This window comes from Niastella caeni (assembly GCF_004834005.1).
In the GTDB taxonomy this organism is placed as follows: domain Bacteria; phylum Bacteroidota; class Bacteroidia; order Chitinophagales; family Chitinophagaceae; genus Niastella; species Niastella caeni.
On the sequence record NZ_STFF01000005.1, the window covers coordinates 346,029 to 403,699 of the forward strand.

Below are 57,671 nucleotides of genomic sequence, written 5' to 3' on the forward strand. Positions count from 1 at the left end.
GTTCTACGAGTACCTGTCCTTTTTCAACAGCCTGTCCTGCTACCACAGCCACTCTTTTAATGGTTGCATCGGCATGGATCAGGATGCTGTTTTCCATTTTCATAGCTTCCAGTATCAATATCCTGTCGCCTTCTTTAACTGTTTGTCCATTGGTTACATTAATGTCCAGAACAAGGCCGGGCATCGGCGCTTTGATCTCTTTTACCTGTTTGCCGGCGGCGCTGCCAAAACCCATTTGTTCCAACTGCTGGTCGAGCGCATCTTTGATCACCACTTCAAATTGTTCACCGCTTATTTCAATAGTAAAAGTTTTGGTGAGCATATTGGCGTCAACCAGCCGCGCATTTACCGACTGGTGATTATTGATGCCATTAAATTCAGTGGAGGATATGGCCACCAGGTCAAGCGCATCCAGATCGGTTTTGGCGAAGAAGAATTCGAACCCATTTACCAGTATTTTGTACGTATCGTTAGCGGGCATTGACGGGATTTTCCTGTAATTTAAGTAATTGGCGAATGCCTTTAAAAACAAAAGCGGCCGATGAGCATTTGCTGCATCGGCCGCTTTGTAAAAGCTAATATGTAGTGATGGAATGCTTACTTTTTGATCACTTTCTTAACGATCTTTTTGCCATTGATATCTACCTGTACAAAGTACATGCCAGCTACGAATGTTTTTGTGTCAGGCGTAACGGTCATTACTGAATTGGTTAATGTGTTCACTGTTTTTGTGTAAAGCAGTTTGCCGGTAACATCCAGTATGTTTACCACTACTTTCGATTGCTCCGGTGTGGAAATGCTGATGTCGAATTTTTCAGTGAACGGATTATTCAGGATCGCTACTACACTTTCCCGGGCGGTTTCACTTTGAATGGTCACCAGGCCGCTGTGCTTATACTGGCCATCCTGGTCAACCTGTTTCAACCGGTAATATATAACCTGTCCTGCATAGTTGTTGTCGTTATAAGCATAGGAGGAACCGGTTGCTTTATTGGAAGCGGCTGTGGTGCCGATCTGCGTAAAGTCGTTTCCGTTATAAGACCTTTCTATTACGAATTCTTTAGCATTCTGTTCCGATGCTGTTTTCCAGGTTAAACGATTGGTCTTGTTTACTTTTTCTCCTTTGAAATATTCCAGGGTTACCGGAAGGGCACCGGAAATAATAAAGGCCGGGTAATCTTCTGCCTGGCCATAAGTGGGGTTATAGCATGGGCTTGAAATGGTAAAACCTCCTCCATATACAGTGGAAACTTCTTCAATTACCCGCAAACGAAGCGGAGCGTCGGTAGTAATACCGGTTGAGGGAACTGTGAATGAATTTGAATAGGTCATGTTAATGCCGGTGTTATTGATATCAGTGGCATGAAAAACACTTTCATTGGCATCTGCAAAATCACCGTCATTGTTAAAGTCGATGTAAATTCTCACTTGTTCCCGGTTTGCGCCGTGTAACGTGAAAGTGAACGGAATAGTTCCGCCTGCCGCCATTGAAATTAAGTTGGTACAGGAGTTTGCTCTGTCAACATACCCGGTAGTATAGCCGAAGCTATTATCGTTAGCTGTGATACCTGTATTATAGGCTTTGTTGTTTATTGTAACGTTGGCCAAACCGGCGGTACCGCTGTTTAAACCTGCTGATGCGGTTACCGGGGAACAGGTTGCTGCTGCCGGGGCTGTAAACGTTGTACCCGGATAGGATGTAGCAAGTGCATAAGAAGTGGCATAGCTACTGCGGCTGTTCAGCGACATGGCCGCCAGCATCCTGGTCTTTTGTCCGGGCGTAAACAGGGTAAAGCAGTTTGTATAGTTCATGAAGTTTCTCTCTGTTCTGATGCTATAGGAAGTACCTGTGCAGGTGTTGGTTCCGGTACGACAGGTAAAATCAACTACACCACCTGATTGGTTATAGCTGATAGGGTCGGTGTCGCATACTCTGTCGCCTTCGGAAGCGCAGGTTGTATTGGTGGGGCAAACAGTGTTATCAGACGATCCTTCAAACGGGTGGTACAGGTTCAGGGCGTGCCCTATTTCATGCGGCAATGTTTTTCTTCCGGTCATAAATTGGGTAGCCAGCATAACCGTACCGTCGAGGTTTGGGTAAACGCCTGGAAAATAGGCGTAGCCGGCAATGAACTGACCGGCGGTACCATCGGCGCCATCGATCTTATTAACTACATAAATGTTGTAATACGAGGAGGGGTCCCACCGGCAGAAATTTTTTACGGCTGCATCCGAGGCCCCCAGGGCGGTGCTGGCATTTACGCCATTGGCTGTATATCCGGTGATAGAAGAACCGTCAACCCGGTCAATACCGGTAGTAGCCGTACAATTGGGACCACGGGTAGCCAGGGCAAACTGTACCTGGATCTCACCTGCTGCATCTGAACCGGTAGGTTCCATACCTGCATAGGTTCCGGCAAACACCTGGTTCAGGTAACTGATAGCGCCAGTGATCTGTGCATCGCTTGGGTTATAGGTAGTACCAACAGCACCGCCTGTATGTATTACGTGTACTACCACAGGTATGGTATACAGCGTAGCCTGGGTGCCTTCTACGCGCAAGGTAGATGGGTTGGCCGCTTTCCGGCTTTCCTGTTCTTTAATAATGGTTTGAAGTTGGGACTCGGTTTCCATTATCTGCTTCCGGTACTGGGGGTCGGTGTTCAATTTGTGCTTATGTACTCCATCAAATCCGCAAATAGGTTGGGCGATAGATGAGCCAGCAATTAGACATGATAATAGGGTTAGGGTTGTAAAGTAATTTTTCTTCATAAGGGTGCATTGACGATTGATAGCTTATAGTATGCATAAGTCAATCGTATTATTGTGTGGCATTGACAATATTTTAGCCCACATAATTTTTCATGCAGACGAACGTTACCGGCCGGGAACGATTGGAAGCCTGTAAAGGGTGGATTACGTATTTTTATCTGGTGAATATGAACGTCTCAATATCATTGGCTGTGCCGGGCGATGCGGCAGCCATTGCCGAAGTGATCAGCCAGGCTGCCCGCGATCTTACAGCCAAACATGGGCAAGGTCACTGGAGCGCAGTGGCTTCTGAAAAGGGCGTACTGAGCGGCCTCAATAAAGCAAGGATCTTACTGGCAAGGAACAATGAAACCGTCATTGGTACGTTGCGGTTAACAACGTTACGACCCTGGGTCATTGATCCTGCTTATTTTACGCCGGTGCCACGCCCCGTTTATCTGGTGGATATGGCCATACGGCCCGATTATCAGCGGATAGGTGTTGGTCGATCATTGATCGAAGAAGCGAAAAAAATGGTAACCGCTTTGGCAGGTGATGCCATCCGGCTCGATGCTTATGAAGGCGTTGCCGGTGCGGGTGGTTTCTATGAAAAGTGCGGGTTCACCGAAATGGGTCATATCGTTTATAAAACGGTACCACACATTTATTTTGAATGGTTGATAAAGAGGTAAGCTTATACAACGGGTGGCAATAAGGCGTACAGCGCTTTATTGAATTCTTCTGAAGAAGCGTCTTTGCAAATATATCCGTCTCCGCCAACTTCCCGGGCCCGCTTCATATATACACTACCGTTTTGCATGGAGAAAAAAAGGATCTTTATACCAGGCCATTTTTTCTTTAACTGAACAGCCGTTTCAAAGCCATTCATAACGGGCATGTTAATGTCGAGCAGGCAAAGATCGGGAGAGGGAGAATCTTCCAGTTTGTCGAGGAACTGCTTGCCGTTCTCTGCTTCTAAGACCACTTTGTAGCCCATGCCGGCAAGTCTGAATTGTATCGCTTTACGAACCAATGCGTGATCGTCTACTACTGCAATAGTTGATTGAATTTTCATAGATGCTTAATTAATGATTATGGGTTAATAATTACTGATACTTCACCAGATAGTCCTGGGAATTACAACTGAAGACCGGAACATCCACTTTCCGGTATTTACAACCCATCGGCCCAATAAAGTGGTCAGAATTATAAACCAGCTCAAATAATGAAAATTTGGGGCCAGCAGTACACTGGTTTATACTAGGAAAGGGTAAATTTTGATCGGGAAACGTTACAGGTGATAAGGAAAGGATAAAAGCGCAGCAGATCGATCTATACTATTAAAACCAATTTGGCTATATTTTATACTAGAAGCAATTAGCCATTGATTATGAAATGAATAATAACCGGTAAGTAAATAAGGTGTAATACTTATGGTTGCGGGTATGTTTGTAGTGAAAATGAAGGCATTACAAGAAGTATCAAGGGAAAGGATGAGAAGGGAACTATCCTATTGACTGTTTAATTCATTTTGACTGCCTGAAATGGGATATCGCCGGATCTCGGCTAGCAGCTTTTTTACATTCGACCTGATGATGATAAGCTCGTTACGCGGCGCATTTTCTTTTAATGCCTTCAAAAACTTCCCTACCTCTGCCATATATTGCTTATGCAGGTTCTTTAGATATTCAGAAGTACTCTCTTTCATACTCACAGATTCACTTGGTACACAACTATTTTAAAAAATATTACAAATCTTATACCGGTGCCGGTAACACTAAGAAGCCCTGGGGCCCCATAAAAAAGGGGTTAAAACCCCTTCTCAATTTTTTTACGTATGATTTTGACAGTAAGTGTTTTATTTATTTGCCATACATGATAATCTCTAGCACAGGATTTTATTAATTGTAGAAATACCATTTAACTTGGGGAACCAGTTCCACATTCATTTTCCCCTATTACCCATATTTTGACTTACGCCTGTTCGTAAGCCTGTTTTAAAGTTGCAATATCAATCTTACTCATCTTAAGCATAGCTTCCATTACTTTAGCCGATTTCTTTGACTCTTTGCTTAACAATTGACCTAAAATGGGCGGAACAATTTGCCACGATAATCCGTACTTGTCTTTTAGCCAGCCGCACATACTGGGTTGTCCCCCGCCCGATATTAATTTATCCCACTTTTCATCTATCTCTTCCTGGGTTTCACAATCCACCACAAAAGAAATAGCTTCTGTGAATTTGAACATAGGCCCGCCATTCAATGCAATGAAAGGATGGCCATTGAGTTCAAATTCAATCGTCATCACACTGCCTTTTGGACCAGGTCCTTTATCGCCATACCGGGCAACCGCTTTTATTTCTGAATTTTTGAAAACCGACATATAAAAATTGACAGCTTCTTCAGCATTATCATTAAACCATAAAAAAGGAGTGATCTTTTGCATGAGTATACTTTTAGGTGTTTAACCAATGTGAATGTCATAACAAAAGTACCTGACTTATTCAGGAGGAACAGGGTGGGTTAATGACAAAATGGGGGTTGATTGCGACATTTTGGAGCCCACTCACAACTCTCCATTCACTATTTCTTAGCCGGCCATTCAAATGTACGCATGCTCTGCTCCTGGTGCCATTTGGGATTTACAGGTAAAGCAGATCCTTCATTGGCGAAGATGGTAGCCAGCGTATAATTGGCGGCATCTTTATCAGTAAGCTGATGGCTCCATTTTACGCGGTTGGCAGTAGTAGCACCGGAACCGCTGTTTTTGTATTCCGCATAAAACGTTGTGTGCTCATTGGCCGGGTTCCCCCAGTTATTCCATCCTTCGGGCGTAATATGTTTATCCATTGTACAACGCAGGAATACGGTTTTTGAATAACTGCGCCAGGGGCGGCCCAGGTATACTTTGGTTACGCCGCTATCTGCCGTGAGTTGGCAATCCATGAACACATACCCGAACTTTTTGCCCTGCGTAGTGCTGGCAGCCGTTATATACGAGTTGGTCTTGCTGCGTATTTCGCAGTTTTGAAATACTGCCGTAGCCGGACCAAAAATAAAATCGGTAGTGCCTTCAATATAACAGTTTACAAATAATTGCCGGGCGGTTTCGCCACCGGTGTAAATAGTATCCTGGTTGCCCAGGAACCGGCAGTTGATAAAGATCGCCTGATCTGCTTCCACATGCAGGGCAACGGCTTGTCCTACAGGTCCGGCGGAATTGGAGAACGTAATGTTCTCTGCTCTGAAACGATTGCCTACGATCTTGGCGGTGAAAGAATTGAATGTGGTGAGTTTGCCGCGGCCCGAGTAATCATTGAATACGATAATGGTTTTATCAACGCTTTCCCCAATAAAAGTTACATCGGTATTGGTGGCAGGCAATTCAATTTTTTCGTTGTACACGCCATTCTTTATATACAGCGTTATAGGCGCCAGCGGAAATACGCGCATGGCATCAATGGCTTCCTGAATATACTTGTAATCGCCCGAACCATCTTTAGCAACCGTAAAAACATATTTATACTGTTGCGGATTGGCGGTTTGTGCCTGTAAAGAAGTAATACCAATAAAGGTAAGGCTTACAAAAAAAGCAAACTGTTTCATATAGTTATTTAAATACTCTTTTTAAAAAATCATCGATATATGTTACGGTTGGGGTGAACCAGGGTTCAAACAGGCAGAAGGAATGCGGTGCGCCTTCAAAAGTTTTTACTTCAGAATAAATATTGTATTTGTCAAGTACTTTGATATAATCATCGCGACCGGCATGCATTCTTGCTACAGCGCTGTTGATGAACAGGGTGGGCGGCGTATGCGGGCCAACATGCGTTAGCGGAGACGCTTCTTCCCATAATGCCAGGCTGTCTTTTCTCGAATAACCCAACCAGTAAGTGGCTGCAGAAGTTTTTTTGCTATCGTCGCCTTCACCGGTTTCGGGGTGTGTAAAGGAAAGCGTTCCATCTATGTCAATCACAGCATGTACAGGAGCCGGTTTCTCCCTGCGTTTCAGGTAGCCTTCAAACTTCGGATGGCCCACCGTAGTGCCCAGGAAAGCTGCCAGTTCGCCACCGGCTGAAAAACCCAATACCGCAATTTTAGCGGTGTCGATTTCATATTTGCCGGCATTTTTGACCACCCAGCGCAAGGCCGCTTTTAAGTTGTATATAGCTGCAGGGTACGATTGCTGGGTAGAAAGCAGGTACTCCGGCGTAAAGCAAACATAACCCCTGGCTGCCAGCTGCTGCGCCAGTGGATGATGCTGTGCAGGGTTACCCGACCGCCAGCCACCACCATGAATGATCACAATGGCTGTTCGTTTTTGTTTAAACCGTTCGGCAGGGTAAAAAGCGTCCAAACCCAATATGTATTTGCCATACTCACTGTATGGCATATTTCTTTTTTCGGCTATCTCTTTTGATTTGAGCTCGGGTACTATTTGAGCTTCCGGGTGCGATTTGCGGGTATGCACAAAAGCGCTCCATGTAGTAAATGAAGTGTCGCGGTTGGGCGTGTGCCCATTTACCCGCTGTGCCTGGGAATAAACGGCTGACGAAATGAAAAGGGACAATATACCTGCACAGGTGGAAATCCATTTACCGGCAAAGCAATTCCTGGCCATTGAGTTACGGTTTAACTGAATTGAAGTAGTTATTTATGGGTGCTATCTCCACTGGTATACAAATCTATTGAATTTGAACTCCATCCGGAGTTGAAAAAATGACCATCGTGGTAAAAAAAACGGTATTGCTTGTTTTTAATTTATTATCCGTTAATTCGCATGTATGGACGCTGGCGGTTATTTTCAATATTACGAAGGCAATAAAATGGGCATTAAAACGGCCGACGGCGATGTTGTTATTCCCGCCATATACGATTTTGTCGCGCTTCTGTCAGATGATCTGTTCACCGTTACAGAGGGAGAATATACCGCTTATTTCGATGTTGCCGGAAATATAGTACTGCCTTTCAGCAATAAATACGAGTCGTACGGCAATTTTACCCAAGGCCTGGCAAGGGTAATGACCAATGAAAAATGGGGCTTCATCAATAAAGCTGGCGTGGAAGTAATTCCGCCGCAATTTCTCTATGCCGATGAATTTGCAGAAGGAAGGGCCATTGTAAGAAATGAGGAGGAATTACATGGCGCCATTGATGAACAGGGCAACCTGGTCGTTGATTACTGGTTCCCGCTGCTCACCAATTTTGAAAATGGCTATGCAAAGTTCGGTGATCTGAAAACCTGGGGATTGATTGATAAAACCGGGAAAATTGTAGTTCCGCAAATATATATTTCCATCGGCCGGGTGTATAGAAATAAAGTGACGGTACAGGTGCTGGAAGGCGAAGATTATAAAGAAGGCGAGCTGACGATTGGCGGCGAGGTAGTATGGAACAATAACCTGGAGCACCTGAACGAATTCAACCGGAAGAAAAAGGAGTTCGCGGTAGCGTGCGAACAGTTGGTAGAAGAAATGTACCGGTCGGGTTGTCCCTGCGAATACGAACGGTTCAGGGATTTTATTCAATGGAACCAGCCGGTAGGTTTTGTTGACCAGGAGTTATTGTTTTCGGCATTTATGAAAAAGTTGCAGCACCTTGGGAACAACCTGTACCGGTGTGAGCATTGCGGCGCCTGCTATAAGCAAAAATGGTCGCAATACAGCGCTTTTTTGTGGGTGTTGAATGTAACTGTTTCAACTGCGGGGAATGTTATTAACAGGGGCGCTCCGGTGCCTGCTACTATTCCCGTTGCGCTTGGTTTTTATGGGTATGGCATAGAAAAATACAACGACAAATACGACATGCAGGATATTGAAAGCGTGATCGCCTATCTTACAAAAAAATCAGATGCGTTCTCTTCGCAATAATCTAGAGTGCTCATGCATACAGGAGTGTTGAAAAAGGTGGCTTCTTCTTCCTTGTAATTTCCTGATCGATTTTCTACCTTCGGACCTGAAAAATATTCTGATGAAAAACCGCCTGATTCTGTACCTCTTTCCATTGATCATTGTATGCCTTGCTTCATTTAATGCTACTGCCAAGGATGCCCCGGATATAACACCCGATACGGTTAGCGCGGGCATTTATATTACCAGCATCCATGATATCGACTTCAAGCAAAAAGAATTCACCGTTAACTTATGGCTCTGGCTGAAATATAAGAACCGGGATTTTAATTTCTACGACAACCTGGAAGTGCCTGGTGCGAAAGATGTCACCAAGTCGTTTGTTACAGTAGACAGTTCGGGCGATAAAGTGTATATGCAAATGAAATTGCAGTGCGTGATGAAAGACAACTGGAAGATCGGCAACTTTCCCTTTGATAAACAAAAACTGCGGTTTTCTATTGAAAATTCACAATTCGATTCCCGGTACCTGGTTTTTGTTGCTGATACGGTTGGGGAACATTATGACAAACGGTTCACCATGAGCGGCTGGACGATCGACAGTTGCATCATTGGCACGGGCAAAAAAGCGTATGAAACCGCATTCGGCGATGAAAAATTACAAAAACCCCATACCGAATACAGCAACTTCAAAGTGCGGCTCAGCGTACAACGCGATGCCATGGGCCTGTTCTGGAAGTTATTCCTGGGCATGTACATCGCATTTCTGATCGCCTATGTGTGTTTCTATATCCATTCCGATGGCATGGATTCGCGATTTGGTTTAAGTGTGGGTTCATTATTTGCCGTGATTGGTAATAAGTATATCATCGATTCCTCCCTGCCTGAGTCAACATCTTTTACCCTGGTAGATACTTTACACGGCCTGACCCTGTTCTTTATATTTTCAGTAATTTCTTCAACAGCCTGGTCGCTCCGTTTGGTTAAAAAAGGCGAAATTGAAACATCCAGCCGTTTTGATATGATCATGGCGCAGGTGTTGCTGCTGATATATGTGGTAGCGAATATTTATTTTATATCGGAAGCCAGCGCGTAAAGCAAAATTATCATGGGCATATATTATTTTAAAGCGGAACAGTTACTGCCCGTTGATATGCAGGCAGCATGGGCCTTTTTTTCAACGCCCACTAACCTCTCATTAATTACGCCGCCAGCCATGGATTTTAAAACCCTGACAGCATTGAATGGCGAAGAGATTTATGCTGGCATGCTGATCGATTATAAGATAAAACCGTTGTTTGGTATTTCCATGATGTGGCAAACTGAGATCCGGAATGTACAAAAGCCGTTCTCCTTTACCGATATACAGCTAAAAGGGCCTTACCGTTGTTGGGAGCATACCCATACGTTCATTGAAAAAGAGAATGGTATTCTGATGCAGGATGTGGTGAAATACCAACTGCCTTACGGACCGTTAGGGAGAATTGCGCATGCCCTGCTGGTTCGCCGGAAGATCGAGGAATTATTTGTTTATCGTAAAGCCGCTATAGAGCGCATATTTGCATAAAAAAGAGCGGACAATCTTTGATGTCGTCCGCCCTTTTTAGTTCGTTCCCGGGTCTTTTAATGCTTCATAAGCAGGTTGGCCAATTGAGGGTCCCTGTTGTAAATATCATCTCTGAAATTCAGGTCTCCCTGCCTGTCGACCCAGGCCGTAAAATAAGTGATATAAACCGGCATGGGGTTTTTAACCGCTACGTACTGTTCCTTTCCGCTGGCCATTGCCTGTGTAATTTTTTCTTCCGTCCAGTTGGGATCGTCACGAAGCATATACATGGCCAGGTTCTTTGGTTCGGCCACTCTTATGCAACCATGGCTGAATGCGCGTTTACTTTCCCGGAAAAGACTTTTTGAAGGCGTATCGTGCAGGTAAATGCTATGGCTGTTGGGGAACAAGAACTTCACAGCGCCCAAAGAGTTCCAGGGGCCGGGTTTCTGACGTACCCCATTGCCGAACTTTTCCATATGATGTACTTCCAGGTAGTTGGGGTTCTTTTGAATACCTGGCAGAATTTCTTTTTTCAGAATGCCGGCAGGCACATTCCAGTACGGGCTGAATACCACCTGGCTGATGGTACCGGCGAAGATCACTGTTTTGTTTACGTCCTTACCCACTACCACATTCATATTCCATAATAACGAGTCATCGTTATAGGCATGAAGCACAAATTCAGGGATGTTTACAGCCAGGTACCTGCCGCGAACATCGGTAGGCAGCCAGCGGTTGCGTTCCATGTTCACAATAATTTTTTCGATCCTTTGCTGTACAGGTACATTCAGTTCCCGCACCATGCCGCCGCCTGCAATGCCATCGTCTTTCATGCCATGCCTTCTTTGGAACCGTTTAACGGCTGTTAACAGGGTAGTATCGTAGATGGAGGAAGTGGTGTCTGGTGTTGTAAGGTCGCCCAGCAGAAAAAGCTTTTTTCGCAGCTTAATGATCATGGTAGAAGTATCGCCCGGGCGGATAGGTTTTTTATCAGGGAGGCTGATGGTAATATTAACCGGGGGCAGGGCTTTATATTTCTTCAGATATTCTTTCAGCAGATTGTATTGCCGGTAAACCGGTTGAATCGTGGTGGATGAGTTGCCTGGTTTCAGGATGGAGTCGAGCAGGCCGCTATAGGAAAGCTTTTTACGCGGCATCAGCCAGTCAACCTGCTGGGTGGCGCTTTCTTCAAGCCCACCCCATACCTTTTGTGCAAAGAAAAAGTAAAGGGCTGTTAGCAGCAATTCAGTCTCGGTTTTTTGATTGAGTGCATGCGTATTGCCATTATTGATCAGGCTGTCGAGGTGCCGCTTGTACGGCAATACAATATTGAGTCCTTCTTCCGGCAGGTTCTCCAGCCGTACATACAGGTGGCTGGCCTGTTCGGTTAAACCGTTCTCGGTAAACCAGGCAAAAGCATAATGGCGGGTGGTATAGAATTTATTCAGTTCATCCAGAAAACTGCGCAGGGTATCATACTTAACAAAAAAGGAATCAACGCTGGAGGAGGAAAAACGCAGGGTACTTTGGTCGCTGAAGTTACCGGCAATATCGCGGGCTGTTTGTTGCACTGCTTTATTGATGGAATCTTTTTTACGGTTCACTTCAGATTTAATACTCGATTCCCTGCATCCCCAAATACATAACAGGCATAGGCCAAGGGCGGCACAAATGAATTTTTGCATAAAAAGTTGCTCTTCTAATAGGGGTACGCTACAATAAAAAAGGGGTTCATGAATATGACTGGTGTATTCTCTCTTTGTAGTTTAAGTTCAACTGCCAGTTATACCCGTAAACCCCGCAATAGCACGTTATAAACGTAGCTGGAAGGCGATTTCATACGTTGCAATAGCCGGCTCGTTAAGATCGGTAGCTATGGTTAGCAATCGTATGTATCAAAGAAATCCGGTTCTTAATGACTGCCTTTGAGGTAATATGTAAAGGCCCGTTCTCTTAATGGTAAAGGCCTTTAATAGCTAAGAAATGAAGGAGATAAAGAAAAAAGGTACTTACTAACCCGGCATTTTTACAGGTTTGAAACCCATCTTGCTCCTGTAAAAAGCTTTAATTCCTTCAATTCGCATATACGAACTACTTCACGTGTTTGTTAACCACTTTCGCCAGTTCAAACATTGAAATTTGATCTTTACCGAAGAGAGGTTTCAGCTTTGTATCGGCATTGATCATTCTTCTGTTCTTTTTGTCTTGCAGGTTATTTTTTCTGATATAATCCCAGATCTTCTTAACGATCTCAGTTCTTGGTAATGGTTTGGTACCTATAACTTCAGCAAGAGCAGGGCTGGCGGTAAGAGGAGCCATGAATGCTGCATTTGGTTTACGTGCAGATTTCTTTTTAGGAGCTGCTTTCTTAGCTACTTTCTTTGCTGCTTTCTTTTTAGGAGCCGCTTTCTTAGCTGCTTTTTTTACTGCTTTCTTAGCAGCTTTCTTAGCTGTTTTTGCCATAGTGTTTTAAAATTTAAATGTGAATAATGAAACTTTTTGTTTGATTTTATAAGGTGCTTGAAGTATCCATTTGCACCGAACCTATTTGTGAATATATCAAATTTATAGATAACAATACGAATTACCGAAATATTCAGCTGTTAAAATCTATCTTTTCCTCGCCTGTACAGGGCCGTTTTTCCCGATAGCTGTCGTAATGAAATTAAGTAAGCTGCTGCAAACATAAGACTCCTTTTTTATGATTTCTCCTATGGGAACCGGGTATTTATTAAGAATTTATTTACGCAACCTAAAGGTTACATTATATTTGCAACCTAAAGGTTTCCTATTTATAACATGCGTAGAGATGTATTTCAGGCTATTGCCGACCCCACCCGGCGGGAGATCATTAACATGCTCGCCCACCACCCAATGAACGTAAATGCCGTGGCTGAGAACTTCGCTGTAAGCCGCACCGCCATTTATAAGCACATTAAAATGCTTATTGAATGCGGATTGGTGGTTGTTACACAATTCGGTCGGGAACGGTACCTGGAAGCCCGCCTCGAGTCGCTGGATGAAGTGTCTGCCTGGGTAGAACAATACAGGAAGATATGGACAGACCGGTTCTTTAACTTCGAAAATTATCTGGATGAACTGGAGACGAAGAAGAGGAAGACGGGCAAGAGGAAGTGACAAGTGTTGGTAAGAAGTGTAAAGGTCCTTGTGTTTATTGAACGCATTTGGTGAGTGGTGAATGGGAAAATAACTGCACAAAATATAACTGTATGCCGAAAGCTCAGGGCGTAAAGAGTTGAAAGCTTAAAGCGAATGCAGGACCAATGGTTAAAACTAAAGCAAATAGTGAAAGCATGTACTAAAGCGCGAGACCTGGGAAATCGGGACTTATTCACCATTGACCATTGACCATTCACCAGCCAACTTACTTAATCAATCACCAGCAACTCCTTGTTATATTTATTACGGTATTCAATGGGAGAAAGGCCGGTGATCTTCTTGAAGATGCTTCTAAAAGCCTTTACGTCGCTATAGCCCACATCATACATAACCTCCAGTACATTCTTTCTGCCAGACTCAAGATCTTTCTTGGCAGCCTCTATTTTAACCCGTTGAATGTATTCCGTTACGGTATTGCAGGTGGCTTTTTTAAACCGGCGCTCCAGGCTGCGGCGGCCTACGGCAAATGTATCGGCCAGTTGATCGACCGTTATTTTTTCTTCGAAATTCTTCTCAATGTACTCCTGTGCTTTCTTTATGGTTTCATCTTCATGGGATTTTTGGCCCTGGAAAATGATAAAGGGCGATTGCAGCATCCGGTCAATATCTATCATAAATGCCTTGGCTATCAGGATGGCAATATCCCTGCCGGCATATTTTTCAATCATATACACCAGCAGGTTCAAATAAGAATAAGCGCCGCCGCTTGTATAAATACCCTCGCCATCGGTAATGATCTTGTCGTCTACCAATTGTACATCGGGATACATGGCCCTGAACTCATTGGCGAAACGCCAGTGGGTGGCGCATGGTTTGCCTGTTAAAAGACCTGTTGCCGCCAGGAAAAAAGAACCAATGCAAAGGCTGGCCACCTCGGCGCCGTTATTATATTGCTGTAGGATCCAGGGGATGAATGGTTGATTATTCTCTACTATTTTTTGAAAATGGCCATGCATAGCGGGAATAATGATCAGATCGGTCTTAACCACTTCATGTAACAGGCAGTCGGGCTTAATGGTAAATAGTCCGTCCCGCTGACTTGCTTCTTTTGACAACCCAACCATACGAATATCAAACAAAGGGGCCTTGCCCATTCTGGTGCACAGGATGTTTACTTCAGAAAGTATCTGGTGCGTTCCTTCAATATTCACCAGGCTGCAATGACCTTGCGGAATAAGTATGGAAACGTGTTTCATCTTTGTAATGTATTTAATGTTTTTAACCAGATGCCCGTACTTCCGACAGGGAAGGATTTTACCATGATAAAGACTGAAAAGTTCCGGATATGATTATGAACTTTTATGGTAGAATTCCCCCTGATAAAGATAAAGAACAATTGGCGCAATAATACTTGTTGCAAAAAGCTGCAAAAGTTATACAGCAGGGGGAATTATGAGCTGGAAATATTGTCGCAATCAACCCCTTAATTGGTCACGATTACACCCTTTTGAATATCCTGCGTGAATGTACTTTTGAAAACGATTGCGGCAGGCTGTTAGTGTGTAAGAACGGAGGGAAAGAGTATCCTGTGCGCAGCGCCTGAAGGAATACCGGTTGCCGGCCCTGGCAATGGTTTTGCAGGAAAATAAGGTGATAAATCCATCGTTCCCATGAAATAACCACCTGCCCGGAGACAAAGCCAGGATATTATTTACAAACAATTAAAATAAAATACCATGCCTGCATTAAACCCTTATTTGAACTTTAATGGCAATGCTGAAGAAGCATTCAATTTTTACAGATCAGTATTTGGTGGCGAATTCCTGGTTGTTAGCCGGTTTAAAGATATGCCTGCAGAATACAAAGCTTCTGAAAAGGAAGATAATTTGATCATGCATATTTCATTGCCCATTGCCGGCGGCAACTATTTAATGGGTAGCGATGTACCTTCATCTATGCCTAAAGCCGTTACCGGTAACAATATAAATATCAGCCTGCATCCCGATACCAGGGAAGAAGCCGACAGGTTGTTCAAGGGCTTATCAGCCGGCGGTAACGTGGTGATGCCAATGGCAGATGCTTTCTGGGGCGCGTACTTTGGCATGTTCATCGATAAATTTGGTATTAGCTGGATGATAAACGTTGAAACACATCCAAAATAAAAGGGGAAAGTAAGTCATGAAAACAGCAACCGAATTATATCAGGAATTTGAAGCAGCCACCAATGCGTTTCTCCACAGGGTGGCTGCTTTAAGCCAATCAGCAATAAATACAGTTCCGTTTACGGGTAGTTGGACGGCCGCGCAGGTAATAGAACATCTTTGCAAATCAGACGAAGCCATGATAAAGGCGCTTAATGGACCTGTGGAACCAACTAACAGGCCTCCCGACGAAATGGTAAATAACCTGAGAGCGGTCTTCCTGGACTTCTCTTCCAGGCTGCCATCGCCTGAATTTATTATTCCAACCGTCGAAACGCACGATAAAGACAGCCTGATCAATACTTTCAAAGCCGGACGGGAACAAATTGGCAAGGCTATAAAAATATTGGACCTGACAGCCACCTGCCATATGCCCATCTTTGGCGAACCTACCCGAATGGAGTTGATCGCTTTCATAATTTTTCATACCCAACGCCATACCAACCAGGTTAAGCATATTAGTGAAAAGCTGGTAATTTAGCAGGTACGAATCAATTACCTGCTTATGTTATATAAAAGAATGCCTATAGAGAAGGAATCGCCTGAGGAAAAAGGGGCCGATGCCATTTTGTATAACCTTGCTGAAAGCTCTGTATCCGACCTCACCTTTGGTGAGCTGAATGTTCAACTGGAGCAGTTGAAACTCGAATACATTCCCCATCGTGGTAATGAGGCTCTCCGCCAAATGATAGCTGCTGATGCAGGCGGTTTGCACAGGGACCAGGTATTATTGACCAATGGAGCGGCAGCCGCATTGTTTATCATTAATACGGCCTTGCTTACTCCGCAGGACCATTTGATTGTGGTTCGACCCAATTATGCTACTAATATTGAAGTACCGGTAACCATTGGCTGCGCCATCAGCTACATCGACTTGCACCTGGAAGAAAACTGGCGTATTAATGTGCAGGCGATAGAAGCGGCGATAACACCGGCCACCCGGCTCATTAGTATAACAACTCCGCATAACCCTACCGGCATGACCGTGACGCCGCAAGAGCTACAGGCATTGATAACCATAGCTGAAAAACAACATATTTACCTGTTAGTAGACGAAACCTACCGCGATATCTGTTTTAAAACTACCTATCAGGTAGTAGCGTCAATGAGTAAGCAAGTTATCAGTGTGTCATCGTTATCAAAAGCCTACGGCCTGCCGGGATTAAGAATGGGCTGGCTCATAACGCAGGACGAAGGTTTGATGGAACAATTTCTGGCAGCCAAGGAAATGATGTATGTCAGCAATTCGGCGCTCGACGAAGAAGTGGCGTTGGCATTTTACCGGCAGAAGGAAAAGTTTGCGGTTACGATCAATCAAAAAGCATTGGAGAACTTTCACCTTCTGACTGCCTGGCTGCAGCAGGAAACCAGCCTGGAATATGTATTGCCGCAAGGCGGCGTAGTTTGTTTTCCCCGGTTCAAACATCCCGAAACAATTGATACCGGTCGGTTTTATGAAATCCTTTTACATAAGCATAAAACCATGGTTGGCGCCGGTCATTGGTTTGCCATGCCCGATTGGTATATGCGCATAGGCTTTGGCTGGCTCAATAAAGCAGCTTTTGAAAAGGGCTTGCAATGTGTTAGTAAGGCAATTCACTCCAGCACCAAGACACCAAACGCCGAAGGAATATGAAAATCGGGTTTTGCCGAATTTGGCTTTAGCCAACTGATCCAGCGTAACCCTGCTTTTCCCTCACGAAGATTGTTACGTTCAGCTCTGAACAATCCTGCCAGTATGCGATTGTTGCGCAACAGGCCCAGTTCTTTTAATGATTGTATGCTGATGGCTACTTCAACAATATACCCATCCTTAATAGCCGAGGTTTTTATAATTAATTGTTCGTTGGGCCATTTCCAGGAATAATCCATTTTTCGATAATACGATGCCCGGTAATCCAACACCCGGCCTGTAGCATCCATTTCAAGACAGTAATAGGGTGTCATGGTTGAATCGGGGGTCATGAATATTTCTACCCGGTCGCATGCACCTACTTCTAACTTATCATTTTTGTTCACCAGGGTGATCACTGAATCGTCTTTTACCTGGTATAAACAATACAACCAATCTCCATCCCACAAGGCAGCAAATGAGGTGACCGGCGCTTTTTCAACTTCCCAGGGAAAAGAAAAATCAGTAAGCTGGTTTGCCTTGTTCCAGTCGGGACTATCTCCCTTGCCTGTAATTTTCATTTTATTCCCGGGAACTCGTTTAACGAAATAGGTTTGAGCGGAAGCAAATTGCATGCTGCCGAAAAATATGGCCATTAACACGATAGGAACCGATGATCTCATGGCGTGTAAAATAGATAAAGGTATTGTTATTATAAACTAATTGCCAGTATGGCTGCTAACCATTGTAGACCCATTACCGGATGCATTTCTTATTTTCGTTACTTCGGCAGAAGAAACCAGCCGGCTTTCATTATTGAATCTTTTATTGATATAAGTGGCAATGGATGCAATGGCATGGTCATCTAAAAATCCGCCATGTGCAGGCATTACGCCATTAAAAGTTTTCCCATTCACTTTAATTTCTCCCTGTAGTCCATTGAGTATTACCTTGATCAATTGTTCTTTATTGCCCACGATCCAGTTGGAGCCAACAAGCGGCGGATAACGATTATTATCGCCTTTCCCATCGCGCTGGTGGCATGTGGCGCAATAACTGTTGTATAAAACCAGTCCATTCATTTCGCCGCCCATGCCCAGGTTATCTTTCACTTCGTCTGGCGTTTTAATATAGGTGCGTTCTTTACGCTTTTCCATGGCCGCCAGTTGTGCGGCGCCAAATTGTTTTTTATCGCCTTTATACATAACGCGCCAGATTCTTCCCTTGTTAGATTCTGAAATATACAGCGAGCCATCTGGTCCCATAGCCAGCCCCATGGGCCGGTAACGCGCATCGCTGGTGTTGAACACCGTATCTACGCCGGTAAAGCCGTCTGCAAAAACCTCCCACGAGTTGGTAGCTTTTCCATTTACAAAGGGAACAAAACATACAATATACCCGGCTTGCGGATAGGGCGAGCGGTCGGTAGAACCATGAAAAGCGACAAAAGCGCCCTGTTTGTACCGTTCGGGAAACTGATCTCCTTTATAGAACAGCAGGTCCATAGGCGCCCAATGACCGGGGAAACCCATTGCCGGTACATCGAATTGGGCTGCCCGGCCAATAGTTTTACCATCGCCGCCATAACCGGGTTGTAACACATTTTTGCCCAACATATGATCATAGTACGCATACGGCCAGCCGAAATTTGAATTTTCGGTGACTTTTAATAAAGGTTCAGAAGGAAGCACCGCTGCCTGCCAGGCTGAATATACCTGCGGATAGCGGGTGTGAAAATTATCCATGCCGTTCATGGCAACGTACAAGCAATCGTCCATGGGGTTCCAGTCGATGGCTAAAACGCTTCTGATTCCGGTGGCATATTTATAACCGTCTTTCTGCGTTTGCCCTTTTTTGTCGGCATCAAACCGCCAGATGCCGGCGTACTTTTCGAGGTCGGGTGCCGGGTCAAGTCCCTTGCCACCGGGAATACCGGCCGGACCGGCAACTTTAATATCCTGCGCTGCGTCGGTTGGCGCGCCAAATGGTACGTACATATGGCCTTTGCTGTCAAATGCAAACGGTTTGGCGGTATGCCAGTGCTTTCTCAGCTCTTCATCGTCGTCAATTACAATAATTTCTGTTTTGCTACTGGGCGCCAGCTCGCCGGGTTGCAGTTTGTTTCTAAAAATTTGTTTTACGGTAGAAGTATACAGGTAACCATTATGAACGGCCATGCCGGCCGGTAAGCCGCCTTCATCCTTATAATCGCCAAAATAAGTAATGATGTCGGCCTTACCATCGTTGTTGGCATCCCTGAGCCCTACTGTTCCCCCACGGCCATGCATAATGTCGTTGTAGGTTAATTTAACATATATATCGCCGTTGGTATTTACCGTGAGATGCCTGGCCCGGCCAAGGCTGTCGGCGACAACCACTGCCTCAAAGTTTCCTGGTAAAAAAAGCCCGCCATTATCCGGATCGCCTGGAGGTAAAGGGGATGTTTGTTGTTGGGTGTTGCAGGAAGCCAGTAATATACACATGCAAAACAAATAGCTCGTCCAATAACGGCGAATGACTAATAAGGGCATAGCCTTTAGTTTAATGAATAAAAACTTACCTGATCAGTATTACAAGAGGTTTTCGCGTACTACAGGAAGCTAAAGGCAGTTTATGGTTTGATGTTTATAGTTTGAGGTCATAAACCATAAACAAGAAATACCAAAAATGAGATCCTCTTCCTGTTACAAAACGAGGCAGGTTGTTAAGTGTATTGGGAAATTAAATTTATAAAAAATTTCTTCCAGTCCTTTAAGACGGGGTCTTATTTTTTTATCTTTATTATATTGACCTTAGAAATATAGCAGCACCCTTAACAACCAAAACCTCTTTATGGGGCTCGATACCGTAGAATTAGTGGTAAATGTTGAAAAAGCATTCGGCATTACCATTCCCGACCGCGAAGCTGAAAAAATAATCACCGTAGGCGACTTTCATGCAGTTGTATGGCGCTACGTGCAGGGCCGGCAGAGCATGAGATGCAAATCGCAGCAACTGTATTATAAGCTCCGCCATGCACTCATTCATACATTTAAGGTAGAGCGGAATGACATTCAGTTGAGTGCTTCGTTGAATGAGATCTTCCCGCAAACAAACAGGCGTTTATTGTATCGAAAACTGGAAAGGGAACTGCAGTTAAAATTGCCGCAACTGGTGCTGCCCGCCACCTGGGCCAATGCATTAAATATTGCTGGAATAATATTAATTCCCGGGATGCTCGTGTGGTCGCTGGTATTGGTTAAGCTGTATGATTACACCAGTTGGTTGTACCTGCTTCCTGTGCTGGGTATAATTGGAACAATATTCTTATCAAATATCCTCGATCCGGTGCGCACCGTATTTAACCCCGAAACCGTAAAAGCATTCACGCAATTGGTTTTATCGCAGAATTATGCCACCCTTATTCAGGAAACCGGCACCAACCAAAAAGAAGTGGAGATGGTTATTAATCATCTGATCGCTGATAAATCTGGTCTTGAACTGCATGAAATTACCCCCGAGAAGAGTATCACGAACGATCTGGGGATGAATTAAATCTATTTTTGCTTTGGTGAAGCCATATTAATGGTATTGCAATCTGGTTTAAACAAAATTGCCACCAGGTTGGTTATTGTTATTTTAAAACATTAATAATTCAACTATGAATGATGTTGCCGTAACACACCCGGTACAGGAACTGTTTATTAAAATGGCCGTAGCTGCCTGGGATACACATTTTGTTCGCGCCGACAAATTGTTTGCCGAGCTTTCAGATGAACAATTAGCTACGGAAACAGCTCCGGGTAGAAATACCGGTATTTACCTTTTAGGACACCTTGTGGCTGTAACTGATGGCATGTTGCCGTTATTGGGATTTGGCGAGAAATTATACCCGCATCTGGAAAAAATATTTCTAACAAGTCCTGATAAATCAGGATTGGAAATGCCCACTGTTCCCGAATTAAGAAAATATTGGAAAGAAGTAAACGCAGCATTGTCGGCTGGCATAGCCAAAACAACACCCGATGAATGGTTCAGGAAACATACTGCAGTATCAGCTGAAGATTTTGCCAGGGAACCGCACCGCAACAAACTAAACGTTCTTATTAACAGAACCAATCACCAGAGCTACCACCTGGGCCAGCTTATTTATCTTAAACCTGGAAAATAGGTAACTTCTACCATACAATTTTATTTTTATTTGTGTAGTGCTTTTTCTTACCAGGCTGTTTATAATAAAATAATGCGATGAAAAAGAAGATCGATCATATCCTGTATGCCCGCGAAAAAAAGATCACCGATGAAGATGTTATAAGGCAACCATTGCCGCACATGGATTTTCGGTTTGCCAACCCGTTTATTGTTATACACCATGGCGGTCCCACCCGGTACAAGGCCGGTCAGCAGTCAAGGCTGCACCCGCATCCGCACCGGGGGTTTAGTCCTTATACATTCATGTTGCAGGGAGAAGGTTTTCACCGGGATAATGCAGGAAATGATGAGATCATAAAAGCTGGTGGCGTACAATGGATGTTTGCCGGCAGAGGCATTTTGCACAGCGAAGGACCAACAAAAGAATTGCTGCAGGCGGGAGGCGTTCAGGAATTCATTCAACTTTGGATAAATGCACCCCGGGCAAACAAATGGGACCAACCTTTTTACCAATCTGCATCTGCTGAACGGTTGCCAAAGGTTATTGATCAGGAGGGCGTTCAATTCAGATTGGCCAGTGGAGATTATAACGAACAAACCGGGCCCATTCAAAATTTTACCCCCGTTATTTCAATGATTGGCGAAATAGCCGGTGGTAAGGGAATTGAATTATTGGCTACCCCTGATTATTGGACATTGTTGTATGTGATAAAAGGAACAATTGTGGTGAATGATCAACCGGTTGAAATGCACAACCTGGTAGTGTTTGATAAAGCAGGGTCTTCTATTTCTGTAACTGCCTCCGACGATGCGCAGGTTTTATTTTTAAGCGCAGAACCAATTGATGAACCGGTAGCCGCCAAAGACAATTTTGTAATGAACACCGCTGAGGAAGTAGAGCAGGCAATGAGCGATTATAAAAATGGATTGTTCGGAAGTTTAAGCTATTAATACAATTGCTACTTATAAAAAAAGTCCCCCGAAGCATCGAGGGGACTTTTTATTAGAAACAATAGTCAATTTCATTAATCATAGTCCGACAACCGTACGGCAAACACGCAGCGATTATCTTCCCCATATTTTGACGTTTCATACTCTGTTAAGTTCCACAAATAACCGGTGGCTGGTTCAAGGTACAGGTCTTCGGTGCCATGCGGCCAACGGTATCGTACGCCGGCTGCAGCGCCATCGTTATACCGGGTCAATCTGGCGGTAGAACCCTCATAGCTGGTATTACCCGTTGTAGTCATAAAGGTTTTTGTTCCTGCACGGTAAACGCCCTGAATGCCATGTACATTCGTATTGTCGTTATCGATGGGAGTAATTACTTCAGGTTGCGGACTGGTAACAATTTGTCCGGAAGCATTCAAATGAAAGCCATACACTTTTGGTACGGTGGTGCTGCCAGCTTCTACGTACTGACCGGTCCAAAGCATTTTGTCGGAAGAAGTAGCGCCTGAACCCAGTTCGATGCAAGAGAAGGGCGAAGCATTGGTGATCTTATAATACCCGCTTTGCGGCAAAATATAAGCATAGTTGAATGCCTTCAGGCTTCCATCTGTTTCTTTACCGATCCGTTCATCCGTATCGCCAGTGGATGCTGAGATAAATTTGGAAAGATCAAATACGCGAATGCCCAGTCGGGTGTCGGCAACATAGATCTTGCCGGCATAACACGCTACCCCGCCTGCGTGAATGGTTACTGGTGCATAGGAACCGAGCTGCACATAGGAATTAGTTGCTCTGTATAACTCACTGTTCGACATGTTAGCCTTGTTTTGCACCAACAAGATGTGCCGGTAAGTAATGTTACTCATGCTGGTAATATCGACCAGGGAAACGCGAACACCCTTGTGTTGATTAGCTACGCCTTCTATATCATTGGGTCCACAGCCGAACCAGGTAACAAGCAGAAAATTCCTTCCGCTCCAGGTAAAGCCTGTAATGCCCTGTGGACGCCATTCAGTGGTTTGCTCATCGCCGCTGTTCCATTTAAAACCTTTAACCTGCCGGTCGCTGGGAATATTGAACCCATACACAGCAGTATAACCACTGCTGGTGCCAACACGATTAAGGTTTAATTGAGCGGGATTCTTAAAGCCATAAGAAGACAAGCTGTTAACAAAACTGCTTTCGTCGGTATACGTAACCGTTACATTGGTAGCAATGGCATTTTCTATTGGGGTTCGGGTTTCTGTGCTTGATGGATCATCAGCAGGCGCAGGCTGGGTTTGTTTCGAGCAGGCATGCAGCATTATTGCCGCTGTTGCGGCAAGGCAGTAAATACGTAAACTCATAGGATTGTTTTTAGGTTAAGTAAATGTTGTTAAAAGTTTAACAGAAGAAATGATGAGCTCAAAGCATTTCAAACTTTCATGTTCATAGTTATACAAAATCTATAAAAGTAACAAGAGAACTACCGGTAATGATGCTATGTTTTTTTCACAAAACGCAGTTACGCATTGCATCTTCCAGGTATATTAAGTGTATATGAAATTTGCATTGACAATTGATGAAATAAATCGGAGTGCAACAGCAGAAAGCCGCAAGGGAAAAAATGCATGATAAAAATACGTAATGGGTTGCTTTCCAGGGCAAAAAATTGGCTATTGTAAAAAACTATGATGTAATCGGGAAGAATTATATTTTTGAAGATTATCTAAAGACCCCCGTACTGCATATGTTTTTTGAGAATAGCTATTATTACTACATTCCCATTGGGCTGCAAGCCATTTGCGTCATTCACTGTATGCGCAAGGGTAACCAGAACAAATGGATCTGGATTATTGTGTTTTTACCTGTGATAGGAAGCCTGGCATATATTTTTTCAGAAATAATTACCAGGCGGGGAATTGATAATGTAACATCGGGCGTGGGATCAGTGTTGAACCCGGGCGGCAGTGTAAGGAAACTGGAGGAGCAATTACGATTTTCAGATACTTTTCATAACCGTATTGCGCTGGCAGATGCTTACCTGGCAACCGGCCAAACGGATGATGCAATTAATCTGTATGAACAAAGTTTAACCGGCGTTTTTACCGAGAATGAACATGTAATTAAACAACTGATCGTTGCCTATTCTAATGTGGGCCGCTATGCAGACATTCTCCCTCTTGCAAAAAAAATATATGCATCACCACAGTTTGCCAAATCGCGGGTACATGTTTTATATGCCATGGCGCTTGAACAAACCGGAAAAAACGAACTGGCCGAAAAAGAATACAAAACCATGAATGGCCGGTTTGCTTATTTTGAGGCGCGATATCAGTATTCGCTCTTTTTGTTAAGAGCGGGCCGCGATGATGAAGCAAAGCAGGTGTTAGATAGTATGGTTTACGAAGGCGGACATTTAAGTTCCCGCGAGCGTAGAGCTAATAATGTTTGGATCGGTAAAGCCAGGGACGAAGTAAGAAAATTAAATACGGTAAATAAGCCGTAGGTAATATTATTCGTTTCCTACCTTCACTTTATTATTACTATTAAGAACCAGAAAGCCAGGGATCAAGAAAGCGTATCATTCCGGAAGTTAACCTTCCGGTGTTAGTCTTATTTTTGTATTCAATTTAAAATTATTACGCTTGCAATTATCCGAAGAACAAGTGCTTGCCCTGGCGCCTGATGAATCTTCTAAAAAATCGGGGAAAGAATTATCAAATCCAGCCAAATGGGTAAGCAAAGGGGTTAATGAGGTCGCCCTCTGGGGAGAATGCCAGGGTAGTGGCAGTAAGCCATATCAAACCCAGGTTGACACGGTTAATATTGCTTTTAAATGCAGTTGCCCCAGCCGGAAATTTCCCTGCAAACACGGAGTAGGTTTGTTGTTATTATATGCCCGCAGTAAAAGCGATTTTACCAGCAGCGATATGCCCGCCTGGGTGGCAGACTGGATCAATAAACGTTCTGAGCGGCAGGAAAAGCAAGCCACTCAAAAAGAAAAACCTGTTGATGAAGCAGCCCAGGCAAAACGCCGCCAGGCGCGCGAACAAAAAGTGGGTGATGGTATTGAGGAGTTGTTACAATGGATAAAAGATATCATTCGCAATGGTATTATTGGCATGCCCGAAAAAGGCTCAGGTTGGTTTGAGGGTATGGCTCGCCGTATGGTAGATGCCCAGGCGCCCGGTTTGGCTAATATGATAAAAGGGCTGGGTGAAATAAATTTCTATCGCGATGGCTGGCAAACTGAATTTATAGACCAGTTGCTGCGCCTGTACCTGGTTATTACGGGTTATAAAAACAGTGAATCGCTTCCCGCTTTGCTGCAACAGGATCTTCGCACCTGGATAGGTTTTACACAAAACCAGGATGAATTAAAAGAACAACCCGGCCTCACCGATACCTGGCTGGTGTTAGGTAAGCAGGTTACGGAAGAAGATAATATAACTGTTGAAAGGAATTGGTTATACGGTACAACCAGTGATCAATATGCTTTAGTGCTACAGTTCCTGGTGCGTGGCCAGGGAGGGCAACTGGCTTTAACGCCCGGTTTATTTGTTCAGGCCGAATTGGTGTTCTACCCTTCTGTTGTTCCATTGCGGGCCATCGTAAAACAGCAACTCAATACAGAAAAGATACAGCCATGCAAAGGTTTTTCTAACTGGCAACAGGTAGTGGAAGCCGAAACCGACTATAGCAGCGCTTTACCCTTCCGCAATGAAAGGCCTTTCATTATTGAACAGGTTCGGCCGGTATTTTATAGCCAGCAGTGGTGGCTGCAGGATGCTAATAACGCCATGATGAGTATCAAAAGTGAATTTAAAAGCATCTGGAAGCTGTTATCGTTAAGCGGCGGCGATGCCCTGAATATGGCAGTGGTAGGAAAGGAAAAAGCGTATGAGCCATTTGGTGTATGGTATCAAAACGAGTATACCATTTTATAAAGCGTTCGATGTACTAATCAAATTGGGGGACATGCAAACCTGGGAGCAAATTATTAATACCGCCATGCTGGGCACCGGTAAAAGGACCCTCGGCGTGAATGAAATGCCGCCTGCACTGGCAGATGCGGTTGTACAGATACAGCATAATACAACAGATAAAGAAGAACAGTTTTTGCAAATGGCTGCACTGGCATTTAATTTCCGTCAGTGTGGGATACTGCCATTGCAAAAAGAAGGGGTAACTATTGACAAAGCAGCAGTTGAAGAAAAAAGGTATTGTTCTGCACTGGCTAAGCAAACGCTGAAAGATATCCTGGACTCGGAAAGCAATTCACTGCTGCAATTCTGGTTGCAACAATGCAAATCAAAAGAACAGGTTGTTACGCCTGAATTGGTGCCCTTATTACTTAGTGTTGCAACACAACAAAAAAAGTTACAGAACCTGATAGTAGCGTGTTGTGGTAAGCGGGGCGACTGGTTAAGCCGATTTAATCCGGAGTGGGATTTCTCTACCGCAACAACCGATGAAGAAATATGGCAAACCGGTACCCCGGAACAACGCAAGATGGTACTGGAGCAATTGCGCCAGGCAGATCCGGCAACTGCAAGAAGTTGGGTGCAGCAAACCTGGGCGCAGGAAGATGCCAACACAAAAGTTGAATTCCTGGTAATACTGGGCATCAACATCGGATCACCCGATATTGAATTTCTTGAAACACTGTCAAAAGAAAAAAGCAGGAAGGTAAAAGATTTTGCCTTGTGGTTGTTAAAGCAAATACCTGGTTCCCCCATTGTACAACAATACTGGCAGGTGCTGCAGGAGGCGGTAACGAATAGCCATAAAGGAATTAAGGTTCATCTGCCAGCCAGCCTGGATGACAATATTTTCAAAACCGGTATTGAAAAGCTGAGTAATAACAAAGAATACACCGATGAAGAATTCATTGTGTCGCAGTTGATGCAATCGGTGCCGCCTGCATCCTGGGAAGCACATTTTCAAAATACGCCTGACGTTATCATCAGGTATTTGCAAAAAGATAAGGTAGGTAAGAAATTATTGCCTGCGCTTGTACAGGCTGTGGTTACCTTCAAAGACCAGCGTTGGGCAACTGCCTTCATGCAAAACAGTTCGGTTTTCTATATAGATATTATTCCGCTATTGCCCGTGAACGAACAGGAGTTTTACAGTATAAAGTTTATTGGTCAGTTTGCTGAGAATATTATCGAACATGCCATTAAGCGGGAAGATACCTGGGGTGTGGACCTTGCCCGGGCTATCTTTATCCATACAGCACAAAATGTTTACCAGTATAACCGGTCTTTTTATAGCCGTTATATTCATTGTATTCCGGTTGCTATTGTAACAGAGCTCGAAAAATGTGCGCCGACTGAAGAATATCAAAGCAGGACCTGGAGCAACACCAGTGAATACATTACCACGCTCATAAACTTGAAAAAACAAACCATACAATCCTTTAACGATTAAAATAATAATACCATTATGTCTGCCCTCTTACGTCAACACGCCGAACAATTATATGCGCAGGAATTGGAAGAGCTGCAAAAAAGCGATACGGGAAAACGTCCGCAGAACTGGAAGTTAACGCCCCAGGCGGTGGTAACTTATTTAACCGGCGGTAAATTGAAAAACGGTTTCGAAGTAACGCCCAAATATATTGGCAACAAACGGTTGATGGAAATAGCCGTTGCTACGCTTACTACTGACCGGGCATTATTATTATACGGGTTGCCTGGTACAGCAAAAAGCTGGGTAAGTGAACATTTGTCGGCTGCGGTGTCCGGCGATTCAACCATGATCGTACAGGGAACGGCCGGCACCAGTGAAGAAGCCATTCGCTATGGCTGGAATTATGCCCGTTTGCTGGCAGAAGGTCCTTCCCAAAAAGCATTGGTAGAAACGCCTGTGATGCGCGCCATGAAAGAAGGCAAGATCGCCCGGATTGAAGAGCTTACCCGCATCGGCGCCGATGTTCAGGATACGCTCATTACTATTTTGTCAGAGAAAACTTTACCGGTACCTGAACTGAATTCAGAAGTACAGGCCGTAAAAGGATTTAATGTAATAGCTACTGCCAATAACCGCGATAAAGGCGTGAACGAATTGTCCAGCGCATTAAAGCGCCGGTTCAACACCGTTATTTTACCGGTGCCCGATTCAATGGATGAAGAAATTGATATCGTAAAACGCCGGGTTGAAAGCTTTGAAAAAGTAATGGAATTACCTGCCGAGCCGCCGGCGTTACAGGAGATCCGTCGTATTGTGACCATCTTTCGCGAATTGCGCAGCGGTGTTACCATTGATGGAAAAACAAAAATTAAAACGCCCAGCGGTACACTCAGCACAGCAGAAGCCATATCAGTAGTAAATAATGGATTGGCGATGGCCGCCTATTTTGGCGATGGCCAGTTAAAAGCTGCTGACCTGGCTGCCGGCATTATCGGTTCCGTGGTGAAAGATCCGGTGCAGGATAAACTGGTATGGCAGGAATACCTTGAAACGGTAGTGAAGCCAAGGGAAGAATGGAAGGATATTTACCGGGCATGCCGGGATTTGATGTAAGAAAAGCTGATTTCACCATTCACCAATGACCATTCACCATGATTCACATCTTAGGCATACGACACCACGGTCCCGGTTCGGCGAAGAATGTTAAGGAATTTCTGGAAGCAGTAAAGCCGGATATTGTATTGGTAGAAGGGCCGCCTGAAGCAGACCCCTTATTGCAATGGGTAAATCATGCGGCGTTAAAACCGCCGGTAGCGATTTTGGTATATCAACCCGATGATCCGCAACGCTCATCTTTTTATCCCTTTGCTGAGTTTTCTCCTGAATGGCAGGCAATAGCTTACGCCCGCAAAAACAACATTCATGTGCGGTTTATGGACCTTCCCATAGGTCACCATATTGCTTTGGAGAACGAAAAAATGAATAAACAGAACGAAGAACCGCCCGGGTCTGCAGCTCCATCGGTTAATAATTATGCTTTGAACAACAATGAGGTTGTAGAAGCTGTTGCAGTTAGAAAAGATCCTATCTCTTACCTCGCCGAAGCCGCAGGTTATGATGATGGAGAAAAGTGGTGGGAACATATGTTTGAGCACCGGCACAACAATGAACAGGTATTTGATGCGGTAACCGAAGCGATGCAGATGCTGCGCGAAACATTTCCACAAAAAGAAGACCGGATTGAACAACTGCGTGAAGCATGGATGCGCAAAACGATACGTCAGGCGGAGAAAGAGCTATTTCAAAACATTGCGGTGATCTGTGGCGCCTGGCATGCCCCCGCACTGGTTTCAATGCCCAAACAGAAAGAAGATAATGACCTGCTGAAAGGATTGCCTAAAGTTAAAGTAGAATGCACCTGGATACCCTGGACATTTAGCCGCTTAAGTTATTACAGCGGTTATGGCGCCGGTATTGAATCGCCCGGTTGGTACGATCATATCTGGAATCATCCCACCGATGATGGCACCCGGTGGATGGCGAAAGTGGCGAAGTTATTCAGGGCAAAACAAATGGATACTTCGGTGGCGCATGTAATAGAAGCGGTACGGTTGGCTGAATCGCTGGCCGGGATGCGCAATTTATACAAGGCAGGACTGGAGGAACTGAATGAAGCCACGCGAACCGTGCTTTGCAATGGAGAAAGTATTTTAATGCAGTTGATCAATGATGAACTGATTGTAAGCAACCGCATAGGTGAAGTGCCTACGGAAATTCCCAAGCCTCCGCTGCAACTGGATATAGAAAAGCTGCAAAAGAAATTACGGTTACCGCCTACTGCCGACGGGAAAGATTACACCCTTGACCTGCGCAAAGAAAATGACCTGGAGCGAAGCATATTTTTACACCGGCTGCAATTGCTGGATATTAAATGGGGTGAGCGGCAGGATGTGTCGGGTAAAGGCACTTTTAAAGAATTGTGGCGATTGCAATGGGACCCCGAGTTGTCGATCAATATTATTGAGAAGGGTAATTGGGGCAATACGGTGGCCGAAGCGGCTGAGAAATTTGTAATAGATAAAGCCAGTAAAGCCGATACATTAAGTACGGTAACGGATTTATTGGAAAATACCATTCCGGCTGAATTGCACCAGGCAGTGGAGGAATGTATACAACGCATCAATAACCTAGCCGCCGCCAGTGGTGATGTAATACAACTAATGGAAGTGGTGCCTGGCCTGGTGCAGGTTACCCGGTATGGCAGTGTACGTAAAACAGATGCCGACCTGGTATTGGGTATTATAAACAGCATGCTTACCCGTATCTGTGTTAGCCTGCCCGCAGCTTGTACTGCAGTAAGCGAGGAGGCAGCACAGAAACTGCTTGAACTGTTCTTTAAATTGAACGATGCGGTAAACGTATTACAGCAAACCGATATTACCACGCAATGGCAGCAAACCTTACAGTCGATAGTTGGTGCAGGCAACACTTCACCCATGATAGCCGGCTACGCCACGCGGCTGCTGGCCGATTATAAATTACTGGAAGGCGATGCGCTGGTACGGGTATTTCATTATGCCATGTCTGCCGCCACACAGCCTGATCAGGCGGCTGCCTGGCTGGAAGGGTTCTTAAAAGGAAGCGGAACCATTTTATTAATCGACAATAATCTCTGGAACCTTGTAAACAACTGGATTGATACGCTCGACGAAGAAACCTTTACCCGGGTTTTACCCTTGTTGCGAAGAACATTTTCAAGCTTCTCGGCGCCGGAAAGAAAAAAGCTGGGTGAGAAAGTTAAAACGGGCGGCGGAGGTTCGGCTGCTATGCCAGTTGATGAAAATAATTTACAGGAAGAAAGGGCCAGACAGGGCATCCCGGTTATCCTGCAATTGTTAGGTATAAAAAGTTAAGCAATGATCAACAACGAACAACATATTCGCAAATGGCGATTGATCCTGGGCGGCCAGCAAAACGATGGCACCGGTATTTCGTTAAATGAGCGGGATCTGCAGATAGATAAAACGCTGGAAGCATTGTATGATAGCAATCGCCAGGGTGGCCTCGGGCCTTCTTCGCCCAACGTTGCCCGCTGGCTGGGTGATATCCGCACTTTTTTCCCTTCTTCAATTGTGCAGGTAATGCAGCAGGACGCATTGAACCGGTTGAATTTAACCCAGATGTTGTTTGAAAAGGAAATGCTGGAGAATGTAGATCCCGACGTTCATCTTGTGGCAACCTTAATGACGTTGAGTAAAGTAATTCCTGATAAAACAAAAGACACTGCCCGCAAGGTGGTGCGCAAAGTGGTAGACGAACTATTGCGTAAACTATCACAGCCTACACAACAGGCGATCGTCGGCAGCCTGAACAGAAGCACGCGGAATCGCCGCCCAAGGCATAATGAGATCAACTGGCATGCTACCATTCTCAAAAATCTGAAACATTATCAACCCGATTATAAAACAATTATTCCTGAAACAAGGATCGGTTACGCACGTAAACGTACGTCTTTAAAAGATGTGGTACTATGCATAGACCAAAGCGGATCGATGGGAACTTCAGTAGTATACTCAGGCATATTTGGATCGGTGATGGCATCTATTCCCGCCATCAAAACCAAAATGGTTGTGTTTGATACTGCCGTAACAGACCTTACGGAAGAGTTGATAGATCCTGTTGAATTATTGTTTGGCGTACAGTTAGGTGGTGGAACGGATATTAACCTGGCACTCACGTATTGCAAGCAGATCATTACCAAACCAACCGATACGGTATTGGTATTGATTACCGACCTGTACGAAGGCGGCGACCAGGATAAAATGCGTAAGCGGGCCGTTGAACTGGTAGCAGCGGGCGTACAGGTAGTGGTATTGCTGGCATTGAACGATGAAGGCGCTCCCTTTTACGATCATGCCAATGCGCAATTTTTTTCTAATCTCGGCATTCCGGTGTTTGCCTGCACACCCGATAAGTTTCCCGATTTAATGGCTGCTGCACTCAGCAAGCAGGATATTGGCCTGTGGGCAGCGAAAGAAGATATGGTATTGAAGAAATAAACATTTAACCGTGCCACGGTTCGTTTGCGTCGCCAGGGAAAACCGTGGCACGGTTAAATGCCTACTTTTGCGTATACGTTCTGAAATAGCCGCATTCTTTGATCGCTTCTTTATAGAACTGGGTATTTGAATATTGTTGTAATGACTTAAAGCCGTTCCAGGGTAAGAAGTCAACGGATTGGCGGTCACCATATTCGTATTTGCTGTTGTTAAACATGGTTTTGTTGTACCATTCATTACGCTCACATTTGGCCAGCATGAAATGGCACTTTGCTTTTTGCTCATCGGTTTTGGCGGTAGTAAGCGCCAGTGTATAATACTTTATAGCCTGTTTCATATCTGTAAGCGGCCGCCGGAACGCACTGTCAATTGTATAAGGTGAGTAGTGATATTCACCCAGTACCCTGCATTCATAAAAAGCGCGGGCATTGCCATAATGCGTAATGTTGTAATGCGCATTGGCTACCAGCATCGCATTATTATATACATCGTTTCCTGCTTTGATCTTATCTTCCATGTCTTTCATTTTTTTGAGGAGGGAGAGCCGGGTGTATTTTATTTTCTGTACTGCATCATGATCGCAATCATGGCAGTCCTGTATGCGCCCATTAAAAGGATTGCCGGGAAGTTGGCGGCCGTCGAACAAACTTTCTAATTTTATGATAGCTTCACCTATTTTATCCTGCAATGCCAGATCAATGGCCTGGTATTCTACCAACTCATTAAGCGTTAGGGTATACATTTTGGCGCATAGTGATTCGTAAGGCGTTTTATTGGTTTTATTTAGAAAGCTTTTCATCGCTTCTACGTTGTTGTTATCAACATAAAACGCCGGGTAATTGCTGAAGCAAACCGCTTTAATAAATTCTTTTTGTTTAATATACCGGTCGGCCATAGTACGTCTTATCCATCCAAAAGCAGTACCTGACCTGAGTGGTGCCTCTGGTTGGATACTTTTTAACCATTCCAATTCCGGCAATATAGTTTTTTCCAGCTTGCTATCTGCCTTCGTAGTGCTGGCAATTGTATTGATGATTTTCAATAATCGTAATTGTTGTTGCGGCAGTTCTTCCCCGGGCAGTTTTTTTCCGGCCAATGCATACCAGGTAGCCGCCTCTTTACTGTTCCCATTCAGCATATGCAGATAGCCGGCGGCCATTTGCCACATATAGGGCTTGTTGGTATTGCCAGCCTGGGCAATTCGGCTAACCAGTGATGAAAGCTCTTTGGTGGTGCTGTCGCTTTGAATTTGAAAACGATTGGTCCTTATTCCATCATCCCAGGTGCTGTATCGCTGCTCCTGTATATTGATGGTGCGTGATAAAAGCAGGTTCAATTTTTCGCTGCGTGGGTTTAAGGAATAGATCTCACGGATGGCGCGTTTTTCATCTGAATAAAAAATGCCGAGCATTTGCCAGAGCGTAGCTTTTTCATCGTTGTTCACACACATCGCCAGGGTGGCCTTCCAATCTTTTTCTTCCTGCGGATGGAAACTGAAATGGGCAACCGTCTTCAGCAAATCACAGCCATCGTACACTTTGCTGTAATAATAGTTGGCTTTGCTGTAATTCTTTAATTTATAATAAGCACCCGCTGCATAGGCCATGGCCCGGTAGTATAGTTCGTTTTTCGGGAATACTTTTTCATTGTTCTCAAAAAGGTCTATGGCCTGCTGGTGTGGTTCTGTAAAGAAATAAGAACGTACGAGTTGAAACCAATACCGTTCTTTTAAAAAATCATCTTTTGTTTTAGTAAATTCCTGTAGCAACTCATTGTTTAATGGAATTGCATTAACAGTATCGGTGTTGTTTTTCTTTGTTTCGTATTCCCATGAATATTTCGGGTAGCTAAGGGCAAATGCTTCACATTTTTTAGCTAAGGATAAATAGGAAATAAAGGATGCCAGTTTTTTATTTGATCTTTTAAATAGCTGAAAAGATTGCATGGTCGATGGCAGGGCTTTCGCTTTGCCCGAGAGGTAGAGCGATGCGCTGTCGATAGCCGCGGAAGATGCGCTTAACTGCAGATGCGATACCTCTCCATCGGCAATTGGAATTCCCAGGTATGTACACCAATCGTTGATATTTGAACTATTAAAACGGGAATCATGTTCGGTATCGTGCCCTTTGCCGTAATAAAACAACCATTCAGAATAAAAGAATGGCCGGTAGGTGCTGTCTACAAATGCTTCCGGGGTGAAGCTGGAATTGTATTCAGGCTCCCAATCACCGCCACAGGCCAGTATAATGCCGGTGCCGAGCGTAAATGAACTAATTCCAGTTATTATGTATTTTTTCGAAAATATCTTTTTCATATTGAATGAGATTAGTGCTATCAAGGTCGTAAAAGATCAACTTGTCGATGCGACCATTTGAATGCTCATTGATTTGGTTGGTTATATCAAGCAGGTCTTCAGCCGGTATGTGCTCCTGTTTAATTTCATCTTTTTCTTTAAAATAAAAACCCCATTTAAAGCAGGCGTGCTTTGCCTGGTACCGGTCATTACTGATTCTAATGAAATTAGAATCATTTTCAAACTGCGTGAAATTAATTTTATTTAACAGTTCAACCACCTTGCCATTTCGTAGTTTAAGTGCCCAGGAAAACACCGGTAGGGCCGCATGCAGTTTTAAAGGGTATGATTTTATATAGGAGTTATACCGGTTGGCAACCGACCTTTCGTAAATGGAGTTGTTATTATCGCCATTGATGGCGCCCATGTTATAATACATTAGAACGCCATAATCAACAGGCGGAACACCGGTCCTTTCCTTATATTTTACCTGGTGCAACCTGATGGTAGCAGAAACCGTTTCTCCTGCCATTTCCCGGTACTGTTGAATAAACTGAAAGAAAATATCGCGGGTACGTTCGGTCCAGTCGCAATCGAATTGTATTTCGTGGGTTTGGAAGCGTTGTTTTTGATTGATCTGTATTATAAGGTAAAACACCTTTCGTACCAGGGCGGTCAGGTCAGTGGCTTTCAGGCGTTCGAATGTTCGGTTCTTTATGAAAACAACCGGTATCACATTGAAATTGTGTATAGATGTGTCCAGTTGTATAGGAGAAACCGGAACCGGTTCATTATCTTCAGGTTTAAAATCTACATCAAAATAGCGTACATACAGGGTTTGTGCTTCATTCTCCCGTAATACGTTTCTTTCATATTCATTCAGCGAGAACTGCGTTTTCCAATAATAGAATGAAATCGGTCTCTTGTGTTGCCTGCAGGCTGCTAGCAACATCAATGAAAGTAAAAATGACCACCAATACTTTTTCATCACCTGTGGAAATTAGGGGAATGCCTTATCGAAGATAAGGAACACCTGCTACGCTTTAACACCAATTAAAAACATGGTGGTTACTGGGTAATCAAGCGGCTCTGGCTGGTCATTCTTCAAGGTGAATAATTCTGCCTTGCCTTTCCAGCGGTTGTTTACGATCCACTCATTGGTAAAAGCTTTTGAAGAAGGGTGAATGGTAAAACCAGCCTGCTGCAAATTGGATTTCCATTCTGAAAAATTCCAGAAACAAAAGGTTTCATGCATTTCGCTTTGCCAGTTGTCGGTATAATCTTTCCGGCTAAGGAATTCCATTGCGTTCTGTAAGCTGGTAATAATGTAGCGTTTATTATTGATGGTTGTTGTTGAATAATTCAACACATACCCTTCTTTATGCCTGAAGTCTTTTGCAAAACGCAGGAACCGGGCGTAGGTTGATAAACCAGTGAGGTAGTGAGAAAATTCCTGTTTATCGTTGTATGTTTTATAAGGATCTTCATTATCGCCATCTGAATCGTTAAGCCATAAATAAATTATTTGGTCTTTATTGTCGGGACCTACTACATCGCGATTGATCCAGACACCGCCGGGCGCCAGTTCCGCATACCGGTTTTGAATAAATTGCACCAGGTCGGCACGGCTCCCATACGATTCAATTTCATGGGTAAGAGAAGACGTATGGATCGTGTTCATAGAATTTGGCTCATACGCCAAACCGGTAACTGCATTTTTCTGCGCGAAGAAAACAAACGGGTTCATAAATTCCCCGTTTTCTTTTCTTTGCTGGCACAGTACGTATAGATAACGGGAAACCTCTATTCCATAAAAGTCAGATTCGCGTAAGCGTTCATCCTGGCAGGCTAATTTGATCCACGATCCTACGGCGCAGCCAATATCACCAATGCGGCCGGGTTGTATAAATTGAGCCGTATCGTGGTATTTCATTTCCGCAATCTCATCCATTTGCCGAACGTATACATTGTAATCGCGGGTTTCGGTCAGGTCGCCGTCGCTGCTGATCATTGCATCCCTGAACAGCATTTGCACTTTTTCGCCCCGTTTGTATTTGAGCCAGACATTGTAGGCGGAAGCATGCATGTGTTGTTGAACAAATGCATCGGTTTGCCATGGGCTGGTGCGGGCAATATGTTCTACGATATCCCAGGGCATGGGCGTGTGATGTTTCCAGGTAGTTATTTCCTGCAATTCGGCAGGAAGAATAGTAAAACCAAGCTGGTGATACATGTTCAACACCGGGGTAGAGCAGATCACGATCGTATTGTTGGGCGTGCAATGGAATTGACCTTCACTGTCGTGCTGAATACGCTTGAGTGTATATTCAGCAAAATTGGGCACTTGTCCTACATCGTCAATACCATACATATAAGTTGGAACGGAAAGCGCATTGCCAAAGGCCTCAATAGCTATAGCGCGCAGGTAAAAAGGAAGCGGGTTACGGCGGGTATTGGAATGGTTGGCCGAGGTAACGGCGAATAGTACTGCTTCAATTTTTTGGGTAATGCCAGTGGTGTTGCCAAAAACATCTTTCTCATTTTCCAACCCATTTTGTAAGAGTTGTTGAATATACTTAAACTGGAATTGGGTGAGCAATTGGTGGCGGCCGGGAATCAACAAATACATGGAACAGATTTGCGCTAAAGATACAGTTTGGCCTCATTGGTTGGTACTACAGCCGAAAGTTTTATATTGCATCCCATGTCAGTATCCGGTACAGAAATCAAAATAGCAGTCGATGCCATTGTATTTGGGTATTCCAAGAACGAAGGCGTATCGGTTTTGCTTATTCAAAGGAAATATCCTCCTTTTAAAAATGCCTGGGCAATACCGGGTGGTTTTGTATTGCCTGAGGAGTCGCTTGAAGAAGCGGTTCGCCGGGAATTAATGGAGGAAACTGGCATTGAGGTAAATTACCTGGAACAATTATATACGTTTGGTGACCCCCAGCGGGACCCGCGTAAGCGGGTAATATCAGTGGCCTACTTTGCGTTGGTTAAAAGCGCCCAGTTTCAACAATTGAAAGCAAGTACCGATGCCGAAAATGCACAATGGTTCAATATAAAATCGCTGCCAGCGCTGGCATTTGATCATAAGAAAATATTGAACCTGGCCATTGAAAGAGTACGTACGAAGATCCGTTATCAACCTATCGGTTTTGAATTGCTAGATCGTAAGTTTCCGTTTGCCGATCTTGAAAAACTCTATATTACTCTGCTCGACCGCGATATAGACCGGCGTAACTTCTCCAAAAAAGTGCTGGCCCTGGGTATACTCGACGAAACGAATGAATACGCCAAAAGCGAAGGCAAGGGCCGCCCCAGTAAAATGTACCAGTTCAATAAAAAGCGGTACCAGGAATTGGTGAAAGAAGGGATCAATTTTGAGATATAGGATTAGTTACCAGGATGACAAGTTGATAAGTTAACAAGTTGATATGGGGCTGAAGTTGACAAATTCGTTGTTCTAAGTTCTTAGTTTTCAATTCTTCTACTAACTTCTAATTGCTTTTCTGCGCTAAAGAGATATTTTTATACTACTTCCGCTAAGGATGGCTTTTTATTTTGCGTAATATTCACGCAAAATTTGGCGGTTTCAGAATTGCTGTTTAAATTTGCGTATAAATAACGCAAAATGAAAGCAACAGGTGTTATCATAGCAAGATTTCAGACGCCGTACCTGCACGATGGACATAAATATTTACTCGATGAAATTCGTTCCAAACACAATAAAGTGGTGGTGGTACTGGGTGTGTCGCCGGTAAAGGGTAGCCGCCGTAATCCTTTTGATTTTTATACCCGGGAAAAATTATTGAAACAATATGCACCCGAGTTAATGGTATTGCCGTTAAGCGATCATCCATCAGATGAAGCCTGGAGTAAACAGTTGGATACGTTGTTACAAAATACCTTTCCGCAGGAATCGTTTATATTATACGGTAGTCGCGATTGTTTTATTGCCTATTACAGCGGGCATTTACAAGTAGTTGCTTTGCCAGAGTTGGGCGAACATTCCGCTACCGCTATTCGCAATGAGAATGGTGATAAAGTACTGGACACAACAGATTTCAGAATGGGGATCAATTATGCTTATCAAAACACATACTCAAAAGTATATCCAACCGTTGATATTGCCGTGTTGAAAGATGGAGATACGCAGGTGTTGCTGGGAAAAAAGCACAATGCACCGCAATGGCGATTTCCTGGCGGGTTTGCTGATCCTACTGATGAAACGTATGAAGCCGCAGCCAGACGCGAATTACAGGAAGAATGTGGTGATATGGAAATAGACAACATGCAGTATGTGGGCTCAGCCAAAATAGATGACTGGCGTTATCGTTCGGAGGATGATAAGATCGTTACCCTTTTCTTTAAGACTCAATGGATATTTGGGCAAGCACAGGCTAGTGACGATTTGAAAGAATTAGGCTGGTTTCCGGTAAAAGAACTCAAAACCATGATGCAGCAGGGGACAATCGTTAAAGAACACCATGTATTGGTAAACCTGTTAATGAAAAATGTAAACGCATAATTTTTACGCACCTTATAGAACCCTTAATAAACAATTTAAATATTACATCAGATGAAAACGCAGGAGAACATAGTATTACTGGCCGATGCTTATAAATATTCTCACCATAAATTATATTATCCCGGTACAACAAAGATCTATTCTTACCTCGAAAGCCGGGGTGGACAATTTGATGAAACTATTTTCTTTGGCTTGCAGTATTTTTTAAAGTATTACCTGGAGGGCAATGTGATCACTAAAGAAAAGATTGATGCAGCTGAAGGCTTTTTACAGGAAGTATTCGGGCGCACAGATGTATTTGACCGCAGTAAGTTCGATTATATTCTGAAAAAATATAATGGCCGTTTGCCCGTACGTATTAAAGCGGTACCGGAAGGAACTGTAGTTCCTGTGAACAATGTGTTGATGACAATAGAGAATACTGATCCGGAATGTTTCTGGTTATCGAACTTTTTAGAAACGCTGTTGATGCAGGTATGGTATCCCTGTACAGTAGCAACGGTTTCACGCGAAGTGAGAAAAATTGTAGAGGAATATTTTGAAGAAACGGCTGCTGACGCTTCAAAGCCAGCCATTGATTTTGTACTGAATGATTTTGGTTTCCGGGGAGTAAGCTCTGTAGAAAGTGCCGGTTTAGGCGGCGCTGCGCACCTGATCAGCTTTATGGGGAGTGATACCCTGATGGGAAGTGTGGTGGCCAAACGGTATTACGATGCGCAAAAAGTATATGGATTATCGGTTCCGGCAACAGAGCACTCGGTTTGTACCTTACTTGGTGAAGAAGGCGAACTGGAAGTATTCAAACATATCTTAAAAACTTTTCCAACGGGGATCGTTGCCTGTGTATCAGACTCATTCGACATCTTCAGAGCTTGTAGCGAGTATTGGGGAACAGAATTAAAAGACCTGGTGTTAAGCAGAGATGGTGTGTTGGTGATTCGTCCGGATAGCGGCGACCCGGTATTTACCCTGCTGAAAGTATTTGATATCTTATTAAATAAGTTCGGCTACACCATCAATGAAAAAGGATACAAAGTGTTACCGTCACAGGTACGGGTATTACAGGGCGATGGAATTAATGTACAGTCTATACGTAGTATTTATGGCGCATTGAAAGTAAACGGGATCAGTGCCGAAAACCTGGTATTGGGTATGGGTGGTGCGTTATTGCAAAAGCTAGACAGGGATACGCAAAAATTTGCATTTAAATGTTCTTATGCAGAAGTAAATGGTAAGCCCGTAGACGTGCAGAAACACCCGGTAGAAGTAGATGCGCATGGTAAACTGGTACAATCGTTCAAAAAATCAAAGGCCGGTCAGTTGAAATTAATTCGCACCGATGCCGGATATCAAACGGTAAGAAAAGAAACGTTGCCCGGATATGAAGATCAGATGATAACTGTTTTTGAAAATGGAGCAATCATCAATACCGTAAGTTTTGAAGAGATCAAAGAGCGGGCGGTAGTGGTGAGAGAAGTGGAAATTTGTTAGAAGAAAGTATAAGGTCAATTTTTAAAAAAAGAACGTATGAAAACAAACCTTGTTCACGGTGCATTATTTGGTGTAGTTATTGGTGATGCATTGGGGGTGCCTGCTGAGTTTAAAAGCCGTGGCGTGTTACAACTGGTTGAAGCCATTCCCGAAAAATGGCGGAATGAGATCAAAAAAAGTAAGTATATAAATGGCCTTTGCGATCGGCTGTCGGTAGCAATGGGTTTGTAAGTGCAAGAATTATTTATGGAAAAACAACTAAAACATATAAGTAAATTATTGAGCCTGGTATTGCGGCATGAGCCGGAGCATATTGGACTCATGCTGGATAGCGAAGGATGGGCCAGTGTGCCGGAGTTGATTGAAAAAGTCAATCAAAAAGGTATTCATCTTGATTTTGCTACCCTACAAATAATTGTAGATACTAATGATAAAAAGCGGTTTGCTTTTGATGAGGATAAAACACATATCCGCGCCAATCAAGGTCATTCTATTGACATTGAACTGAATTTAAAATCTCTAACACCACCAGCTTTGCTGTTTCATGGAACAGCCGTTAAAAATATAGCGGCTATTCGTGAAAGCGGACTGCGCAAAATGAAACGTCATCATGTGCATTTAACCGCTCTTGAAGAAACCGCCATAAAAGTAGGTCAGCGTCATGGTAAACCGGTTGTCCTTATTATTCAGGCATTGGTTATGCATGAACAAAATCATGCATTCTACTTATCAGAAAACGGCGTATGGCTTGCCGATCATGTGCCGCCTGCATTTATAATTTTCAAAGAATAGCATTCACTATTTAATAAGATGATAAGGCAAACATTTTCGACAACAGCTCGTAACTGTGAAACCGGTCTTCCTTGCTTTCTGCAAAAGTAGAAATGATGATTTCCGGTACATCCAGTTCTGCAGCCAATGCTATCAACTTTTCATTTACCACATCAAACGATCCTATGATGGTGCGTTGTCTGTTAAACAAAACACGCTGCCATTCATTATCAGTATAATTATATTTTTTCGCTACTTCATAGGTAGGTATTTCATCAAACCTGCCCTTTTCAAAGCTAAGTAACCGGTAATCCATAACAGCCTGTACCTGTTCTGCCTTTTGTTCATCCTCTGAGCAGAATGCAAAAATACCCACGCTTGCTTTGGGTGTTTTCAATTGAGCAGAAGGTTTAAATCGTTGCTTGTAAATGGCAACCGCTTCTTTACCACCAACAGGATTAATGAACTGCGCATAACTCAACGCCATGCCGCTATGGGCAGCAAGGTAGGCGCTTTCGCCACTGCTGGTAAGCATCCACAATTCCGGCACAGTATCAATCTGCGGTATAGCCCGTACTTTTCCCTGAATGTTATTATAGTTTGGATTGTCAGTTAAAAAGTCCTGCAGATCGCTGATCTGTTGAATGTATTCCTGCGGATCGAATGTGTTGGAAGGGTTTAATAATTGGGCTGTCAATCGGTCGCCACCGGGTGCACGACCCAGGCCCAGATCAATACGTTGCGGATACAAGGCCTCCAATAATTTGAAGTTCTCCGCTACTTTTAATGCACTGTGATTGGGCAGCATAATACCACCTGATCCCAGACGGATACGTTTGCTTTCGGCTGCCAGCCGGGCTATCAATACCTCAGGCGCCGCCCCGGCCAGGGTAATGGTATTATGGTGTTCGCTGAGCCAATAGCGGGTAAATCCCCATTGATCTGCCAGGCGTACTAATTCTATAGATTCCTGTAAAGCTGCTGATGCATTGCTTCCCCGGCGAATAGGTGTTTGATCAAGGATACTTAATTGTAAAGACATGCCTATAGTAACAGGGGAAGAAGGAAAAGGTTTAATGGCTAAGAGACCTTCTGCATCAAACGGATAATAGTAAATAGAGGTTGTCAAATAAATGACAACCCCTTCCGCTATTGGCAATACTGTGATCAGGTATTATATTTAATCCGCCATTTGTTATAATAAAGCCGGAAGCAGGGAAACAGTACATGCAATAAACAATGCGTATTGCCAGACTGTTTTATCTATCTAATCACAGCGAAATTATATATGAAAATTAAAGCAATTATAACAGGCGCTTCCGGAATGGTTGGTGAAGGTGTATTGCATGAATGCCTGTTGCACCCCGATGTAGAAGAAGTGTTGGTTATTGGCAGAAGAACGGCCGGTATAACTCATCGCAAACTAAAAGAGATCCTGCATAGTAATTTTTATGATCTGTCGGCTGTTAAAGAACAACTGAAAGGTTATAATGCCTGTTACTTTTGTTTGGGCGTATCGTCTGTAGGTATGAAGGAAAAGGAGTATCACCATGTAACCTACGACCTTACCATGCATATGGCTACCCTGCTGGCCGAGCAAAACCCCGAAATGACTTTTTGCTATGTTTCCGGCGCCGGTACCGATAGCACCGAACATGGTAAAATGATGTGGGCCCGCGTAAAAGGACAAACAGAAAACGACCTGATGCGACTGCCTTTTAAAGCCGCCTATATGTTCCGGCCAGGTTTTATGAAACCTACAAAAGGATTGAAACATACATTGAAAGGGTATGCCTTCTTTTCCTGGTTGTATCCTGTATTAAAACCGTTGTTCCCGAATTTTGTATCTACGCTCAAAGAACTTGGATTGGCCATGATCAATGTCACCATTCGTGATTACGACAAGCCGATCCTCGAAGTAAAGGATATTGTTAAACTGGCCAATGAGTCATAACACTTCAAACCCTTCAGTAATAAAAAATCCCGCCTGGACGGGATTAAAAAAACATTGCTGCTTTTTTACTTTGTTGGTTAGCGCTGTCTAAACGGTGTAGGGTAAAATCATCTCATGCGTACTGTATAATCGGGTTTAACTTTTTATTGAATGATCAACATTTTCCTGGAATGTTTAACGCCTTTGATATACACGTTCAGGAAATAAACGCCATTTGACAGTATAGGCAGTTTCATGGCAATATTATTCCCGTTAAAATCTGGTTGAACCGGTATCCTGATCCCCACATTGCTTAATAATTCAACCCGGATATTTTGTGGTAATGCATTTTCCCGGAATGTTATATTAATAGTTTGATTAGCCGGGTTGGGGCTTGCAATAAAACTGCTGTTTGTAACATCCGCATCCAGCCTGGCCTTAACAGTTTGTGTATATATGGTGGTGCTATTGGCGCCAACCTGCTGTATACGATAATAAGTCATCGGGTAGAACGGGTTGTTATCCTGCGTAACATATTTTTGAGAGCCGGTATTACCAATGGCAGCAATGGTCTTGATTGCTTCCCAGGTAACGCCGTTGGCCGATCTTTCCACAATATATTTATCGCTGATCGTTTCCTCCTCGGCAGTCCAGCTTATTGTTACCGTGCCGTTCTGTGCCGGTGTTGCAGCAAAGGCGCTTATGTGTACAGGAAGTACAGAACATAACACGCCGCCTGCTACTTCTGAACCAACCGCATAGAAAGCCGAGGGATTGTTTTGGTTGTTATAAGAAGTCGCTATCCAGTTGGCATTTCGTGTGGTGCTTGAAATTCTGAACTCATCAAAATTTCCGTAAAGTCCGTTATCTGCTGCGTACTGCGACCTGCCAAAATAGTTCCTGTCGTTGGTTCCAAGGCTGCTTGGGTCAAGGGTTATGCCACCAGTATTGGTGGCATTGGCAGCCCCATCATAATATAATACGCCTGTGTTGGCCGTGGCGTCGATAGTAAGAGCAAAATGGTGCCAGGCGCCCGTTCCTGTAGAGGTGCCTGATGATACCTGTTGTTCAGCCCCATTGCCGGCTGTAGTAATTGCAAAACGTTTTATGCCGTTACCACCGATACTGGGACAGAGGAACATGTTGAAATTGGTATTTCTACCAAAATCAAAAATTCGTTCCCAGCTGGTAGCAACATCATCCAGGTACACCCATCCTTCAAATGTAAAATTGGTTACAGTGTTGAAGATATTGTCTGGTAACCGTAAGTGCCTGGTAGCTCCTCCTGAAACAAATGGATTATTGTTTAGCCGGCGCCCTTCACCGATCTTGCTGGCAGTTAAATTAGCTGTACTATTATCAGTAAGGTTCCTGGTGTTTGATGTGGCATCGGTAACACTGCTATTAAAATGATATACGCCCATATAATCGGCATCCCATACTGTGGTAGAAGAGGGGTCAGCGCCTACGCCTGTCTTTCCATAGAACATATAAATAATGGTGTTGCTTCCATTTATAAGTGTTGGAAGCCTTACCCATGCTACCAATGTTCCACTGGTAGCTACATACCGCTCAATTTGCATCGGTAATATGGTGCTGCAATCGGGGAGGGTAAATATAATATCATACCCGTTGGCGTTTTGAATATGTCCGCCATTACCAGTTGTTCTTAAGTCATTATCCGACAAACTGATTAAAACGGGAAAATTGGTTACGGTTCCTGAGATCTGGGAACCTTGTATGGTAATAGTTTTTCCATACGTGTAACCGGATAGTTGGGCATTCAGATGTTTACTAAAAAACATCACTGGTACGAATAGACAGAAGAATCCCTTCTTCAAAGTGCTACTCTTTACTTTGAATTGTTTCATGGGCCTTAACCAATTATTACTTCGGCTTTTTACGGAATCATGTGCATCAGGAAAGCGAAGTACTAAGTATAACCGATTGGATTAAGAAAAAATTGTATAAAACCCACAAAAATGTAATGGTAAACCTTTATTATTTGATAAATGTCAACGATTATATCAATGTATAGACATTGTTTAGCACCTGGTAGGGAATCCTTCTATATTACATTAAGTGTAATTTGCATGTATAAGATATTATAAACATTAATATTTGCAATTGCTTAAATTATATTAGTTAACACTTTCAGTTTTTGGTCATCTTTTGTGAAGGGGTAAATGCCTTATTCGTTTACCACCCACTTTATATACCGCGTTGGCTATGGCGGCGGCTGCAGGCCCCTGGGCCGCTTCTCCGGCTCCCATTGCTTTTTCGTTAGGTTGGTTTAATACGGCTACCTCCACCTCGGGTATCTGGCTGAACCGCATAATAGGGTAAGAAACCCAATCGCGGCTGGAGATGTGTTGCGCATCAAACCGTACCTGTTCCATAATTGTCCAACTGGCTGATTGTATCATGCCGCCTTCTGTTTGGTTTATCAATCCATCGATATTAATAACCTCGCCTGCATCAATAGCAGCCCACATTTTTTGCACTTTTATTGTTCCTTCTTTGGGTTGAACCTGTACCTGTGCGGCAACGGCGCAATAGGCTGCTGAATTTTTGTATCGGGAGAAGGCTATTCCAATGCCCGTATTGGCCGCTTGTTTTACGTCTGCAATTAATTCCTGCACTTTCCGTATAACTGCTTTGGCGCGTTCATCTGTTAAATGCATCAGGCGAAAGGTGAAGGGATCTTTCCCTGCTTTTTCTGCCAGCTCATCCATGAACGACTCAATAGCAAATACGTTGGCATAAGCGCCCAGGCTTCGCAAAGCCGATGTTCGCAACGGACCTTTGAACATATGCCCGTTCACCTGGTAATTGGGAAAGGAATAGTAAGGTTCGGAATTGCGGAAACCGCCGCCACTAAAACCCTGTTTTTCTTTAAGCGGTGTTGAATAATATTGCGCTGCCAGCAGGTTGTTGGCATTCCCGCCCGGACGAGTGCTATGGGTGTCAGACCACAGGTCATACTGCCAGCTATTTATTTTACCTGAACTATCTAACACTGCGGCTACTTCCATGATCATGGCGCTGCCATACGGTTCCCAGGCGTGTTCCTCTTCCCGTGTCCATTGTAGCCGGATATGTTTTCCCGGATATGCCATAGCGAGCAGCGCTACATCTGCTGCTGCGTCATCTGCTCCATTATGACCGTAACAGCCCGATCCCGGTACACCGGTTACGTCGATCTGTTCAATTTTTAATTGCAACAACTTGGCTAAGGATTCGCGCAGGGGGAATATGCCCTGGGAGTGGGACCATACATGCAGGCGACCATTTTCGTATATGCCTACTGCACAGGAAGGCCCTATGGAGGCATGCATGTGATAGGGTTTGAAATATTGCGCTTTTATGAAGGATGAAGTGTCCGTAGGCATACTTCCTTTTTCGTTATCCCGTTTGGTTTGTACCGGTAATGTTTTTAAATAAGTGACCAGGTCAGTACCGGCAGGTAATTGGGTTCCGGCCGACCATTTGCTGTGCTTTTGTAGCCATCGTTGCGCTTTTATAGCCTGGTATTCTTCTTTGGCAATTACACCTATAAAACTTCCATTCACTACTGTTTTTAAGATGCCCGGAATGTTCTTTTGTAAAGCCTTTTCATCTAAATGTAGCAGCTTTGCTTCATAGGCCGGCGGGCGAACAATGCTTGCATACACCATACCGGGGAAACGCAGGTCTTGTATATAGAATTGTTCGCCACGCACCATGCGGTTAATATCGTTGCGCGGAATGGCTTTGCCAACCAGCTTATAATTTTCTTTAGGCTTTAAGGTAACTGGCGCCTGGATCTTATCTGTTATTTGTTTGCCGTTCAACAGTTGGTTAAATGTAATGGAACGATCGCCGGTTATAGTGCTGATCTTTCCTTCTTTCATCGTTAATTGATCAACGGAAACGTTGAGCTGTTGTGCTGCCAGCTCCAGTAATTTATGTCGTGCAGCGGCGGCCGCAAAGCGAACGGCCATGGCGCTTTGTTCAATAGAGCCGCTGCCAACAGTATATCCTTCATCAGGTGTGCGAAGGGTATCGGCCAATACAATTTCAACGTTTTCCATGGTCAGGTCAAGTTCTTCAGCCGCAACTTGTGAAATGGCTGTGCTGATGCCCTGGCCCAGTTCTAGTTTTCCGGTAAAAATGCGCACCTGTCCGTTGGCCAGCACTTCTAACCAGGCATTGATATTGGGATGTCTTTTTATACTTTCCGGCAGCTCCTGCATCATGGGTGAAGGCGCATCTATAAAAGAACCGCTTATGCTGAACCCGATAGCCAAACATCCGGTATTCTTTATAAAATTTCTTCTGTTCATACCTGAAACAATAAATGATCGAATGTAAAATAGGTAAACACTTAACCCTTTATGTTAGCCGCCCGTTTCACTGCTTTTATAATGCGGCTTTGTGTACCACACCGGCAAAGCGACCGTTCCAGGCCGGCGCGTATTTCCGCATCGCTGGGTTTAGGATTTTCATTTAATAAAGCAACTGCTGAAATTACCATTCCATTCATGCAGTACCCGCATTGCGCGGCCTGCTCCTGTACAAATGCTTCCTGTACGGGGTGAAGGGTGTCTTTTTGTGCCAGTCCCTCCAATGTAATAATGGTCTTGTTATTTACGGCTGAAACCGGTAGCATGCAACTGGGTTCGGCTTTTCCGTTCAACAATACCATACAGGCGCCGCATTGTTGTAAACCACAGCCATATTTTGGGCCGTTCAGCGCCAATTGGTTTCGCAATACATACAATAGCGGGGTCGATGGGTGAACCTGAACAGTATGCATTTTACCGTTAACATATAATTGAATAGTGGTTTCCATACCTATAAGTTAAGAAAAATTGTTCGATGGGCGTGAGTCGGAAATTTGAGCTTGAATATTACAGAGATGGAATGTTAAAATCTAAATAGAGAGAAGGCGTGCGCAGGAATTAAATTATTTCAGATAATCGGGGAAGAAATTAAAAACCAATTACCGGCTTTAGCACCTGTAGCTGCAACACAACAGGGCTAAAGTGTATGCCGGTAATGAATGTTTAACAAAATTGATTAGATGGTAAAGGTTGTATTGCACACCTTTTCAGTGAGCTTTTTGAGGGCTCGCATCGTTAGTTATTTTTTTGTCTTCCAATAACCCATTTGATTTAACCCACATGGACAGTGAAACAAGCGAAGTGAGTATCAGCAAACTCGATAGATTGTATTCGCCTTTTAAATACATTATGGCACTTACAACGCAGGTAACGACAATGCAGGCTAGTTCTAACAGCAGGTAGAAAATTTTCATTGGTACGGTTTATTTTTAAAGTGATCGAATAAATACGGGTTTACTTATCAGTTCATGCTGATAAAATACATGCTGCTACAGAAACGTTGGTTAATTCTGAGAAAATTGGAATTGAACAGAATGTCAAATGTGCGTAAGGAAATTGGAAATAGAATCGTGGGCAGTTAAATGTGCAAGGATATAATTGCGTTGCGTGCTTACAAATTTGGTAAGCAAATTTTAATAGTGCAAGCTTTTGTAGTGCTTTCTTTAGATATTTATTTTCTTAATGGAAAACCGCTTTAATTTACACGTGTTATGATTTTAAGCTGTTGTTTTTACAACTGAACAATATTATAAATCGCAACGGGAGGGTCGAAAGATTGATCGCTTTCGGGTTGGTTGTAGATCTTCTGCACGATGTCCATGCCTTTTATCACTTTGCCAAAGGCCGCATATCCCTGTTTGTCAGGATTGTTCTCGCCGCCAAAATCAAAGCCGGGTTGATCGGCCAGGCAAATAAAAAACTCACTGGTGGCAGTGCCTGGCGCTAACCGCGCTAATGATATTACCCCTTTCTTATGTTGTATATGGGTTTGCTGCGTGGTTTCATGCGGTATGCCTGTTAGGGTATCATGCACTTTGGGGTTCGATTTGTACATGCCACCTTGTATCAACTCCGCCTTTGGCGCATTGGAAGGTTGGTTCTCATCGTTCAACACGCGGTAAAAGGAGCTGTTGTTATAATAGTTTCTTTTCACATAGGAAAGAAATGCTGCTACCGTCTTTGGCGCCTGATCGGGATATAATTCTACTTCTATATCACCTTTACTGGTTTGTATTTCAATATGCGGGTTTTTGTATTTGGTTGAACAGGCGGCCATCAACAAAGCGATGGTAATAACAAGTAAATAGTGGTTACGCATTATAGAATTTTAACAATGCAAAATACGTTTTATTGCTTGATTGTTTTATTGTTTGATGGCTGGTTCTAATAATGTTAAAGAAATAAAAAGGCGAAGTTAACGAAGTCACAAATGGTCTTTTTAAAGTGAACCATGACTAAACCGGCAGCAAATTGGATGATCTTATATACGACCACTCTTTATTCACTTTTAAAACACCCGGTCATGAAATCAGTTTTACGCTTAACCTTTTTATTTGTTGCCATAGCTGCTTTATCCAGTTGTTCAAAAGTAATCGTTGAAGTACAACCTGCTATTACCGGTTCCTGGGTACTTACCGATGCCGCCCACAAAGATTCCTATGGTTGGTATACTGTTAACACAGGTATTGAAAATGGCGTTTTCACTTTCTATAGCAATGGTAGAGCCCGGTATGTAGAGAATGGCACTACGCTCGAAGGCACCTGGAACATACAAACTTTAACCAACGGTTATTACGATGAGTATGGTAACTACTATACCAATTCACACCAGGCTATGTCAATACACGTTTCGAACTATTATGGCGATGATACCATCGACATGTATTTTGACAATGTAAAGGTGTATTCCAATTCATTTGTAGGTACTAATTATAATAACAATTATATCGGCCGTTACCGGTTCAGTAGGTATTAATATAAGGATCTCAGAAGGGTTATAAATCGAAGAGCCATCCTGCTAATTGCGGGATGGCTCTTAACTTAGAATACTGTTTGTTTTACAAAGTCCCTTTCTTTGGTTGAAATTCCTGTTCCCATTTCTCCAGTTGATTTAATAGCTGATAGCTTGAAAGAATATCTCTTGCAAACGCTGCCTGTTTGTACGACAACTCGCCTGCTTTTCCCTCCGTCAGCAACCAGGCATTGTTTACCATTTGTTCCTGCGTGTAGCTGGCATCGCCCAGGTTATGATAGTAGCGCATTTGTTGCTGCAGGTCTTTTTTCATGGAAGCAGCTACTTTCTTCGCCAGTATAAGATCGTCTGACAAATAACAGGCTTCCAAAAACTGAAGGGAATATATATTGTGCATGTTGCCCCGGTTCGATGTCATACCATAAGGAATGTTCAATTCGCTTACATTATCATCGAAGCGATGTAAAACACGGCGTGCTTCTTCTTTCTTGCCGGCTTGTGCCAGGCTGCGTGCTACCTGGGCATGCGCCAGTTTAATGATGTTTATGCGGCGACGGTTCTCTTCATCAAAATAAACGCCATTTTTATTTGCATGTCCATAGCCGAATTGTTTCATGATGTTATTATAGGCCACCTCATTGTTCACGCCGCCGGTGTTGGTATTTTCAACAGGCACCAGTTGATAAGTGAGGCCGTTTGATCGGATGTATTTTTCCAGTCCAACATCCTGTGCTGTTCCGCTATTGGCAAAACAGACCGGCCGCTTCCAGTTATTGCCGGCAATAACCGCTAATATGGCAAGGTCATTCTTGAACAGGAAATTTTTATTGCTCAGATCAATATGCAGCGCGTCAACTATTTTGTCGTCGGCATTTACCGTTCCATTGGTTGTTACAGTTTTTACATCAACCGGCACACTGAATTTTTGTGTTGGCATTAAATGAAACAGGTCGCCATCTTCACTGGTAGTGGTATACCGCGGATCATCGCTGCCCACTACATTTTTAAGAATATCATGCAGGTCGTAATACTTGTCCGGTTCAAACCCCGGCATTTTTGAATAGTACACCACGTTTAGCCTGTCGCCGGCCACCTGTTCGGGTGTGAACACCACATTGAATGGATCGCTTTTATTTACCTTGTATCGCAATTGATCTATGCCCCAGTCGGTGCCAATAAGCGTACTCACCACTACGCGCACGTCTTTTCTAATGCCTTCCACTTCCTGGGCATACCATAAGGCATAGGAGTCGTTATCTTCTGCTGTAAATAATATGGCATTGGGCGGACAACTATTCAGGTAATTTCTGGCAAGGTCCAGCGCCAGTGTTTTCCGGCTGCGATCATGATCATCCCAGCCCTGCTGCGCCATCAATACAGGTACGGCCAGCAGGCAGATGGTACTGGCTGCGTAAGCGGCTACCGGTGTTTTGGTAATTTTTTCAAGCACCTGTTTTGCCCATAATACGCCTAATCCTATCCAAATAGAAAATGCATAGAAGGAACCAACAAAAGCATAATCACGTTCGCGTGGTTGATAGCCCGCCTGGTTAAGAAAGATCACAATTGCCAAACCGGTGCAGAAGAATAATAATCCGTTTACCAGCAGATCGCGGCGGTTACGTTTCCATTGAAACAATAAGCCCGCTACACCTAAAAATAGCGGCAACAAATAAAACTTATTGTATGCTTTGTTATCGATGTGCGTGCTGTCGGGCATTTTTGCCTGGTTGCCATACATGGCATTATCTATAAATGAAATGCCGCTGATGAAGTTACTATCGCGTGGATTGCCAAAGCCCTGCAGATCGTTTTGCCGGCCGGCAAAATTCCACATGAAATACCGCATATACATCCACCCTGCCTGGTACTTCGTAAAATATTCCAGGTTATCGCCCATGGTGGGTGTATCATCGGGCGAGAGTCCGGCAAATTGACGATAACAATCTACTTGCCCGCGTTCGTTATCTGCATCATACATGCGGGGAAAGAAATGCGATGAAGGCGCATTGCCCCAGTCTTGTTTGTACCGGGAACCTGTTACTTCGTATTTATCTTTCCCTTTTACATATTGATCACCGGTTTTAACAAAAGGCGCTTTGTCTGTAAAATCAGGCCCGAATAAAATGGGCCAGTCGCCATATTTTTCCCGGCTGAGATAGCCTTCGAGGTTAATAGGGTTGTCGATGTTGTACATGTCAACGCTGGGGTTGGCGTTTGACCTGATCATGGTGGTGAGGTAAGTAGAATAACCAAGCAGCATAAAGGCGCTGCTCCACAGGCCGAGTGTAAGATAGTTGAGTCTTTTTTTGTTGGCGTAGCGGATACCCCAGAAAATGCCTGCGGCTATCAGTAGAAAGAAGAAGGCAAAGCCAACATAGAAAGGCGTTCCCAGTTCGTTTACAAAATAAATATCAAATGCGCCTGCTCCTTTAATGGTGTATACAATAATGAATTTCATTACAAAGCCGGTGATTGCACAACCAGTAAGGAATGCAAGGATCGTGTTTCGCTTTGTTACTTTAAATCGTTTGAAATAATACACCATAATAATGGCGGGGATGGTAAGCAGGTTCAACAGGTGAACCCCAATGGAAAGGCCCATCATGTAAAAGATAAATATGAGCCATTTGTCGGCGCCGGGTTTATTTGCCTGCTGTTCCCATTTTAAAATGGCCCAGAATACAAGCGCTGTAAAGAATGATGATAGCGCATATACTTCTCCTTCAACGGCACTGAACCAGAATGAATCAGAGAATGTATAGGCAAGTGCACCAACCACACCGGCACTAATTATGGCGAAGATGGATTGCCGGGTAAGCGGTTCGTCATTTTTTTGTACCAGCTTACGTGCAAAGTGGGTGATGGTCCAGAATAAGAACAGAATGGTTAACCCGCTTACGATCGCGCTCATGCTGTTTACTGCCAGGGCAGCATTGTGTGGATCGTTTCCAAATAGAATAATAAAAAGCCGGGCTATTAAAATAAACAAGGGGGCGCCGGGTGGGTGAGGAATACCCATGGTGTATGCTGTTGAAATAAATTCACCGCAGTCCCATAGGCTAACAGTTGGTTCCATCGTTAGCAGGTAAACGGTACAGGCGATAGCGCATACCGTCCATCCTGCCAGGTTGTTCACTTTGTTGAAGTTCATTATTATGGATTTAAAGTTGTGACTATTTAAATAAGTTTGAACAATAGACATCCTCCACCCATTTTCACGGGTGGTATACTTTAATCCCTATGCTGATTCGGTAATTACAAAGTGCCTTTCTTTTCCAAGAGGTTAAACTTTGGAAAAAGTTGATATTCCAACAGCCGCTTAAATTTCGAATATATTTTGCAGGATTTTGGTATTGGGACGCAGTGAATATTGCTATAGAAACGTTAATAATTTTAACAACACCCTTAGTAAGCGGTTAATTTTGACCTCGCCAAAGTTATATATGAATTAATAAAAATATAGTGCGTGCATAATGGCATAAATTTTTCATCACTTGCTAATACAACCTACCAATATGAAATATTCCTTAATGGTACTGGCGGTTTTGCTGGTTACCGGTATCTTCAGCGGTGCTCATGCACAAAAATTATTTTTCCTGTTTGCACATGGGCAGTATGCGAGTCCGGTACAGAGCAGTTTCAAAAATGATTACAACTTTGGATTGGGTGCAGAAGGCGGGGTTGGTATAGGCACCGGAAAAACTTTCTTTACCGGTACGGTTGGGTATACGGTGTTTGATGCCAGATCTGGGGAGGTGGGTAATATTACTTATGTTCCTATGAAGGTTGGGTTGCGCAGATATTTTTTACCGGCTAATTTATTGTTTATTCATGCCGATGCGGGCGTGGCTCACATAAAAGATAAGACCACTAATTCTACTTATTCCCGCTTTACCGCCGACGTAGGCGCTGGTGCGAAGCTGGGCCCGTTTGAAGTAGGCGTTGCTTACGATGGTTTTTCCCGCAGCGGATCATCGGGCTATGCTTCTTGGCTGGCGTTTAAAGCCGGGTGGAGGTTTGGGTTATAGTTTTTAGTTCCTGAGTTGATAAGTTGACGGAGTTCATAAGTTATTTAGTTTGTAAGTTCTTAGTTGGAAATCATTGTTTACCTTATAAAAATAAAGGGGTTGCCATAGTAATGTGGCTCGCCCTTTATTTAATAGTGTTCACTAAAAGCGTAACCTTCTTTTTCTGACTATATCATTATATATGTTATCTAATCCAGTAGTTTTATAGTTCATTTTTAATTTCAGAAATAGTCTCCAAAAACCTTTTCTCCTGCTTAATATCCTTCTGCCACGCCAGATCCCGCTCAATCAGATCTATTTCCTTCTTAATAGTAGCGCCGGCTTTATCGGGTTCATTACCTAAAATGAAAACCGTATCTGAAATGGCTACGCTTGTTTCAATATCGTGCGAAACAATGATCAGCGTTTTCAACTCATCTGACAGCGATACCTGCAATAACAACTCCACCGCTTTGTCAAGCATACATACGTCCAGTCCGCTGAAGGGTTCGTCGAGTAAAATAAAATCTGAACCTTTTAATAGCTGCTGCATGATGCTTACGCGTTGACGCTGCCCGCCAGATAATTGTTTCGGATATAATTGCAGGTGACCGGTTAAGTGAAACTGTTCTGCATACTGCTCTATGGTTTGTTTTTCCATGCCAAACAAAGCCTTATTCTTTTTGGCCGCCAGTAATAGCGATTGATACACAGTTCGCCATTCAAACAGGTAATAGTTCTGGAAGATAACTCCCATATCACCGGCCTTAACCGGTTTGTTGTTGTGAATGGTAACCTGTCCGGCAGTGGGTGATTGCAAACCCGACAATATTTTAAACAATTGCGTTTTACCAATACCACTGCGGCCGATCAGGGTTACTACCTGTCCCTGCGATAAACCCGGCCGAACAATATTCTTTATACAAAAATTAATATCGCGCAGAATAGGCCGGTCGTACGTAAGCGCCACGTTCGTAACCTGTAAAACCACCTCGCCCTTGGTATGTTTTGTCATGATGCTTTTGCTGTTTTTAATTTGCTATACGGGAATAACCAGTGCCGAATAGTACCCAGTAAATAATCGAAACATAAACCGATCATAAATATTACCAGTTGTAAAGCCAGTACATTCGTAAGGTCGTTGTACTTGTTGTATTTGATCAGCAATGTACCGATGCCGCCTTCACTCATGCTCAATCCTTCTACCATCGTGATCATTAGCCAGGAGATGGCAAAGTTCTGACGCAGGATCTCAAACACCTGGTCGGCCTTGCCAATGATAATTACTTCATACAATGTTTGCCAATGATTATACCCCAATGTTTTACATAAGTCATATTCCTGCGGGTTAATGTTAACGATAACCGACAGAAAAGAGGTTACAAAAAAGGGTACGATACCGAATACGAGTAATGATAATTTTAACTGGCTGCCATCTTTTGTTAGCAACGTGAAAATAAAGATCAAACCCGTGAGGGTAAGGTACCGGCATTTCACAATGAACTGCGCAATGCTTTTGAAAAACGGTAGTACTGATAAATAAGCAAACAACAGGGTAATTAATATTGAGTACAGCATGGCTTTTAAAGTCAGCAGCAGGCTCACCAGTATATTGTCGAGCAACAATTTGCTGCCCAACAAGTGCATGAAAGCTTCGGCTACTTTACCGGGTTTGGGAATCAGCCCGTCTGAAAACACCTGCCATAACAATAAAGTAATAACCACCTGCACGGCCACCATCATCAGAAAAGTTTGCCGGTTGATCGTAGCAAATGGCTGGATTATCTTTTTCATAATTGGTTCCTTGAAATTTCTGTGGCATCAGGTTTATCTATGCCACGTTGGTTGTTCTATTGATACAGGCTAGTGGTATGTAGCTAGTGGCTAGTGGGGGTAATTCGGACCTCGCTATTGGTTATTAACCTAGCTCCCAGGGCTCCCCCACCAGCTCCTCACTACTAGCTACCAGCTGCGTCATGGCTGCAACCCCATGACACAACTTTTTATGATACTGATAGCAAAACTTAATGCTGAACACAAACTGTATTGCTTACAGCCTGAAGCTTACAGCTTGTATTTTTCTTACTCACCTAACACAATCTCAACACGACGGTTCTTACTTCTACCAGTTTCCGTTGTGTTATCGGCAATTGGTTTTTCAGCGCCATAACCTTTGGCTTCTATCTGGTTTTGTTTCAAACCTTTTTTAAGCAGGTACACTTTCACAGCTTCCGCTCTCTTTTGTGACAGCGGTATGTTTATGTCGTCGCTACCTTTATTATCGGTGTGGCCATATACACCCAGCTTTAAACCTTCCGCCACAACAGCAGATGTAAATATTTCATCCAGTAACCTGTACGAACCTTGTTTGATGGTAGCAGAGCCGGTCTCAAACTCAATGCTGTACGATTTGGACGATACCGTTTCAGTGATCTGGTCGGCATATTTAGTTTCTATAGCCTTCCCCTGTAACAATTCGGGGTGGTTTGCGATCACACTGAACAGGAACGATTTGTCAACAGCCTTTTCGTACGGTAAAAAGCTAGGCATTATGCCGGGGTACATTTTCACCATCAGGTTACCGAAGGTGTTGTACACCGCTTTATAACGGTCTACTTTATCATCGCCAAGTCCATAGGTATTGGCCATGTCGTTCAGGTTAAACACGGCAGAACCACCAAGGGATACCTTCAGGCCCTGAGCGTCTTTTTCTTCCACACCGTTAAAGTATTTCAACCAGTAAGCGGCATTTTGTTCCTGGTACAGTTTGCTGCTTATTTCAGCCGCAAATTGTTTGGCTTCGGTAAACGAACGTACCTGGTCGCCGGCTTGTGCCAGGGCAATGATCATGTTCTCGATATCGGTCCGGTGATCATTTGCCCATTTTTTAATGGCAATGGTTTGGTTACTCATTTGCGATGCGTACTGGCGTGTGCTGGCGATGGTAACAAGTCCACCTTTTTTAGTGGCGACATTTACGTCACCGGGCGTCCAGGTGGCTACACCATCTACGGCAACGGTAGTATCGGTACCGGTTGTTTTGCCATTTACGATCAGCTTCCTTTTTTCGGTATAACCGGTGATGTACTTGTTAGGCGCATCGAGGAAGTCGTTGGCGGCAATGATGTTGATGGCATTACCGTCGTACGTGGTTTCATCAGGGTTTACTTTCAACCCGTTGTCACCGGCCCATTTCAACAGAATGTTGATGTCGCCGTCGCGCAATACACCGGCTACGCATTTACCGATCGCATTGTGCGGGTCCTGTTTCCACGACAAAGGCCCCATCACCTGGTCTTCTCCATACGATTTACCGTGAGTAACCGGAATAATAATGGGTTGGTATTCGGCCCCCAGGGGTTCCAGCTCTTTAGCGAGCGAGGTCATAAAGGCCGGCATACCGTCACCCATGAAGGTGATGAGCACACCAGGTGCATTCGGATTATTTTTATAATCGTTGGCAAATTTTACCAGGTCGGCCATTTGCTTGTTACAGTCATCCTGACGGACGTAGGTAACATCCAGGCGTGCCTTATCGAACAACGAGCCTTTCGTAGTGCGTACGCCACCGTTAGCGTACATGCCGCTGAACTGGCTGTTCCAGGCCATGCGTTCCCAGGTAATTTGCGTACCGCCGTTTACGGCTTGTTCATCTGAGG

50 protein-coding genes (2 of these 50 cut by a window edge) are annotated in these 57,671 nt (G+C 43.8%); 25 read left to right on the top strand and 25 right to left on the bottom strand.

The window, feature by feature from the left end; all coding sequences use genetic code 11:
• Positions 1 to 481, bottom strand: the 5' portion of a protein-coding gene (locus FAM09_RS19145; RefSeq protein WP_136578745.1) for an acetyl-CoA carboxylase biotin carboxyl carrier protein subunit. Its footprint begins 8 nt before the window's first position; 481 of the gene's 489 nt are visible here — the first part of the coding sequence; its start codon is at positions 479 to 481; the stop codon falls past the left edge of the window.
• A 116-nt stretch (positions 482 to 597) separates the two neighbouring features.
• The gene (locus tag FAM09_RS19150; protein ID WP_166437203.1) at positions 598 to 2,634 is read right to left on the bottom strand and encodes a M43 family zinc metalloprotease; all 2,037 of its coding nucleotides are present in this window, start codon (positions 2,632 to 2,634) and stop codon (positions 598 to 600) included.
• A 230-nt stretch (positions 2,635 to 2,864) separates the two neighbouring features.
• On the opposite strand from FAM09_RS19150, the gene FAM09_RS19155 reads away from it, so the two are divergent.
• Positions 2,865 to 3,443: a GNAT family N-acetyltransferase gene (locus FAM09_RS19155; RefSeq protein WP_136578747.1), complete on the top strand. Its 579-nt coding sequence runs from the start codon at positions 2,865 to 2,867 to the stop codon at positions 3,441 to 3,443.
• Between the two features lie 2 nt (positions 3,444 to 3,445).
• Here the strand turns inward: FAM09_RS19155 and FAM09_RS19160 are convergent, their stop codons facing one another.
• The 5 genes from FAM09_RS19160 to FAM09_RS19180 form a co-directional block, all read right to left on the bottom strand.
• Positions 3,446 to 3,826 (bottom strand): response regulator, encoded by a 381-nt coding sequence (locus FAM09_RS19160; protein ID WP_136578748.1) that lies wholly within the window; start codon positions 3,824 to 3,826, stop codon positions 3,446 to 3,448.
• A gap of 435 nt (positions 3,827 to 4,261) precedes the next feature.
• Complete coding sequence (locus FAM09_RS19165) at positions 4,262 to 4,459, bottom strand: hypothetical protein (RefSeq protein WP_136578749.1); 198 nt, start codon at positions 4,457 to 4,459, stop codon at positions 4,262 to 4,264.
• Between the two features lie 266 nt (positions 4,460 to 4,725).
• Positions 4,726 to 5,199 (bottom strand): VOC family protein, encoded by a 474-nt coding sequence (locus tag FAM09_RS19170; RefSeq protein ID WP_136578750.1) that lies wholly within the window; start codon positions 5,197 to 5,199, stop codon positions 4,726 to 4,728.
• Between the two features lie 137 nt (positions 5,200 to 5,336).
• On the bottom strand, positions 5,337 to 6,359 hold the full coding sequence (locus tag FAM09_RS19175) for a pectinesterase family protein (RefSeq protein WP_136578751.1): 1,023 nt from the start codon (positions 6,357 to 6,359) through the stop codon (positions 5,337 to 5,339).
• Between the two features lie 4 nt (positions 6,360 to 6,363).
• On the bottom strand, positions 6,364 to 7,374 hold the full coding sequence (locus tag FAM09_RS19180) for an alpha/beta hydrolase (protein ID WP_136578752.1): 1,011 nt from the start codon (positions 7,372 to 7,374) through the stop codon (positions 6,364 to 6,366).
• A gap of 163 nt (positions 7,375 to 7,537) precedes the next feature.
• Between FAM09_RS19180 and FAM09_RS19185 the strand changes: the two genes are divergently transcribed.
• The 3 genes from FAM09_RS19185 to FAM09_RS19195 all read left to right on the top strand — a co-directional run bounded on the left by FAM09_RS19185 (position 7,538) and on the right by FAM09_RS19195 (position 10,169).
• Positions 7,538 to 8,623 carry a WG repeat-containing protein gene (locus FAM09_RS19185; protein WP_136578753.1) on the top strand — a complete coding sequence of 362 codons (1,086 nt, stop codon included), beginning with the start codon at positions 7,538 to 7,540 and terminating at the stop codon, positions 8,621 to 8,623.
• Between the two features lie 100 nt (positions 8,624 to 8,723).
• On the top strand, positions 8,724 to 9,698 hold the full coding sequence (locus tag FAM09_RS19190) for a ligand-gated ion channel (RefSeq protein ID WP_136578754.1): 975 nt from the start codon (positions 8,724 to 8,726) through the stop codon (positions 9,696 to 9,698).
• 12 nt (positions 9,699 to 9,710) lie between these two features.
• Positions 9,711 to 10,169 (top strand): SRPBCC family protein, encoded by a 459-nt coding sequence (locus FAM09_RS19195; RefSeq protein ID WP_136578755.1) that lies wholly within the window; start codon positions 9,711 to 9,713, stop codon positions 10,167 to 10,169.
• 56 nt (positions 10,170 to 10,225) lie between these two features.
• Here FAM09_RS19195 and FAM09_RS19200 read toward each other — a convergent pair whose 3' ends face one another.
• Complete coding sequence (locus FAM09_RS19200; RefSeq protein ID WP_136578756.1) at positions 10,226 to 11,836, bottom strand: L,D-transpeptidase family protein; 1,611 nt, start codon at positions 11,834 to 11,836, stop codon at positions 10,226 to 10,228.
• Positions 11,837 to 12,242: 406 nt separating this feature from the next.
• Positions 12,243 to 12,614 (bottom strand): SWIB/MDM2 domain-containing protein, encoded by a 372-nt coding sequence (locus tag FAM09_RS19205; RefSeq protein ID WP_136578757.1) that lies wholly within the window; start codon positions 12,612 to 12,614, stop codon positions 12,243 to 12,245.
• 336 nt (positions 12,615 to 12,950) lie between these two features.
• On the opposite strand from FAM09_RS19205, the gene FAM09_RS19210 reads away from it, so the two are divergent.
• Positions 12,951 to 13,289, top strand: coding sequence for an ArsR/SmtB family transcription factor (locus tag FAM09_RS19210; protein WP_136578758.1), 339 nt, complete (start codon positions 12,951 to 12,953; stop codon positions 13,287 to 13,289).
• Between the two features lie 251 nt (positions 13,290 to 13,540).
• Here FAM09_RS19210 and FAM09_RS19215 read toward each other — a convergent pair whose 3' ends face one another.
• Positions 13,541 to 14,527: a GlxA family transcriptional regulator gene (locus tag FAM09_RS19215; RefSeq protein WP_136578759.1), complete on the bottom strand. Its 987-nt coding sequence runs from the start codon at positions 14,525 to 14,527 to the stop codon at positions 13,541 to 13,543.
• 480 nt (positions 14,528 to 15,007) lie between these two features.
• Here FAM09_RS19215 and FAM09_RS19220 point away from each other — a divergent pair, with 480 nt between their 5' ends.
• Genes FAM09_RS19220 through FAM09_RS19230 form a run of 3 tightly spaced genes read left to right on the top strand, consistent with a single transcriptional unit; the run spans position 15,008 to position 17,108 of the window.
• Positions 15,008 to 15,433 (top strand): VOC family protein, encoded by a 426-nt coding sequence (locus FAM09_RS19220; protein ID WP_136578760.1) that lies wholly within the window; start codon positions 15,008 to 15,010, stop codon positions 15,431 to 15,433.
• 16 nt (positions 15,434 to 15,449) lie between these two features.
• A complete protein-coding gene (locus FAM09_RS19225; RefSeq protein WP_136578761.1) occupies positions 15,450 to 15,953 on the top strand; it encodes a DinB family protein in 504 nt (167 codons plus the stop codon).
• Positions 15,954 to 15,977: 24 nt separating this feature from the next.
• Positions 15,978 to 17,108, top strand: a complete 1,131-nt coding sequence (locus tag FAM09_RS19230; protein ID WP_136578762.1) for a pyridoxal phosphate-dependent aminotransferase — start codon at positions 15,978 to 15,980, stop codon at positions 17,106 to 17,108.
• Here FAM09_RS19230 and FAM09_RS19235 read toward each other — a convergent pair.
• Together FAM09_RS19235 and FAM09_RS19240 are read right to left on the bottom strand one after the other, a co-directional pair.
• Positions 17,069 to 17,767 (bottom strand): carbohydrate-binding family 9-like protein, encoded by a 699-nt coding sequence (locus FAM09_RS19235; protein WP_136578763.1) that lies wholly within the window; start codon positions 17,765 to 17,767, stop codon positions 17,069 to 17,071. The two genes, FAM09_RS19230 and FAM09_RS19235, sit on opposite strands and share 40 nt — an antisense overlap.
• A 36-nt stretch (positions 17,768 to 17,803) precedes the next feature.
• A complete protein-coding gene (locus tag FAM09_RS19240; RefSeq protein ID WP_136578764.1) occupies positions 17,804 to 19,615 on the bottom strand; it encodes a c-type cytochrome in 1,812 nt (603 codons plus the stop codon).
• Between the two features lie 301 nt (positions 19,616 to 19,916).
• On the opposite strand from FAM09_RS19240, the gene FAM09_RS31485 reads away from it, so the two are divergent.
• From FAM09_RS31485 to FAM09_RS19255, 3 genes are all read left to right on the top strand, one after another.
• Positions 19,917 to 20,618: an acyl carrier protein gene (locus FAM09_RS31485; RefSeq protein ID WP_208025607.1), complete on the top strand. Its 702-nt coding sequence runs from the start codon at positions 19,917 to 19,919 to the stop codon at positions 20,616 to 20,618.
• 106 nt (positions 20,619 to 20,724) lie between these two features.
• Complete coding sequence (locus FAM09_RS19250; RefSeq protein ID WP_136578765.1) at positions 20,725 to 21,234, top strand: DinB family protein; 510 nt, start codon at positions 20,725 to 20,727, stop codon at positions 21,232 to 21,234.
• 77 nt (positions 21,235 to 21,311) lie between these two features.
• Complete coding sequence (locus tag FAM09_RS19255; RefSeq protein WP_136578766.1) at positions 21,312 to 22,166, top strand: pirin family protein; 855 nt, start codon at positions 21,312 to 21,314, stop codon at positions 22,164 to 22,166.
• Positions 22,167 to 22,240: 74 nt separating this feature from the next.
• Here the strand turns inward: FAM09_RS19255 and FAM09_RS19260 are convergent, their stop codons facing one another.
• Positions 22,241 to 23,512, bottom strand: coding sequence for a hypothetical protein (locus FAM09_RS19260; RefSeq protein WP_136578767.1), 1,272 nt, complete (start codon positions 23,510 to 23,512; stop codon positions 22,241 to 22,243).
• 305 nt (positions 23,513 to 23,817) lie between these two features.
• Between FAM09_RS19260 and FAM09_RS19265 the strand changes: the two genes are divergently transcribed.
• The 6 genes from FAM09_RS19265 (at position 23,818) to FAM09_RS19290 (ending at position 32,122) form a co-directional block, all read left to right on the top strand.
• Entirely contained in the window at positions 23,818 to 24,654 is an 837-nt protein-coding gene (locus FAM09_RS19265) for a PLDc N-terminal domain-containing protein (protein WP_243751718.1), read from the top strand.
• Positions 24,655 to 24,793: 139 nt separating this feature from the next.
• Positions 24,794 to 26,095: an SWIM zinc finger family protein gene (locus tag FAM09_RS19270; RefSeq protein WP_136578768.1), complete on the top strand. Its 1,302-nt coding sequence runs from the start codon at positions 24,794 to 24,796 to the stop codon at positions 26,093 to 26,095.
• Positions 26,096 to 26,126: 31 nt separating this feature from the next.
• Positions 26,127 to 27,581: a DUF5691 domain-containing protein gene (locus tag FAM09_RS19275; protein WP_136578769.1), complete on the top strand. Its 1,455-nt coding sequence runs from the start codon at positions 26,127 to 26,129 to the stop codon at positions 27,579 to 27,581.
• Between the two features lie 15 nt (positions 27,582 to 27,596).
• Complete coding sequence (locus FAM09_RS19280; RefSeq protein ID WP_136578770.1) at positions 27,597 to 28,676, top strand: ATP-binding protein; 1,080 nt, start codon at positions 27,597 to 27,599, stop codon at positions 28,674 to 28,676.
• Between the two features lie 38 nt (positions 28,677 to 28,714).
• Positions 28,715 to 30,976 (top strand): DUF5682 family protein, encoded by a 2,262-nt coding sequence (locus tag FAM09_RS19285; protein ID WP_136578771.1) that lies wholly within the window; start codon positions 28,715 to 28,717, stop codon positions 30,974 to 30,976.
• Positions 30,977 to 30,979: 3 nt separating this feature from the next.
• On the top strand, positions 30,980 to 32,122 hold the full coding sequence (locus tag FAM09_RS19290; protein WP_136578772.1) for a VWA domain-containing protein: 1,143 nt from the start codon (positions 30,980 to 30,982) through the stop codon (positions 32,120 to 32,122).
• 61 nt (positions 32,123 to 32,183) lie between these two features.
• Here the strand turns inward: FAM09_RS19290 and FAM09_RS19295 are convergent, their stop codons facing one another.
• The 3 genes from FAM09_RS19295 to FAM09_RS19305 are packed head-to-tail and all read right to left on the bottom strand — an operon-like array spanning position 32,184 to position 37,044.
• On the bottom strand, positions 32,184 to 34,436 hold the full coding sequence (locus FAM09_RS19295) for a hypothetical protein (RefSeq protein ID WP_136578773.1): 2,253 nt from the start codon (positions 34,434 to 34,436) through the stop codon (positions 32,184 to 32,186).
• On the bottom strand, positions 34,393 to 35,403 hold the full coding sequence (locus tag FAM09_RS19300; RefSeq protein ID WP_136578774.1) for a hypothetical protein: 1,011 nt from the start codon (positions 35,401 to 35,403) through the stop codon (positions 34,393 to 34,395). Before FAM09_RS19300 ends, FAM09_RS19295 begins: the two co-directional genes overlap by 44 nt.
• A gap of 48 nt (positions 35,404 to 35,451) precedes the next feature.
• Positions 35,452 to 37,044, bottom strand: a complete 1,593-nt coding sequence (locus FAM09_RS19305) for a class I SAM-dependent methyltransferase (protein WP_136578775.1) — start codon at positions 37,042 to 37,044, stop codon at positions 35,452 to 35,454.
• A gap of 75 nt (positions 37,045 to 37,119) precedes the next feature.
• Between FAM09_RS19305 and FAM09_RS19310 the strand changes: the two genes are divergently transcribed.
• The 5 genes from FAM09_RS19310 (at position 37,120) to FAM09_RS19330 (ending at position 41,232) form a co-directional block, all read left to right on the top strand.
• Positions 37,120 to 37,812 (top strand): NUDIX hydrolase, encoded by a 693-nt coding sequence (locus FAM09_RS19310; protein ID WP_136578776.1) that lies wholly within the window; start codon positions 37,120 to 37,122, stop codon positions 37,810 to 37,812.
• 240 nt (positions 37,813 to 38,052) lie between these two features.
• Complete coding sequence (locus tag FAM09_RS19315) at positions 38,053 to 38,949, top strand: NUDIX domain-containing protein (protein WP_136578777.1); 897 nt, start codon at positions 38,053 to 38,055, stop codon at positions 38,947 to 38,949.
• Between the two features lie 51 nt (positions 38,950 to 39,000).
• Positions 39,001 to 40,440 (top strand): nicotinate phosphoribosyltransferase, encoded by a 1,440-nt coding sequence (locus tag FAM09_RS19320; protein WP_136578778.1) that lies wholly within the window; start codon positions 39,001 to 39,003, stop codon positions 40,438 to 40,440.
• Positions 40,441 to 40,476: 36 nt separating this feature from the next.
• Entirely contained in the window at positions 40,477 to 40,671 is a 195-nt protein-coding gene (locus tag FAM09_RS31105) for an ADP-ribosylglycohydrolase family protein (RefSeq protein WP_208025608.1), read from the top strand.
• A gap of 15 nt (positions 40,672 to 40,686) precedes the next feature.
• Positions 40,687 to 41,232 (top strand): RNA 2'-phosphotransferase, encoded by a 546-nt coding sequence (locus FAM09_RS19330; RefSeq protein WP_136578779.1) that lies wholly within the window; start codon positions 40,687 to 40,689, stop codon positions 41,230 to 41,232.
• Positions 41,233 to 41,242: 10 nt separating this feature from the next.
• Here the strand turns inward: FAM09_RS19330 and FAM09_RS19335 are convergent, their stop codons facing one another.
• Positions 41,243 to 42,253, bottom strand: coding sequence for an LLM class flavin-dependent oxidoreductase (locus FAM09_RS19335; protein ID WP_136578780.1), 1,011 nt, complete (start codon positions 42,251 to 42,253; stop codon positions 41,243 to 41,245).
• 246 nt (positions 42,254 to 42,499) lie between these two features.
• Between FAM09_RS19335 and FAM09_RS19340 the strand changes: the two genes are divergently transcribed.
• Entirely contained in the window at positions 42,500 to 43,165 is a 666-nt protein-coding gene (locus FAM09_RS19340; RefSeq protein WP_136578781.1) for an NAD-dependent epimerase/dehydratase family protein, read from the top strand.
• A 143-nt stretch (positions 43,166 to 43,308) separates the two neighbouring features.
• Here FAM09_RS19340 and FAM09_RS19345 read toward each other — a convergent pair whose 3' ends face one another.
• From FAM09_RS19345 to FAM09_RS19360, 4 genes are all read right to left on the bottom strand, one after another.
• The gene (locus tag FAM09_RS19345) at positions 43,309 to 45,015 is read right to left on the bottom strand and encodes a DUF2341 domain-containing protein (protein ID WP_136578782.1); all 1,707 of its coding nucleotides are present in this window, start codon (positions 45,013 to 45,015) and stop codon (positions 43,309 to 43,311) included.
• Positions 45,016 to 45,309: 294 nt separating this feature from the next.
• Positions 45,310 to 47,469 carry a molybdopterin cofactor-binding domain-containing protein gene (locus tag FAM09_RS19350; protein ID WP_136578783.1) on the bottom strand — a complete coding sequence of 720 codons (2,160 nt, stop codon included), beginning with the start codon at positions 47,467 to 47,469 and terminating at the stop codon, positions 45,310 to 45,312.
• 41 nt (positions 47,470 to 47,510) lie between these two features.
• On the bottom strand, positions 47,511 to 47,978 hold the full coding sequence (locus FAM09_RS19355; RefSeq protein WP_136578784.1) for a (2Fe-2S)-binding protein: 468 nt from the start codon (positions 47,976 to 47,978) through the stop codon (positions 47,511 to 47,513).
• Positions 47,979 to 48,760: 782 nt separating this feature from the next.
• Entirely contained in the window at positions 48,761 to 49,348 is a 588-nt protein-coding gene (locus tag FAM09_RS19360; protein WP_136578785.1) for a peptidylprolyl isomerase, read from the bottom strand.
• A 204-nt stretch (positions 49,349 to 49,552) separates the two neighbouring features.
• On the opposite strand from FAM09_RS19360, the gene FAM09_RS19365 reads away from it, so the two are divergent.
• Positions 49,553 to 50,005, top strand: a complete 453-nt coding sequence (locus FAM09_RS19365) for a hypothetical protein (protein WP_136578786.1) — start codon at positions 49,553 to 49,555, stop codon at positions 50,003 to 50,005.
• Between the two features lie 82 nt (positions 50,006 to 50,087).
• On the opposite strand, the gene FAM09_RS19370 is transcribed toward FAM09_RS19365, so the two are convergent.
• Complete coding sequence (locus FAM09_RS19370; protein WP_136578787.1) at positions 50,088 to 53,156, bottom strand: glycosyltransferase family 117 protein; 3,069 nt, start codon at positions 53,154 to 53,156, stop codon at positions 50,088 to 50,090.
• Between the two features lie 364 nt (positions 53,157 to 53,520).
• Here FAM09_RS19370 and FAM09_RS19375 point away from each other — a divergent pair, with 364 nt between their 5' ends.
• Complete coding sequence (locus FAM09_RS19375) at positions 53,521 to 54,033, top strand: hypothetical protein (RefSeq protein WP_136578788.1); 513 nt, start codon at positions 53,521 to 53,523, stop codon at positions 54,031 to 54,033.
• A gap of 202 nt (positions 54,034 to 54,235) precedes the next feature.
• On the opposite strand, the gene FAM09_RS19380 is transcribed toward FAM09_RS19375, so the two are convergent.
• The 3 genes from FAM09_RS19380 to FAM09_RS19390 all read right to left on the bottom strand — a co-directional run.
• Entirely contained in the window at positions 54,236 to 55,027 is a 792-nt protein-coding gene (locus FAM09_RS19380) for an ABC transporter ATP-binding protein (protein WP_136578789.1), read from the bottom strand.
• Entirely contained in the window at positions 55,024 to 55,806 is a 783-nt protein-coding gene (locus tag FAM09_RS19385) for an ABC transporter permease (protein ID WP_136578790.1), read from the bottom strand. Before FAM09_RS19385 ends, FAM09_RS19380 begins: the two co-directional genes overlap by 4 nt.
• A 288-nt stretch (positions 55,807 to 56,094) precedes the next feature.
• A protein-coding gene (locus FAM09_RS19390) for an OmpA family protein (protein ID WP_136578791.1) crosses the window boundary here: on the bottom strand, positions 56,095 to 57,671 show its 3' portion. The gene runs 190 nt beyond the window's last position; the window shows 1,577 of its 1,767 coding nt (coding positions 191-1,767); its start codon lies off the right edge, out of view — the gene reads right to left on this strand; its stop codon occupies positions 56,095 to 56,097.

What these genes read in the sequence shown, in the direction of transcription:
- FAM09_RS19150 (WP_166437203.1), bottom strand. Translation starts at nt 2,634, where the DNA reads ATGGAAACCGAGTCCCAACTTCAAACCATTATTAAAGAACAGGAAAGC.
- FAM09_RS19155 (WP_136578747.1), top strand. Translation starts at nt 2,865, where the DNA reads ATGCAGACGAACGTTACCGGCCGGGAACGATTGGAAGCCTGTAAAGGG.
- FAM09_RS19160 (WP_136578748.1), bottom strand. Translation starts at nt 3,826, where the DNA reads ATGAAAATTCAATCAACTATTGCAGTAGTAGACGATCACGCATTGGTT.
- FAM09_RS19165 (WP_136578749.1), bottom strand. Translation starts at nt 4,459, where the DNA reads ATGAAAGAGAGTACTTCTGAATATCTAAAGAACCTGCATAAGCAATAT.
- FAM09_RS19170 (WP_136578750.1), bottom strand. Translation starts at nt 5,199, where the DNA reads ATGCAAAAGATCACTCCTTTTTTATGGTTTAATGATAATGCTGAAGAA.
- FAM09_RS19175 (WP_136578751.1), bottom strand. Translation starts at nt 6,359, where the DNA reads ATGAAACAGTTTGCTTTTTTTGTAAGCCTTACCTTTATTGGTATTACT.
- FAM09_RS19180 (WP_136578752.1), bottom strand. Translation starts at nt 7,374, where the DNA reads ATGGCCAGGAATTGCTTTGCCGGTAAATGGATTTCCACCTGTGCAGGT.
- FAM09_RS19185 (WP_136578753.1), top strand. Translation starts at nt 7,538, where the DNA reads ATGGACGCTGGCGGTTATTTTCAATATTACGAAGGCAATAAAATGGGC.
- FAM09_RS19190 (WP_136578754.1), top strand. Translation starts at nt 8,724, where the DNA reads ATGAAAAACCGCCTGATTCTGTACCTCTTTCCATTGATCATTGTATGC.
- FAM09_RS19195 (WP_136578755.1), top strand. Translation starts at nt 9,711, where the DNA reads ATGGGCATATATTATTTTAAAGCGGAACAGTTACTGCCCGTTGATATG.
- FAM09_RS19200 (WP_136578756.1), bottom strand. Translation starts at nt 11,836, where the DNA reads ATGCAAAAATTCATTTGTGCCGCCCTTGGCCTATGCCTGTTATGTATT.
- FAM09_RS19205 (WP_136578757.1), bottom strand. Translation starts at nt 12,614, where the DNA reads ATGGCAAAAACAGCTAAGAAAGCTGCTAAGAAAGCAGTAAAAAAAGCA.
- FAM09_RS19210 (WP_136578758.1), top strand. Translation starts at nt 12,951, where the DNA reads ATGCGTAGAGATGTATTTCAGGCTATTGCCGACCCCACCCGGCGGGAG.
- FAM09_RS19215 (WP_136578759.1), bottom strand. Translation starts at nt 14,527, where the DNA reads ATGAAACACGTTTCCATACTTATTCCGCAAGGTCATTGCAGCCTGGTG.
- FAM09_RS19220 (WP_136578760.1), top strand. Translation starts at nt 15,008, where the DNA reads ATGCCTGCATTAAACCCTTATTTGAACTTTAATGGCAATGCTGAAGAA.
- FAM09_RS19225 (WP_136578761.1), top strand. Translation starts at nt 15,450, where the DNA reads ATGAAAACAGCAACCGAATTATATCAGGAATTTGAAGCAGCCACCAAT.
- FAM09_RS19230 (WP_136578762.1), top strand. Translation starts at nt 15,978, where the DNA reads ATGTTATATAAAAGAATGCCTATAGAGAAGGAATCGCCTGAGGAAAAA.
- FAM09_RS19235 (WP_136578763.1), bottom strand. Translation starts at nt 17,767, where the DNA reads ATGAGATCATCGGTTCCTATCGTGTTAATGGCCATATTTTTCGGCAGC.
- FAM09_RS19240 (WP_136578764.1), bottom strand. Translation starts at nt 19,615, where the DNA reads ATGCCCTTATTAGTCATTCGCCGTTATTGGACGAGCTATTTGTTTTGC.
- FAM09_RS31485 (WP_208025607.1), top strand. Translation starts at nt 19,917, where the DNA reads ATGGGGCTCGATACCGTAGAATTAGTGGTAAATGTTGAAAAAGCATTC.
- FAM09_RS19250 (WP_136578765.1), top strand. Translation starts at nt 20,725, where the DNA reads ATGAATGATGTTGCCGTAACACACCCGGTACAGGAACTGTTTATTAAA.
- FAM09_RS19255 (WP_136578766.1), top strand. Translation starts at nt 21,312, where the DNA reads ATGAAAAAGAAGATCGATCATATCCTGTATGCCCGCGAAAAAAAGATC.
- FAM09_RS19260 (WP_136578767.1), bottom strand. Translation starts at nt 23,512, where the DNA reads ATGAGTTTACGTATTTACTGCCTTGCCGCAACAGCGGCAATAATGCTG.
- FAM09_RS19275 (WP_136578769.1), top strand. Translation starts at nt 26,127, where the DNA reads ATGCAAACCTGGGAGCAAATTATTAATACCGCCATGCTGGGCACCGGT.
- FAM09_RS19280 (WP_136578770.1), top strand. Translation starts at nt 27,597, where the DNA reads ATGTCTGCCCTCTTACGTCAACACGCCGAACAATTATATGCGCAGGAA.
- FAM09_RS19285 (WP_136578771.1), top strand. Translation starts at nt 28,715, where the DNA reads ATGATTCACATCTTAGGCATACGACACCACGGTCCCGGTTCGGCGAAG.
- FAM09_RS19290 (WP_136578772.1), top strand. Translation starts at nt 30,980, where the DNA reads ATGATCAACAACGAACAACATATTCGCAAATGGCGATTGATCCTGGGC.
- FAM09_RS19295 (WP_136578773.1), bottom strand. Translation starts at nt 34,436, where the DNA reads ATGAAAAAGATATTTTCGAAAAAATACATAATAACTGGAATTAGTTCA.
- FAM09_RS19300 (WP_136578774.1), bottom strand. Translation starts at nt 35,403, where the DNA reads ATGAAAAAGTATTGGTGGTCATTTTTACTTTCATTGATGTTGCTAGCA.
- FAM09_RS19305 (WP_136578775.1), bottom strand. Translation starts at nt 37,044, where the DNA reads ATGTATTTGTTGATTCCCGGCCGCCACCAATTGCTCACCCAATTCCAG.
- FAM09_RS19310 (WP_136578776.1), top strand. Translation starts at nt 37,120, where the DNA reads ATGTCAGTATCCGGTACAGAAATCAAAATAGCAGTCGATGCCATTGTA.
- FAM09_RS19315 (WP_136578777.1), top strand. Translation starts at nt 38,053, where the DNA reads ATGAAAGCAACAGGTGTTATCATAGCAAGATTTCAGACGCCGTACCTG.
- FAM09_RS19320 (WP_136578778.1), top strand. Translation starts at nt 39,001, where the DNA reads ATGAAAACGCAGGAGAACATAGTATTACTGGCCGATGCTTATAAATAT.
- FAM09_RS31105 (WP_208025608.1), top strand. Translation starts at nt 40,477, where the DNA reads ATGAAAACAAACCTTGTTCACGGTGCATTATTTGGTGTAGTTATTGGT.
- FAM09_RS19330 (WP_136578779.1), top strand. Translation starts at nt 40,687, where the DNA reads ATGGAAAAACAACTAAAACATATAAGTAAATTATTGAGCCTGGTATTG.
- FAM09_RS19335 (WP_136578780.1), bottom strand. Translation starts at nt 42,253, where the DNA reads ATGTCTTTACAATTAAGTATCCTTGATCAAACACCTATTCGCCGGGGA.
- FAM09_RS19340 (WP_136578781.1), top strand. Translation starts at nt 42,500, where the DNA reads ATGAAAATTAAAGCAATTATAACAGGCGCTTCCGGAATGGTTGGTGAA.
- FAM09_RS19345 (WP_136578782.1), bottom strand. Translation starts at nt 45,015, where the DNA reads ATGAAACAATTCAAAGTAAAGAGTAGCACTTTGAAGAAGGGATTCTTC.
- FAM09_RS19350 (WP_136578783.1), bottom strand. Translation starts at nt 47,469, where the DNA reads ATGAACAGAAGAAATTTTATAAAGAATACCGGATGTTTGGCTATCGGG.
- FAM09_RS19355 (WP_136578784.1), bottom strand. Translation starts at nt 47,978, where the DNA reads ATGGAAACCACTATTCAATTATATGTTAACGGTAAAATGCATACTGTT.
- FAM09_RS19360 (WP_136578785.1), bottom strand. Translation starts at nt 49,348, where the DNA reads ATGCGTAACCACTATTTACTTGTTATTACCATCGCTTTGTTGATGGCC.
- FAM09_RS19365 (WP_136578786.1), top strand. Translation starts at nt 49,553, where the DNA reads ATGAAATCAGTTTTACGCTTAACCTTTTTATTTGTTGCCATAGCTGCT.
- FAM09_RS19370 (WP_136578787.1), bottom strand. Translation starts at nt 53,156, where the DNA reads ATGAACTTCAACAAAGTGAACAACCTGGCAGGATGGACGGTATGCGCT.
- FAM09_RS19375 (WP_136578788.1), top strand. Translation starts at nt 53,521, where the DNA reads ATGAAATATTCCTTAATGGTACTGGCGGTTTTGCTGGTTACCGGTATC.
- FAM09_RS19380 (WP_136578789.1), bottom strand. Translation starts at nt 55,027, where the DNA reads ATGACAAAACATACCAAGGGCGAGGTGGTTTTACAGGTTACGAACGTG.
- FAM09_RS19385 (WP_136578790.1), bottom strand. Translation starts at nt 55,806, where the DNA reads ATGAAAAAGATAATCCAGCCATTTGCTACGATCAACCGGCAAACTTTT.